51 protein-coding genes and 2 pseudogenes (1 of these 53 only partly in view) are annotated in these 56,037 nt (G+C 61.6%); 35 read left to right on the top strand and 18 right to left on the bottom strand.

Going from position 1 to position 56,037, the window contains the following annotated elements; all coding sequences use genetic code 11:
* The 4 genes from F7P80_RS14150 to F7P80_RS14135 form a co-directional block, all read right to left on the bottom strand.
* A protein-coding gene (locus tag F7P80_RS14150; RefSeq protein ID WP_249041487.1) for a ChaN family lipoprotein crosses the window boundary here: on the bottom strand, positions 1–385 show its 5' end (the start). Its footprint begins 452 nt before the window's first position; the window shows 385 of its 837 coding nt (coding positions 1–385); it begins with the start codon at positions 383–385; the stop codon falls past the left edge of the window.
* 696 nt (positions 386–1,081) lie between these two features.
* Positions 1,082–2,053 carry a Bug family tripartite tricarboxylate transporter substrate binding protein gene (locus F7P80_RS14145; protein ID WP_054065369.1) on the bottom strand — a complete coding sequence of 324 codons (972 nt, stop codon included), beginning with the start codon at positions 2,051–2,053 and terminating at the stop codon, positions 1,082–1,084.
* A 29-nt stretch (positions 2,054–2,082) separates the two neighbouring features.
* Positions 2,083–2,448 (bottom strand): AtuA-related protein, encoded by a 366-nt coding sequence (locus tag F7P80_RS14140; protein ID WP_151045645.1) that lies wholly within the window; start codon positions 2,446–2,448, stop codon positions 2,083–2,085.
* Entirely contained in the window at positions 2,441–3,841 is a 1,401-nt protein-coding gene (locus F7P80_RS14135) for an acyclic terpene utilization AtuA family protein (protein ID WP_054065367.1), read from the bottom strand. Before F7P80_RS14135 ends, F7P80_RS14140 begins: the two co-directional genes overlap by 8 nt.
* Before the next feature lie 80 nt (positions 3,842–3,921).
* Here F7P80_RS14135 and F7P80_RS14130 point away from each other — a divergent pair, with 80 nt between their 5' ends.
* Positions 3,922–4,818, top strand: a complete 897-nt coding sequence (locus F7P80_RS14130; RefSeq protein WP_042417616.1) for a LysR family transcriptional regulator — start codon at positions 3,922–3,924, stop codon at positions 4,816–4,818.
* Between the two features lie 140 nt (positions 4,819–4,958).
* Here F7P80_RS14130 and F7P80_RS14125 read toward each other — a convergent pair whose 3' ends face one another.
* The 5 genes from F7P80_RS14125 to F7P80_RS14105 all read right to left on the bottom strand — a co-directional run bounded on the left by F7P80_RS14125 (position 4,959) and on the right by F7P80_RS14105 (position 10,781).
* Complete coding sequence (locus F7P80_RS14125) at positions 4,959–5,630, bottom strand: DUF799 domain-containing protein (RefSeq protein WP_151045642.1); 672 nt, start codon at positions 5,628–5,630, stop codon at positions 4,959–4,961.
* A gap of 1 nt (position 5,631) precedes the next feature.
* Positions 5,632–5,997: a DUF4810 domain-containing protein gene (locus F7P80_RS14120; protein WP_054065373.1), complete on the bottom strand. Its 366-nt coding sequence runs from the start codon at positions 5,995–5,997 to the stop codon at positions 5,632–5,634.
* An 11-nt stretch (positions 5,998–6,008) separates the two neighbouring features.
* Entirely contained in the window at positions 6,009–6,698 is a 690-nt protein-coding gene (locus tag F7P80_RS14115; protein WP_151045640.1) for a CsgG/HfaB family protein, read from the bottom strand.
* A gap of 114 nt (positions 6,699–6,812) precedes the next feature.
* Positions 6,813–8,402, bottom strand: coding sequence for a methyl-accepting chemotaxis protein (locus tag F7P80_RS14110; protein WP_151045638.1), 1,590 nt, complete (start codon positions 8,400–8,402; stop codon positions 6,813–6,815).
* A 183-nt stretch (positions 8,403–8,585) separates the two neighbouring features.
* The gene (locus tag F7P80_RS14105; RefSeq protein ID WP_151045636.1) at positions 8,586–10,781 is read right to left on the bottom strand and encodes a malate synthase G; all 2,196 of its coding nucleotides are present in this window, start codon (positions 10,779–10,781) and stop codon (positions 8,586–8,588) included.
* 259 nt (positions 10,782–11,040) lie between these two features.
* Between F7P80_RS14105 and F7P80_RS14100 the strand changes: the two genes are divergently transcribed.
* The 16 genes from F7P80_RS14100 to F7P80_RS14025 all read left to right on the top strand — a co-directional run bounded on the left by F7P80_RS14100 (position 11,041) and on the right by F7P80_RS14025 (position 26,958).
* Positions 11,041–11,970 (top strand): LysR family transcriptional regulator, encoded by a 930-nt coding sequence (locus tag F7P80_RS14100; RefSeq protein ID WP_151045634.1) that lies wholly within the window; start codon positions 11,041–11,043, stop codon positions 11,968–11,970.
* Positions 11,967–12,413, top strand: a complete 447-nt coding sequence (locus F7P80_RS14095) for a DUF2214 family protein (RefSeq protein WP_054065348.1) — start codon at positions 11,967–11,969, stop codon at positions 12,411–12,413. The genes F7P80_RS14100 and F7P80_RS14095 overlap by 4 nt, the downstream gene beginning before the upstream one ends.
* Positions 12,414–12,466: 53 nt before the next feature.
* Positions 12,467–14,173 carry an arginine--tRNA ligase gene (argS, locus tag F7P80_RS14090; protein WP_151045632.1) on the top strand — a complete coding sequence of 569 codons (1,707 nt, stop codon included), beginning with the start codon at positions 12,467–12,469 and terminating at the stop codon, positions 14,171–14,173.
* A gap of 42 nt (positions 14,174–14,215) precedes the next feature.
* Complete coding sequence (locus tag F7P80_RS14085; protein ID WP_151045630.1) at positions 14,216–14,836, top strand: SPOR domain-containing protein; 621 nt, start codon at positions 14,216–14,218, stop codon at positions 14,834–14,836.
* Positions 14,837–14,891: 55 nt separating this feature from the next.
* The gene (locus F7P80_RS14080) at positions 14,892–15,536 is read left to right on the top strand and encodes a thiol:disulfide interchange protein DsbA/DsbL (RefSeq protein WP_151045628.1); all 645 of its coding nucleotides are present in this window, start codon (positions 14,892–14,894) and stop codon (positions 15,534–15,536) included.
* A gap of 101 nt (positions 15,537–15,637) precedes the next feature.
* Positions 15,638–16,273: a lipopolysaccharide transport periplasmic protein LptA gene (lptA, locus tag F7P80_RS14075; protein WP_058880045.1), complete on the top strand. Its 636-nt coding sequence runs from the start codon at positions 15,638–15,640 to the stop codon at positions 16,271–16,273.
* Positions 16,273–17,043 (top strand): LPS export ABC transporter ATP-binding protein, encoded by a 771-nt coding sequence (gene lptB / locus F7P80_RS14070; protein ID WP_054065352.1) that lies wholly within the window; start codon positions 16,273–16,275, stop codon positions 17,041–17,043. The genes lptA and lptB overlap by 1 nt, the downstream gene beginning before the upstream one ends.
* A 60-nt stretch (positions 17,044–17,103) precedes the next feature.
* The gene (locus F7P80_RS14065; RefSeq protein WP_151045626.1) at positions 17,104–18,693 is read left to right on the top strand and encodes an RNA polymerase factor sigma-54; all 1,590 of its coding nucleotides are present in this window, start codon (positions 17,104–17,106) and stop codon (positions 18,691–18,693) included.
* 174 nt (positions 18,694–18,867) lie between these two features.
* A complete protein-coding gene (locus F7P80_RS14060; protein WP_151045624.1) occupies positions 18,868–19,812 on the top strand; it encodes a sugar ABC transporter substrate-binding protein in 945 nt (314 codons plus the stop codon).
* Between the two features lie 9 nt (positions 19,813–19,821).
* Positions 19,822–21,393 carry a sugar ABC transporter ATP-binding protein gene (locus tag F7P80_RS14055; RefSeq protein ID WP_151045622.1) on the top strand — a complete coding sequence of 524 codons (1,572 nt, stop codon included), beginning with the start codon at positions 19,822–19,824 and terminating at the stop codon, positions 21,391–21,393.
* 17 nt (positions 21,394–21,410) lie between these two features.
* Complete coding sequence (locus F7P80_RS14050) at positions 21,411–22,394, top strand: ABC transporter permease (protein ID WP_058879933.1); 984 nt, start codon at positions 21,411–21,413, stop codon at positions 22,392–22,394.
* 11 nt (positions 22,395–22,405) lie between these two features.
* Complete coding sequence (gene rbsK, locus F7P80_RS14045) at positions 22,406–23,317, top strand: ribokinase (protein ID WP_151045620.1); 912 nt, start codon at positions 22,406–22,408, stop codon at positions 23,315–23,317.
* A complete protein-coding gene (gene rbsD / locus F7P80_RS14040; protein WP_054065358.1) occupies positions 23,314–23,712 on the top strand; it encodes a D-ribose pyranase in 399 nt (132 codons plus the stop codon). Before rbsK ends, rbsD begins: the two co-directional genes overlap by 4 nt.
* 250 nt (positions 23,713–23,962) lie before the next feature.
* Entirely contained in the window at positions 23,963–25,246 is a 1,284-nt protein-coding gene (locus F7P80_RS14035) for a THUMP domain-containing class I SAM-dependent RNA methyltransferase (RefSeq protein WP_054065359.1), read from the top strand.
* Between the two features lie 3 nt (positions 25,247–25,249).
* Complete coding sequence (locus F7P80_RS14030) at positions 25,250–25,744, top strand: putative toxin-antitoxin system toxin component, PIN family (RefSeq protein WP_151045618.1); 495 nt, start codon at positions 25,250–25,252, stop codon at positions 25,742–25,744.
* A gap of 107 nt (positions 25,745–25,851) precedes the next feature.
* A complete protein-coding gene (locus tag F7P80_RS14025) occupies positions 25,852–26,958 on the top strand; it encodes a 3-deoxy-7-phosphoheptulonate synthase (protein WP_077344454.1) in 1,107 nt (368 codons plus the stop codon).
* Positions 26,959–27,033: 75 nt separating this feature from the next.
* Here F7P80_RS14025 and F7P80_RS14020 read toward each other — a convergent pair whose 3' ends face one another.
* Positions 27,034–27,555, bottom strand: coding sequence for a hemerythrin domain-containing protein (locus F7P80_RS14020; RefSeq protein ID WP_211372046.1), 522 nt, complete (start codon positions 27,553–27,555; stop codon positions 27,034–27,036).
* 402 nt (positions 27,556–27,957) lie between these two features.
* On the opposite strand from F7P80_RS14020, the gene sugE reads away from it, so the two are divergent.
* From sugE to F7P80_RS14005, 3 genes and pseudogenes are all read left to right on the top strand, one after another.
* Positions 27,958–28,281: a quaternary ammonium compound efflux SMR transporter SugE gene (gene sugE / locus F7P80_RS14015; RefSeq protein WP_054065364.1), complete on the top strand. Its 324-nt coding sequence runs from the start codon at positions 27,958–27,960 to the stop codon at positions 28,279–28,281.
* 88 nt (positions 28,282–28,369) lie between these two features.
* Positions 28,370–28,576 (top strand): hypothetical protein, encoded by a 207-nt coding sequence (locus F7P80_RS14010; protein ID WP_151045614.1) that lies wholly within the window; start codon positions 28,370–28,372, stop codon positions 28,574–28,576.
* Positions 28,577–28,607: 31 nt separating this feature from the next.
* A pseudogene (locus F7P80_RS14005) lies at positions 28,608–29,315 on the top strand (transposase).
* 61 nt (positions 29,316–29,376) lie between these two features.
* Here F7P80_RS14005 and F7P80_RS14000 read toward each other — a convergent pair.
* A complete protein-coding gene (locus F7P80_RS14000; RefSeq protein WP_130932693.1) occupies positions 29,377–29,667 on the bottom strand; it encodes a hypothetical protein in 291 nt (96 codons plus the stop codon).
* Positions 29,668–29,687: 20 nt separating this feature from the next.
* Here F7P80_RS14000 and F7P80_RS13995 point away from each other — a divergent pair, with 20 nt between their 5' ends.
* Positions 29,688–30,350 (top strand): response regulator, encoded by a 663-nt coding sequence (locus F7P80_RS13995; protein ID WP_151045612.1) that lies wholly within the window; start codon positions 29,688–29,690, stop codon positions 30,348–30,350.
* 57 nt (positions 30,351–30,407) lie between these two features.
* Here the strand turns inward: F7P80_RS13995 and F7P80_RS13990 are convergent, their stop codons facing one another.
* A complete protein-coding gene (locus F7P80_RS13990) occupies positions 30,408–31,526 on the bottom strand; it encodes an acyltransferase family protein (RefSeq protein WP_151045610.1) in 1,119 nt (372 codons plus the stop codon).
* Between the two features lie 411 nt (positions 31,527–31,937).
* On the bottom strand, positions 31,938–34,583 hold the full coding sequence (locus F7P80_RS13985) for a hybrid sensor histidine kinase/response regulator (RefSeq protein ID WP_151045608.1): 2,646 nt from the start codon (positions 34,581–34,583) through the stop codon (positions 31,938–31,940).
* Between the two features lie 215 nt (positions 34,584–34,798).
* Here F7P80_RS13985 and F7P80_RS13980 point away from each other — a divergent pair, with 215 nt between their 5' ends.
* Together F7P80_RS13980 and F7P80_RS13975 are read left to right on the top strand one after the other, a co-directional pair.
* Positions 34,799–36,133, top strand: a complete 1,335-nt coding sequence (locus tag F7P80_RS13980; RefSeq protein ID WP_151045606.1) for a dicarboxylate/amino acid:cation symporter — start codon at positions 34,799–34,801, stop codon at positions 36,131–36,133.
* A 96-nt stretch (positions 36,134–36,229) separates the two neighbouring features.
* Positions 36,230–37,252 (top strand): serine/threonine protein kinase, encoded by a 1,023-nt coding sequence (locus F7P80_RS13975; protein WP_151045604.1) that lies wholly within the window; start codon positions 36,230–36,232, stop codon positions 37,250–37,252.
* 92 nt (positions 37,253–37,344) lie between these two features.
* Here the strand turns inward: F7P80_RS13975 and F7P80_RS13970 are convergent, their stop codons facing one another.
* Positions 37,345–37,524: a hypothetical protein gene (locus F7P80_RS13970; RefSeq protein ID WP_151045602.1), complete on the bottom strand. Its 180-nt coding sequence runs from the start codon at positions 37,522–37,524 to the stop codon at positions 37,345–37,347.
* 37 nt (positions 37,525–37,561) lie between these two features.
* Between F7P80_RS13970 and F7P80_RS13965 the strand changes: the two are divergent.
* Positions 37,562–37,803 (top strand): annotated as a pseudogene (locus F7P80_RS13965) (IS5/IS1182 family transposase); the annotation flags it as partial.
* Here the strand turns inward: F7P80_RS13965 and F7P80_RS13960 are convergent.
* Positions 37,800–39,098, bottom strand: coding sequence for an ArgE/DapE family deacylase (locus tag F7P80_RS13960; RefSeq protein ID WP_249041486.1), 1,299 nt, complete (start codon positions 39,096–39,098; stop codon positions 37,800–37,802). The pseudogene F7P80_RS13965 and the gene F7P80_RS13960 overlap by 4 nt on opposite strands.
* Positions 39,099–39,390: 292 nt before the next feature.
* Between F7P80_RS13960 and F7P80_RS13955 the strand changes: the two genes are divergently transcribed.
* The 10 genes from F7P80_RS13955 (at position 39,391) to F7P80_RS13910 (ending at position 50,798) form a co-directional block, all read left to right on the top strand.
* Entirely contained in the window at positions 39,391–40,203 is an 813-nt protein-coding gene (locus F7P80_RS13955) for a class II aldolase/adducin family protein (protein ID WP_249041485.1), read from the top strand.
* Positions 40,204–40,315: 112 nt separating this feature from the next.
* Positions 40,316–41,884: an ABC transporter substrate-binding protein gene (locus tag F7P80_RS13950; RefSeq protein WP_151045598.1), complete on the top strand. Its 1,569-nt coding sequence runs from the start codon at positions 40,316–40,318 to the stop codon at positions 41,882–41,884.
* Positions 41,885–41,989: 105 nt separating this feature from the next.
* Positions 41,990–42,964 (top strand): ABC transporter permease, encoded by a 975-nt coding sequence (locus F7P80_RS13945; protein WP_151045596.1) that lies wholly within the window; start codon positions 41,990–41,992, stop codon positions 42,962–42,964.
* A 22-nt stretch (positions 42,965–42,986) separates the two neighbouring features.
* Positions 42,987–43,829 carry an ABC transporter permease gene (locus F7P80_RS13940; protein WP_249041484.1) on the top strand — a complete coding sequence of 281 codons (843 nt, stop codon included), beginning with the start codon at positions 42,987–42,989 and terminating at the stop codon, positions 43,827–43,829.
* An 18-nt stretch (positions 43,830–43,847) separates the two neighbouring features.
* Entirely contained in the window at positions 43,848–45,515 is a 1,668-nt protein-coding gene (locus F7P80_RS13935) for an ABC transporter ATP-binding protein (protein WP_151045593.1), read from the top strand.
* Positions 45,512–46,495: a 2-hydroxyacid dehydrogenase gene (locus tag F7P80_RS13930; RefSeq protein WP_151045591.1), complete on the top strand. Its 984-nt coding sequence runs from the start codon at positions 45,512–45,514 to the stop codon at positions 46,493–46,495. Before F7P80_RS13935 ends, F7P80_RS13930 begins: the two co-directional genes overlap by 4 nt.
* Before the next feature lie 20 nt (positions 46,496–46,515).
* Positions 46,516–47,583 (top strand): histone deacetylase family protein, encoded by a 1,068-nt coding sequence (locus F7P80_RS13925; RefSeq protein WP_151045589.1) that lies wholly within the window; start codon positions 46,516–46,518, stop codon positions 47,581–47,583.
* A 163-nt stretch (positions 47,584–47,746) separates the two neighbouring features.
* The gene (locus tag F7P80_RS13920) at positions 47,747–49,018 is read left to right on the top strand and encodes a Zn-dependent hydrolase (protein ID WP_151045587.1); all 1,272 of its coding nucleotides are present in this window, start codon (positions 47,747–47,749) and stop codon (positions 49,016–49,018) included.
* 36 nt (positions 49,019–49,054) lie between these two features.
* Complete coding sequence (locus F7P80_RS13915; protein WP_249041491.1) at positions 49,055–49,918, top strand: DMT family transporter; 864 nt, start codon at positions 49,055–49,057, stop codon at positions 49,916–49,918.
* Between the two features lie 136 nt (positions 49,919–50,054).
* On the top strand, positions 50,055–50,798 hold the full coding sequence (locus F7P80_RS13910) for a FadR/GntR family transcriptional regulator (protein WP_170265392.1): 744 nt from the start codon (positions 50,055–50,057) through the stop codon (positions 50,796–50,798).
* A 92-nt stretch (positions 50,799–50,890) separates the two neighbouring features.
* Here the strand turns inward: F7P80_RS13910 and F7P80_RS13905 are convergent, their stop codons facing one another.
* Positions 50,891–52,348, bottom strand: coding sequence for an NAD-dependent succinate-semialdehyde dehydrogenase (locus tag F7P80_RS13905; protein WP_151045581.1), 1,458 nt, complete (start codon positions 52,346–52,348; stop codon positions 50,891–50,893).
* Positions 52,349–52,435: 87 nt separating this feature from the next.
* Complete coding sequence (gene gabT / locus F7P80_RS13900) at positions 52,436–53,698, bottom strand: 4-aminobutyrate--2-oxoglutarate transaminase (RefSeq protein WP_151045579.1); 1,263 nt, start codon at positions 53,696–53,698, stop codon at positions 52,436–52,438.
* 125 nt (positions 53,699–53,823) lie between these two features.
* Between gabT and pdxR the strand changes: the two genes are divergently transcribed.
* Positions 53,824–55,347, top strand: a complete 1,524-nt coding sequence (gene pdxR / locus F7P80_RS13895) for a MocR-like pyridoxine biosynthesis transcription factor PdxR (RefSeq protein ID WP_151045577.1) — start codon at positions 53,824–53,826, stop codon at positions 55,345–55,347.
* A gap of 222 nt (positions 55,348–55,569) precedes the next feature.
* On the opposite strand, the gene F7P80_RS17215 is transcribed toward pdxR, so the two are convergent.
* Positions 55,570–55,779 carry an integrase core domain-containing protein gene (locus tag F7P80_RS17215; RefSeq protein ID WP_249041483.1) on the bottom strand — a complete coding sequence of 70 codons (210 nt, stop codon included), beginning with the start codon at positions 55,777–55,779 and terminating at the stop codon, positions 55,570–55,572.
* Between the last annotated feature and the right edge of the window lie 258 nt (positions 55,780–56,037).

The following is a 56,037-nucleotide window of genomic DNA, read 5'->3' as shown; positions in this document are numbered from 1 at the left end:
GTACTGCGGTCATTACCGTGGGGCCGTAGTGCTTCCACGGCCAGCCTTTGTCATTCCATTGCAGCGCCTGCTGCACTTCGGCCTCTGTGGCTGTGGTGGGCAAGGCTTGTGTGCTGTGCCCATCGTCCGCCATTTCCAGCACCACAGCAGCCAGCTGGCCGCGCTGCGCCAAAGTCTGCACCGTGCGCTGCTCCCACTGGTGGTGCGCCGTGGCATCGTGCTGCTCGCCCAGCAGCAGTACGGCAGGCATGGGCTGTTGCGCTATCTGCTGCAGCCATGCTTCGGTGCTGAGCGGGGCAGGCTGCCAGGTGCTGCAGGCGGACAGTGCTCCCGCCATGACCATGGTCATCCATGCTTTTCTAATAAGAATTGTTCTCATCTTCATGGGTGGATGGTAATGGGGGTTGAGGGTTTTGTCTGCTTGAAGTGAACAGGTGCACTGCCTCTCCCGCTTGCGGGAGAGGGCTGGGGTGAGGGTTGCATTTCACTTCTTCCCCCGCTGGGGGAAGGCGGGGATGGGGGGCTACACGTGCTTTGTTAAAGCGATTTGCTTGGATTGAGCGAGGGAGTCGGGTCTCGGCCCGACAGCCGAGTTCCTTTTTGTGCGCGACAAAAAGGAACCTTCACGCTTGCGTGGGGTGAAACTCATATTGCGAAGCAATGTGAGTGGAGACCAAAAAGCGCGTCTGCGACGCTGTCCGACAGAACTCGCTGCACTCCTTCGCCGTTCCGCTCAAACATGCTGTCGGAAATCAGAATTTTTATGTGAAAGCACGCCAGTCCTGCAGCTGGCGTGCGGGGGTGAACCAGTGCATTGTTTTGTAGATGCTAGTTTGGCGTTTTAAGACCAATTGGCCTCTAGGGCGTGTTCACATAAAGCCTTCAACCCCATTTGTGATCTCCATCATCAGGGGCAGCGAACCCAATGTTGATGTGAACACGCTCTAAGGCTTATGCAGAAAGCGCTAGCAGCTATGAATTTAGTATTCGCTTCGCTGCGATCGCAGGGGATTGCGACCAATGTCTGCACGCGTGGGATCCCCCAGGCCCCGCAGGGCCTGGTTGTGGATGGGCAGGGTGCTTATTCGGGCGTGATGCCGGCAGCCTTGATCACCTGCCCCCACTTGGTGGTTTCCGCCGTCTGGAACTGTGCCAACTCCTGGGGGGTGGTGGTCCAGGCCTCGGAGCCGGACATGTCGAAGAACGAGGCCGCTGCCGGGCTGCCGACGGCGGTGCGCAGCAGTTGATTGAGTTTGGCCACCACGGGGGCGGGCGTGTGGGCGGGGGCATAGGCCGCGAACCAGTAGCCCATGTCATAGCCTTTGACGCCCGCTTCGGCGATGGTGGGTACGTCGGGCAGCTGGGGGCTGCGCTTGGAGGTGGAGTAGCCCAGCGCGCGCAGCTTGCCGGCCTTGATCTGCGGCACGCCGGTGGACATGTCGGTGACCATCAGGTTGATCTGCCCGCCCATCAGGTCGGTGATGGCCTGCGGGTTGCTTTTGTAGGGCACGTGCAGGATGTCCACGCCGGCCAGCTGCTTGAGCATTTCGCCGGCCATGCGGCTGGAGGAGCTGCCGCTGCCAAAGCTCAGCTTGCCGGGGTGGGCCTTGGCAAAGGCCAGCAGCTCACCCACGGTCTTGTAGGGGGCGTTCATGGGCACCACCAGCACCTGGCCGCCCTTGCCCAGGCCGGTCAGCGGGGCAAAGTCCTTGACCGGGTCGTAGGCGAGTTTTTTGTACAGGTGCTCGTTGGCCGCGTGCGTGGTGTTGGTGGTGATCAGCACGGTGTAGCCATCGGCCGGGGCCTTGGCCGCCTCCTGGGCGGCAATCATGCCGCTGGCGCCGCCCTTGTTCTCGACGATCACGGGCTGCTGGGTCTGCTCGGTGATCGACAGGCCCAGGGCGCGCGCCAGCTGGTCGGTCGCGCTGCCGGCCGCGAACGGCACCAGCAGGGTGATGGGCTTGCTGGGAAAGCTGCCCTGGGCGAAGGCGGCGGGCGCCAGGGCCAGCGCGAGGCTGGCGGTCAGCAGGTGGCGGCGGGTCGTGCTTGTCATGGTTGTCTCCTGTGTGGTTATGGGAATGGTCAAGCGGGACGGGCAATCCAGGGGGCGAGTGCCCCGGGAACGGAAATCGGCATCTGCAGCACCCGGAAGCACAGCGTCTTGCCGTGGCTGTCGAGGTTCAGGGCATCGTTCACGCCCCCGTCCAGCACCTCGTCCAGCACCAGGTTCATGGCCTGCAGCTGCGGCAGCAGGTAGCGGCGCACCTGGCGCGGCTGGCGATCGGCAAACAGCTGGGCCACGGCGGCCTCGGTGACCTGGGCGCAGATCGGCTCCCACAGCTGCGGGTGGAAGGCGATCACGCTGATGTTGGAGCGGTTGCCTTTGTCGCCCGTGCGGCCGTGGGCCAGCTGGTACAGGGGGACGGTCAGGGTGGTGGGGTCAGCCATGGGCGTGCTCCGGTGCCGGGCCAGGGGCGGTGGCCCAGGTGAACCCGGTGGGGATGTGGGTGTGGGGGATCAGGCAGGAGGTCAGCCCCAGGCGCTGGCGCATGTGTGTGCGCACCCCGCCGCCGCCCGCCGGACCGCAGCAGTACAGGGCGTTGACCTCGCGCGGCAGGCGCTGGGCGGTGGCGTGGTCGGCATGCTGCCAGGCCATGCGCAGGCGCACATCGTGGGGGGCGTGCCGCAGGTCGGCGCCGTCCAGCCAGCTGCTGGCATCGTTGCCCCAGACGCTGGTCACGCCGATCAGGTCGGTGCGCAGCGGCGCGAGATGGCCCAGGCGTTGCTGGATGGTCTGACCCGCCAGACGCGCGCGCTCGGCCGCACGTGGGCCGGCGTAGGAAATTTCGGCCTCCGCAAACCAGCCCGTGGCGTAGCAGACGTTGACCTTCAGCGTGTCGGGCCGGGGGTGGCCGCGCACCCCTTCCAGGCGCACGCGGTCGGGCCCCACGGCGCTGACCTGGGCCTGGGTGATGTCGGCCACCACGTCGGGGGTGAGGTACTGCGCCGGATCGTGGATCTCGTACAGCAGCTGTTCCTTGACTGTGGCCGGGGTGATGCAGCCGCCCGTGCCCTGGGGCTTGAAGAGGGTGCAGTGGCCGTCGGCGTCGATCTCGGCGATGGGATAGCCCAACTGGTCCAGGCCCGGCACGTCCTTGTAGCCGGGATCGGCAAAGTAGCCGCCGGTCACTTGCGTGCCGCATTCCAGCAGGTGGCCGACCATGGTGGCGCGGCCCAGGCGGTCCCAGTCGTCCCAGGCCCAGCCGTAGTGGGCCATGACCGGACCGACGACCAAGGAAGGGTCGGACACCCGGCCGCAGACCACGATGTCGGCCCCGGACTGCAGGGCCGCCGCAATCGGCTGGGCGCCGATGTAGGCGTTAGCACTGACCAGTTCCTGTGCGGGCATGCGCTCGGTCAGGGCTTCGGCCAGCAGCGGGCGGTGCGCGGGGCTGCTCAGGTCATCGCCGTGCACCACGGCAATCCGCGGCGTGCGCGTGCCCAGGGCCTGGGCCAGGCGGTGGATGGTGCGGGCCGCGGCCTGCGGGTTGGCGGCGCCGAAGTTGCTGACGATGCGGATGCCGTGCTGCAGGCAGTCGGCCAGCACCGGGCGCAGAAACTCGGGCATCAGCGGTTCGAACCCGGCCTCGGGGTTGCTGCGCCGGGCCAGTTGGGCCAGGGCCAGGGTGCGTTCCGCCAGGGTCTCGAAGATCAGCACCGCAGGCTGGCGCTGGCGGATCAGCTCCTGCACGACGGGGCCGGCGGCATCGATGCGGTCCCCGGAGAAGCCCGCGGCGCAGCCGATCAGTAGGGGCGGGGTGGTGGCGTGGGGTGAAGTCATGGAATCTCCTGCTGGCCACTATAGGAAGGGCTGGCTAAGCTGTGAAATCGATAATTGAGATGAATTGATTTGGAAGTCAGATGAATATTTCGGCCCGCGACATCCAGGCCTTCCTGGCCCTTGCCGAGGTGAAGAACTTCACCCGTGCGGCCGCGCGCTGCCACCTGTCACAGCCGGCGTTCAGCGCGCTGATCAAGGCGCTGGAGGACCACGTGGGCCTGAAGCTGTTCGACCGCAGCACGCGCCACGTGCTGCTGACGCAGGAGGGCGAGCGCTTCTGGCTGTCGGCCCAGCGGATTGCCGAGGAACTGGAGGACTGCGCCAAGGCCATGCGCGACACCGCCCAGTTGGCGCGCGGGCATGTGGCCGTGGCTCTGCTGCCCTCCTTGGCGGCGGGCTGGCTGCCCGGCGTGCTGGCGCAGTTTCTGGCGCGCCATCCCGGGGTGGAGGTGGCGGTGCAGGACGTGTTGTCCGAGCCCTGCATCACCGCCGTGGCCCAGGGGGAGGCGGACTTTGCCCTGGCGGCGATCCGCGCCGACACGCCCGAGCTGCAGGCGGAGCCGTTTTGCCGCGATGGCTTCCACCTGGTGTGCCGCGACGACCACCCGCTGGCGCAGCAGGCCGAGATCGGCGTGCCGGATCTGCAGCCCTGGCCGTTTGTGCACCTGGCTCGGCACAGCAGCGTGCGCCAGTACCTGGATGCGGCGCTGTTTCCCCAGACCCTGCGCACCCTGGTCGAGGTGGAGCAACTGGCCACGGTGATGGGGCTGGTGCAGGCGGGGCTGGGCATCAGCGTGGTGCCGGCGCTGTCGCTGTTCCATTTCGACAAGCCCGGCCTGTGCACCCGGGCCTTGCAGCTGCCGGCGATGGAGCGCCAGATCTACCTGGTGCGCCGCCGGGGGCGCAGCCTGTCCGTGGCGGCCCAGGCCTTGTACCGGCTGATGCAGGACATGCGGCCGGCGTGCGTGACCGCCTGAGCGGCCGCGCCGCCGGGGTCGCGAACCATCAAGTCAAAACCGCCTTCAGCCCATGCTGCAAGCGCGCTGCATGCTCTGGATGTGGAAGCGTGCAGGCCCCGGCCTGCCAGCCACACCGGGCCTGCGGGCCGGGGAGCGCGTCAGTTCTTGCCGTACAGCGGCGAGCGCGGTCCGTACAGCAAGCCGTTGGGCGTGCCGGCTGCCAGCAGGCGGTTGATCGCCACGCCGGCCATGGGGTGGGCGGCATCGGTGGCCGAGTTGACGACCTGGTTGACCAGGGCCGTCACCAGCATGCCGATCAGGCCGCCGCCCGAGTTGTTATCGCTTTCCTGGTTGGAGGCCGAGGCGCGGCCATCCCAGAGCTGGGTGCCGGTGCGCAGGTCCACCAGGCGTGCTTCCACGCTGACCACGGTGGCGCTCTGGATCACCTGGTAGGTGGTGCCATAGCGGGTGACGCGCAGGTACAGCGCGGCGTCGGCGCCAAAGATCTCCTGGAGCTTGGCGGGGGCCACCTCGTGGATGTCGCTGGCGATTTCCAGGCCGTTCTGGCGGAAGGTTTCGCTCACCAGGGTCACGGGCAGGACGTAGTAGCCCGCCTCGGCCAGGGGCAGGGTCGCCTGGGACAGCACGCTGGCACTGGCCTGCACTTCGGGTGCGTCATTGATGGGCGGCAGCACCAGGATGGAGGCCGGCTTGGCCGCGCGGTAGGCGCTGTAGTCCTTGCCGGGGGCCGTGGCGCAGCCCGCCAGCCAGGCGCAGGTGGCCAGCAGGGGCAACCACTTCAGGATGCGGGGGATCAGGGGAATGCGCATGTCAGATGCCGTTCTTCTTCAGGTTGCCGACCAGGTAGTCGATGTACGGGGCCGATTCGGGGAACTGCTTTTTCTCCTGCTCCCAGGCGGCCAGCGCCTGGTTGGTGCGGCCGGTGTTCAGGTACAGCAGGCCCAGGTGGGCCTGGTAGCCGGGCGGCAGCTGCGCGCCCTGGCTGGCGCTGACCTGCACGCCTTTTTCCAGTGCCAGGATCTGCTCTTCGGTGGCCGGGCCGTCGCTCTTGAGGTACTGGTAGACCTGGTTCTGGTAGCCGTTCCAGCTGTACAGGGGCTTGGGCGCGGCGCAGCCCACCAGCAGGGTGGCCAGCGCCAGGCTGGCGCCCGCGCGAATGGCGGTGTGGAGGTGCATGGTGCGGCCTTTCAACGTGCGGTCGCGGCCAGGGCGGGCAGTGCGCCGGCATCGACGGCTTCGCACAGGCGGTCCACGGCCTCGCGGATGGCCAGGTCCAGCACCTTGCCGTTGAGGGTGGAGTCGTAGCTGGCGGTGCCGCCGAAGCCGATGATCTCGCGGTTGGATAGCTGGTACTCGCCCACGCCCTGCACGGAGCGCACCACTTCCGAGGTGCGGATGTTGACCACGTTCAGCGTGACCTTGGCATAGGCGGTTTGCGTCTTGCCGCGGCCCAGCACGCCGAACAGCTGCTTGTCGCCGACTTCCTTGCGGCCGAACTCGGAGATGTCGCCGGTCACCACGTAGTCCGCGCCCTTGAGCTGCTGTGTGGTGCCCTGGATGGCCGCTTCCTGCTTGATTTCGGCCATGTTGTCACGGTCCAGCACGTTGAAGCGGTTGGTTTGCTGCAGGTGGGACATCAGGATGGTCTTGGCCTGGCTGCCCAGACGGTCGACGCCATCCGAGAACGCACCGCGCAGGTAGCTGGAGCGGTTGTCGAACTTGCCCACGGCGATCGGGCTGCGTGGCCCGTGGTAGCTGCGGCTGGCGCTCTGGGTCTGGGTGGCGTTCAGGGCCTGGGACGTTTCCGTCGCGCAGCCGGTCAGCCAGAGAGGAACGGCCACGACAGCGGCCAGGGGGATCAGTCGGAAAGAGCGCATGGTGCAGTGCAGTGAAGAGAAAAGTGAATTGTCTCCATATCGGACCGCGCGATGCTTGTGCCATGTCAGACGCCGGTGCGTTGCCCGGACCCCGATCGGGGCCGGGGCTGCGGGTCATGCCCGGGTCAGCAGGGCCGGGGTGGCGGTGACGGCGCGTTCCTGGCCGACCTGGAAGTGCTCCATGGCCTGGACCAGTTGCACGGACTGGGCCTCCAGTGCGCGCGTGGCGGCGGCGGCTTCCTCGACCAGGGCGGCGTTCTGCTGGGTCACGGCATCCATCTGCGTGATGGCGTGCTGCACCTGTTCCAGGCCCTGGGTCTGCTCCTGGCTGGCCGCGCTGATCTCGCCGACGATGTCGGTCACGCGGCGCACACCGGCCACCACGTCGCGCATCACCACGCCCGCTTCCTCGACCAGGGTGTGGCCGGCGTCGACACGCTCCACGCTGGCGGTGATCAGGTCCTTGATCTGCTTGGCTGCATCGGCACTGCGCTGCGCCAGGGTGCGCACCTCGCTGGCCACGACGGCGAAGCCGCGGCCCTGCTCGCCGGCACGCGCGGCTTCCACGGCGGCGTTCAGCGCCAGGATGTTGGTCTGGAAGGCAATCGCGTCGATGACGCCGATGATGTCCACGATCTTGCGCGAGGCCTCATGGATGTCGCCCATGGTGCCCACCACCTGGTCGACCACCTGGCCGCCGCGGCTGGCCAGCTCCGAGGCTGAGACCGCGAGCTGGTTGGCGGTGCGGGCGTTGTCGGCGTTCTGGCGCACGGTGGAGGTCATTTGCTCCATCGACGCGGCGGTTTGCTGCAGGGCGCTGGCCTGTTCTTCCGTGCGGCTGGACAGGTCCAGGTTGCCGCTGGCGATCTGGCTGGAGGCCGAGGCCACGCCGTCCGCACCCTGGCGCACCTGGCCGACCACGTTGCGCAGCTGGTCACCCATGCCGTCCAGGGCGCGCAGCAACTGGCCGGTTTCGTCCTGGGCATCACTGTGCACGCGGTGCGTCAGATCGCCGGCGGCCACGGTTTCCACGGCGTGCACGGCGCGCGCCAGCGGGCTGGTGATGCTGCGCGTGATGGCCACGGCCAGGGCCACGGCGATCAGCACGGCCAGGCCCCCCAGGCCGGCTAACTGCATACGGCCGCGCTCAAACTCGGCCTGCACGCCGGCGGCGGCTTCGCTGATGCGCTGGCGCTGGTGGTCCAGCAGGGCCTGCAGGGTCTGCAGGTAGGCGTCGGCCGCCGGCTGGAAGTCGCTGCGTAGCAGGCGCTCGGCCTCGTCGGCCCGGCCTTCGGCCTTGGCCTGGTAGATGGTGTCACGGGCCTGCACGAAGCGGGTGCGCAGCACGCTGACCTGGTCGAACAGCGCCTGCTCTTCGGGCGTGCTGATCAGCTTTTGCAGTTGCGCTTGCTGGCGCGACGAGGCCTTGGAGGCCTCGACGTTGTCGGCCACGAACTGGCGCGCCAGTTCGGCGTCGCTGCTGCGGGCCACCAGGGCGTGGCGGTTCACGTTGCTGTAGACGGTGCGGTACCAGTCGGAGATGACGCGCTCCTTGGAGAGCGGGCGCGCCATCATGTCGGCCGTGGACTGGGCCACGGCCTGCAGGCGCCAGATGCCGACTGCCAGCATGGTGGCGATGAACAGCGTCAGCACGGCAAAGGCCAGGCCCAGGCGCTTGCCGATGGAGATGTGTTGAAGTGGCATGGAGATGGAGTAAGTAAAAACTCTGATTGGCGGGCGATTGTCCAAGCAATCCTCGTCCCCTCCGTCTACGCGCTGATGACAACCTTACATCCCGTAGCAATATCTGCGGGGGTGGTGGCCGCATGCAAAAAGCGCCCCGCAGGGCGCTTGGTCGGGCCTGTCGGGGCCTGGGGCCCCGCGGCTTCAGCGGGCGCCGGCCTTGACCTTCAGGCGCCATGCATGCAGCAGGGGCTCGGTGTAGCCCGAAGGCTGTTCCACGCCCTTGAAGACCAGGTCCAGCGCGGCCTGCATGGCGGCACCGTTGGGGTTGGCGGCCAGGCTCTTGTAGGCGGGGTCGCCTGCGTTTTGCTGGTCCACCACCTTGGCCATGCGGGCAAAAGTTTCGCGTACCTGGGCTTCGGTGACGATGCCGTGCAGCAGCCAGTTGGCAATGTGCTGGCTGGAGATGCGCAGCGTGGCGCGGTCTTCCATCAGGCCCACGTTATGGATGTCTGGCACCTTGGAGCAGCCCACGCCCTGGTCGACCCAGCGCACCACGTAGCCCAGGATGCCTTGCACGTTGTTGTCCAGCTCCTGCTGCTTTTCGGCGTCGCTCCACTTGGGGTCCTTGGCCACAGGGATCTGCAGCAGATCGGCCAGGATGTTTTCGCGCTCGGCGTCGGCACTGGTTTTTTCCAGTTCCTTCTGTACTTCGGCCACATTGATCTGGTGGTAGTGCAGGGCGTGCAGGGTGGCGCCGGTGGGCGAAGGCACCCAGGCAGTGTTGGCACCGGCCTTGGGGTGGCCAATCTTTTGCTCCAGCATGGCCTTCATCAGGTCAGGCATGGCCCACATGCCCTTGCCGATCTGGGCGCGGCCGCGCAGGCCCATGGTCAGACCAACCAGCACGTTGTTGCGCTCATAGGCCTGCAGCCAGGCGGAAGTCTTCATGTCGCCCTTGCGTACCATGGGGCCTGCCTGCATGGCGGTGTGCATTTCGTCGCCTGTGCGGTCCAGGAAGCCGGTGTTGATGAACGCCACGCGCGCAGGAGCCGCGGCAATGGCAGCCTTGAGGTTGACCGAGGTGCGGCGCTCTTCGTCCATGATGCCGAGCTTGACGGTGTTCTCTGGCAGGCCCAGCAGCTTTTCCACGCGGCCGAACAGCTCGTTGGCAAAGGCCACTTCCGCAGGGCCGTGCATCTTGGGCTTGACGATGTAGACGCTGCCGGTGCGGCTGTTGCGAATGCCGTTGGCACCGTGGCCCTTGAGGTCATGGATGGCGATGGCCGTGGTGATGACGGCGTCCATGATGCCTTCGGGAATTTCCTTGCCTTCTGTGCCCCACAGGATGGCGGGGTTGGTCATCAGATGGCCCACATTGCGCAAAAACATCAGTGAGCGGCCGTGCAGCTTGATGGGCTGGCCGTTGGCACCAGTGTATTCGCGGTCCGGGTTCAGGCCACGGGTGACGGTCTTGCCGCCCTTTTCAAACGACTCGGTCAGCGTGCCCTTGAGGATGCCCAGCCAGTTGCTGTAGCCCAGCACTTTGTCTTCGGCATCGACGGCGGCGACGGAGTCTTCCAGGTCCAGGATGGTGGAGATGGCCGCTTCTACCACCACGTCGGCCACGCCTGCAGCGTCAGACTGGCCGATGGGGGTGGACTTGTTGATGATGATGTCGATGTGCAGGCCGTTGTTCTTCAGCAGTACGGAAGATGGCGCGGCTGCGTCACCCTGGTAGCCCACGAACTTGTCGGCATCTTTCAGGCCAGTGGTGGAGCCGTCCTTCAGGCTGACGACCAGCTTGCCGCCTTCGACCTTGTAAGCCGTTGCGTCCTTGTGCGAGCCAGTGGCCAGTGGCACGGACTGGTCGAGGAAGTTGCGGGCAAATTCAATGACCTTGGCACCGCGCACGGGGTTGTAGCCCTTGCCTTTTTCTGCGCCGCCTTCTTCGCTGATGGCGTCTGTGCCGTACAGCGCGTCATACAGCGAGCCCCAGCGGGCGTTGGCAGCGTTCAGGGCGTAGCGGGCGTTCAGAATGGGCACGACCAGCTGGGGGCCAGCGATCTGGGCCAGTTCGGCGTCCACGTTTTCGGTGGTGGCCTTGGCGTCCTTGGGCTGCTCGACCAGGTAGCCGATCTGCTTCAGAAACTGCTGGTAGCCCGCCATATTGGTGATGGGGCCGGGGTGGGCCTTGTGCCAGGTGTCCAGCTCTTTTTGCAGGCGGTCACGCTCGGCCAGCAGGGCGGCGTTCTTGGGGGCCAGGTCGTTGACCAGGGCATCAAAGCCTTGCCAGAAGGCGGCGGCATCGACCCCGGTGCCGGGCAGCACCTGTTCGTTGATGAAGTTGTGCAGTTCGGTGGCCACTTGCAGGCCGTGGACGGTGGTACGTGCTGTCATGGAGCAACCTCCTTGAATGATGGGAATGCAGGGAAACCGGGGCCGCAGGGAGGAAGCGCGCTTCCTTTTGCAGGCATTGCGTACCACTGTATTGCAAATGAATGCGTTAATAAATTGGACAAAACGCGCAGAACTAATGACTTTTATGCAAAAGTGAACGACACTAGCTCATAGTGTCTTATGCACTATTGATAGCTACTAACGCTTGCTGGATAAGCGCTAGAGGCTAATTTGATGCAAATTTTTGGCGCAAGCAGCCATGGACAAACTCAAAGCTTTCGAGTCTTTCGTCTCTGTCGCTACCAAGGGCAGCCTGACGGCAGCTGCCAAGGCAGAAGGGGTGGCCCCTGCCATCATGGGGCGCAGGCTGGATGCGCTGGAGGAACATCTGGGCGTGAAGCTGCTGGTGCGCACCACGCGGCGCATTACGCTCACACACGAAGGCAGCGCCTTTCTGGAAGACTGCCAGCGCCTGCTGGCCGATGTGGCCAATGCCGAGGCCAGCGTGTCCGCAGGCGGAGTGAAGGCCACGGGGCATTTGCGCATCACCGCCCCTGCCGGTTTTGGCCGCCGCCATGTGGCGCCGCTGGTGCCGCGCTTTCATGATCTGCACCCGGATGTGACGATTTCCCTGAACCTGAGCGACCGCGTGGTGGATCTGGCCGGGGAAGGCTATGACTGCGCCGTGCGTGTGGGTGATCTGGCCGATTCCTCTTTGGTGAGCGTGCGGCTGGCAGACAACCGCCGTCTGTGTGTGGCAACGCCCGAGTACCTGCGCAGCTACGGCACGCCACAGCATCCCTCTGAGCTGGCGCAGCACAAGTGCCTGACGCTGTCGAGCGATGCTTCGCAAACGCGCGGCTGGGCCTTTCGCCTGCCGGGCAATGGCGGCGGGGAGGTGGTGCACATCAAGCCTTCGGGGCCGCTCGATTGCTCGGACGGGCAGGTCTTGCACGACTGGTGCCTGGGCGGCTGGGGCATTGCCTGGCGCAGCACCTGGGAAGTGGAAGGCGAGATCGCTGCAGGCCGCCTGGTGGAAGTGCTGGCAGACTTTGCAGCACCACTTAACGGGATTTACCTCGTGTTTCCACAGCGCAAGCACATGACGCTGCGACTGCGCCTGTGGATGGACTATCTGCGGGCACACTATGCACGTCCCGAGTTCTGGAGCAAAGGCATACAAGCATGACCCTGGAAGCGATTTTTGCCAGCCTGCACATGCTGGCCATTCTGACGGCGGTGGTGTTCATGTCCAGCCAGGCGGCCCTGTGCCGCACGGAATGGATGAATGCTGCCGTGGTGCGCCGTCTGGCGCGGCTGGATGTGATTTATGTGGGCGCGCTGCTCGTGCTGCTACTGACCGGCGTGGTGCGTCTGGTCTGGGGCATCAAGGGCTGGGACTGGTATGTCTCGCAGCCGCTGTTTCACTGGAAGATGCTGCTGTTCGTGGTGATGGCGGCGCTGGCCGTGTGGCCCTCCATACAGCTGCGCAAATGGCATCAGGCCTTGGAAGCCACGGGGGCTTTGCCTGCAGAAGATGCGGTGCGCGCCGTGCGCCGCTGGATCATGGTGCAGGCACACATCATGCCGGTGATTGCCGTGATCGCTGTCTTCTGGGTGCGGGGCATGTAGGCATGGCGGGCAGGGCTTCGGCACGCTGCGGCCTTGGCACGTAAAATCGCCGGATGCTTTCTGTCAAACAAGAATTGCTCGCAGCGCTGGCTGCGCAGCTCGAAACACTTTCGCCAGGCGCTGGCGCACGCGCGGCATTTGAAACCCCTAAAGTGGCAGCCCATGGCGATTTCGCTTGTACGGCAGCCATGCAGCTGGCCAAGCCTCTGAAGGCCAATCCACGCGCACTGGGTGAGCAGCTCAAGGCCGCGCTGGAAGCCACGCCTGCTTTCCAGCAGTGGGTGGATGCCATCGAGATCGCTGGCCCCGGTTTTCTGAACATTCGCCTCAAGCCTGCAGCCAAGCAGGAAATCATTCGCGAAGTGCTGGGCCAGGCCGAGAAGTTCGGCTACCAGCCCGACCGCGGTGAAAAGATTCTGGTGGAGTTTGTGTCTGCCAACCCTACGGGCCCGCTGCACGTGGGCCACGGCCGCCAGGCAGCGATTGGCGACGCCATCAGCAACCTGTACGCCACCCAGGGCTGGAATGTGCACCGCGAGTTCTATTACAACGACGCGGGCGTGCAGATCGACACGCTGACCAAGTCTACGCAGCTGCGTGCCAAGGGCTTCAAGCCCGGTGACGAGTGCTGGCCCACCGACAGCGACAACCCCCTGGCCAAGAATTTCTACAACGGTGACTACATTGCCGACATTGCCAAGGCTTTCCTGAACAAGGAAACCGTGCATGCGGACGACCGTGAGTTCACCGCCAATGGCGATGTGGAGGACTACGACAACATCCGCCAGTTTGCCGTGGCCTATCTGCGCAATGAGCAGGACAAGGATCTGCAGGCATTCAACCTGAAGTTTGACCAGTACTACCTGGAGTCCAGCCTCTACACCAATGGCTATGTGGAAGAGACGGTCAACCGCCTGATTGCCAATGGCAAGACCTATGAACAGGACGGCGCACTGTGGCTCAAGTCCACCGAATACGGTGACGACAAGGACCGCGTGATGCGCAAGACCGACGGGCACTACACCTACTTTGTGCCTGATGTGGCCTATCACATCCAGAAGTTCAAGCGTGGCTTTACCAAGGTCGTGAACATTCAGGGCACCGACCACCACGGCACCATCGCCCGTGTGCGCGCTGGCCTGCAGGCGGCCGATGTGGGCATTCCCGCTGGCTACCCTGACTACGTGCTGCACACCATGGTGCGCGTGGTGCGCAATGGCGAAGAGGTCAAGATCAGCAAGCGTGCAGGCTCCTACGTGACGCTGCGTGACCTGATCGAGTGGACCAGCAAGGACGCCGTGCGCTTCTTCCTGCTGAGCCGCAAGCCCGATACCGAGTACACCTTCGACGTGGACCTGGCCGTGGCGCAGAACAACGACAACCCTGTGTACTACGTGCAGTACGCCCATGCACGCATCTGCTCGGTGCTGCGCACCTGGCAGGAGCAGGGCGGCAAGCTGGAGCAGCTCAAGGACGTGGATCTGTCGGCACTGGAAGGCCCACAGGCCCAGGCGCTGATGCTGATGCTGGCCAAGTACCCCGAGATGCTGACGGCGGCTGCCAACGGCAATGCACCGCACGATGTGACCTTCTACCTGCGTGACCTGGCTTCCTGCTATCACAGCTACTACGATGCCGAGCGCATTCTGGTGGATGATGAACAGGTCAAGCTGGCACGTCTGGCACTGGTCGCCGCGACCGCACAGGTGCTGCACAATGGCCTGGCAGTGCTGGGCGTGAGCGCGCCCGAGCGCATGTAAGCCACTCTCAGTGAACTATCAAGCAAGGTGACAGGCAGTCTTATGGGTAATCAGCAACGGGGAGGCACCCTCCTTGGTCTCATCATCGGTGTGATTCTGGGTCTGGGTATCGGACTGGGGGTGGCGGTTTACGTCACCAAGATGCCCGTGCCCTTCAAGGGTGATCCTCGGTCTGCAGATGACCGCCAGGGCGATAGTGAGCGCTATCGCAACTGGAACCCCAATGCACCGCTGACAGGCGCTCAGCCTGAGCGTGGTGCGGCACCTGCTGCGCCTGAGGTGCAGCCGTCTGCCCCTGCGACCTCTGCACAGAACCCTGTGGCGCAGCCGCCTGCCGTGTCTGCCGACCCGCTGGGTGATCTGGCGCATGCACAGCTCAAGGCTGCAGAGGCCAAGGCTGCGGCAGAAGCAGCAGCCACCAATGACGGCTTTCACTACTTTGTGCAGGCTGGCGCCTTCCGCAGCAAGGCCGATGCAGACGCCCAGCGCGCCAAGCTGGCCATGATGGGCTGGGAAGCTCGCATCAGCGAGCGTGAGCAAAATGGCCGTGTGGTCTTCCGCGTGCGCATTGGTCCGTTTGACAAGCGCGGGGATGCTGCGCAGCTCAAGCAAAGGCTGGACGATGCAGGCATCGATTCCAGCATGGTGCGCGTGCAGCAGTGAACTTATGGGGCCTGACAGGCTCTGACATGCCATATTTCGAGAAGGAGTCCTTTTGATGCAACGCCGCCATTTCTCTCTGGCTGCAGCCACGGCTGCCACCTCTCTGGCCTGGGGCCTGAGCCCTGCGATCGCCCAGCCTGCCGTGCCTCAGGAAGGCAAGCAGTACCGCCGCCTGTCCAAGCCTGCGCCTACCGATGTGCCCGCTGGCAAGGTCGAAGTGGTGGAGTTCTTCTGGTACAGCTGCCCGCACTGCCATGCGTTTGAGCCTGTGTTTGCGGCCTGGAAGGCCAAGGCGCCTGAGAACGTCGTGGTGCGCCGCGTACCTGTGGCGTTCAACTCGAGCTTTGTGCCCCAGCAAAAGCTTTTCTACACGCTGCAGGCCATGGACAACTTCGATGCCATGCACGCCAAGGCTTTCCATGCCATCCACGTGGAGCGCAACCGTCTGGCCACTGACGACGCCATCTTTGCATGGGTAGGCAAGCAGGGTGTGGATGTGGCCAAGTTCAAGGAGATCTACAACTCCTTCAACGTAGCCAGCCAGGTGCGCAAGGCCACTGCCTTGCAACAGGCTTACGACGTAGAAGGCGTGCCCTCCATTGGTGTGGCAGGCCGCTACTACACCGATGGCCCCATGGCTGGCAGCATGCCCAATGTGCTGGTGGTGGTGGATTACCTGATTGCCCAGAGCACCAAGTAAGCGCTGCATCTGTAGCTGAATGAAAAGTCCGCGCCATGCGGACTTTTTTATGGACCACAAGCGGCATGACTACAATGTGTCGCAAGAAACGTGCCTTGCCCATGAACTCCAAACTCATCACCTGTCTTTTGCTGACAGCCCTCGCCGGGGCCACAGGCCTTGCACATGCCGAGCGTGCTGACCGCGACAAACCCATGAATATCGAGTCGGACGCGCTGCGCCATGACGACTTGACGCAGACCAGCGTGTTTACGGGCAATGTGGTGATGACCAAGGGCACCATCGTGCTGCGCGGCGAACAGCTGGATGTACGGCAGGATGCCGAAGGCTACCAGCATGGCGTGGTCAAGGCTGCCCCGGGCCAGCGTGCCTATTTCCGTCAGAAGCGCGATACCGCACCGGGAGCACCTGAAGAGGTGATCGAGGGCGAGGGCGAGATCATTGAATACAACGGCAAGACGGATGACGTGAAGTTCATCCGCCGCGGCCAGCTGCGCCGCTACACGGGTGGCCAGCTCAGTGACGACATCATGGGCAGCGTCATCACCTACAACAACCTCACGGACGTGTTCACCGTGGATGGCGCAAAGCGCAGCAATGAGCCTTCGTCAGCCCCTGCTGGCTCCGGCGGCCGTGTCCGAGCCATCCTGGCGCCCAAGAACACTACGCCAGCACCGTCCAGCGCACCTGCACAGACGCTGCAGCCTTCGGATGCACTGAAACTGCAAGGAAACTAATGGCCGAGAAGACCCAAGACACTGCCGCGGTGAGCAAGCTCGAGGCACGGCATCTGGCCAAGTCCTATGGCAGCCGCAAGGTGGTCAAAGACGTGTCCATCACCGTGCAAAAGGGTGAGGTCGTCGGGCTGCTCGGCCCCAACGGCGCGGGCAAGACCACGTCGTTCTACATGATCGTGGGGCTGGTACGCAGCGACGGTGGTGATGTGCTGATTGACGGCCACTCCGTGGGCAATATGCCGATTCACCAGCGCTCGCGCCTGGGTCTGTCCTACCTGCCGCAGGAAGCATCGATCTTTCGCAAACTCAATGTGGAAGACAACGTGCGTGCCGTGCTGGAGCTGCAAAAAGATGCCAGTGGCAAATCGCTGTCGCGCGAAGCCATTGAGCAGCAACTGACCACGCTGCTGCAGGAGCTGCGCGTGGACCACCTGCGCAAGTCGCCTTCGCTGGCGCTGTCCGGTGGTGAGCGCCGCCGCGTGGAGATTGCCCGCGCGCTGGCCACGAATCCGCGCTTCATCCTGCTGGATGAGCCGTTTGCCGGTATTGACCCCATCGCCGTGATCGAGATTCAGCGCATCATCAGCTTCCTCAAGGAGCGCGGCATTGGTGTCTTGATTACTGATCACAATGTGCGCGAAACACTGGGCATCTGTGACCACGCGTTCATCATCAGCGATGGCACAGTGCTGGCACAGGGAACGCCGCAGGAGATTGTCGAGAATCCGGATGTACGCCGGGTATACCTCGGCGAACATTTCCGGATGTAGACCTCCCCTGCAGCGTCATCAATAACAACAAAGGTCGATAGAGCAAAGAGGGGTACAGCGTTGAAGCCAAGTTTGTCACTGCGGGTCTCACAACATCTGGCGTTGACGCCGCAACTTCAACAATCTATTCGACTGCTGCAGCTGTCGACCCTGGAGCTTTCTCAGGAAGTCGAGCAGATGCTCGACGAAAACCCATTTCTTGAATTGTCTGCCGAAGAGGTCGAACGCGAGGCCTTTGGCGTGGAGCATGCAAATTCCGCGCCAGAGGCGGATGTGCATGCCAGCGACGAAACTTATTTTTCTGTAGCTGACAGCGCCGTATCCACGGGCGCTGAAGGGCAAAAAGATTCAGAAATTCACGTGGTAGAAGCTGCCGATCTGCCCCAGGACTGGGAGGGCGATGGCAGTGTAGACATGGGGGCGTTGGATGACGCAGAGTGGGGTGGTGAAGCACCGGCACGCGGCAAGCGCAATGAGGACGAGGATGCCCCTTCTGCACTGGAACTGGCCCGCTGCCACGAATCTCTGACGGACCATCTGCACCAGCAGGCACTGTCGCTGCGCCTGTCGGAAGTGCAGCGCTGCGCCCTGCGCTTTCTGATTGAAAACCTCAACGACGACGGCTATCTGGAAGACTCGCTGCAAGAACTGGCTATTGGCCTGGCAGGCAGTGAGGATGAGGAGCAGCTTGAGGAGCTGATGCACCACTTCACGGTGGCGCTGCGTCTGCTGCAGTCGCTGGAACCCGTGGGTGTGGGGGCGCGTGATCTGGCTGAATGCCTGCGCCTGCAGCTGCGCTATCTGCAGGAGCAAGGTGGTGACGACCCCGCGCTGCTGGAAGCCGCCTTGCAGCTGTGTGCCCAGCCGCTGGACATGCTGGCGCGCCGTGATGTGCGCAAGCTCATGCAGGCCTGTGGTCTGCCTGAAAGCCGCGTGCGCGCAGCGCTGGGCCTGATTGCACGGCTGGAGCCCAAGCCCGGGCGGCGCTTTGTGGATGTGGAGCGGCATGTGATCGTGCCCGATGTGATCGTGCAGAAAACGAACCGCAAAGGGGGCGATGGCCTGATGCAGTTCAGCGTGCAGCTCAACCACGATGTGATGCCGCGTCTGCGTGTGCACGAGGTCTATGCCGGTGCGCTGCGCAGCCACAAGGGCAGCGAGGGCCACGCCATGCTGCAGCAGCGCCTGCAGGAGGCGCGCTGGTTCATCAAGAACGTGCAGCAGCGCTTTGACACCATCTTGCGCGTGTCCAAAGCCATTGTGGAGCGGCAGAAAAACTTCTTCATCCACGGTGAGCTGGCCATGCGTCCGCTGGTGCTGCGCGATATTGCGGACGAGCTGGGGCTGCACGAATCCACCATCAGCCGTGTGACGACGGCCAAGTACATGGCCACGCCCCACGGCACCTATGAGCTGAAGTTCTTCTTCGGTTCCGGCCTGGGTACAGAGACGGGCGGCAATGCGTCGAGTACGGCAGTGCGTGCGCTGATCCGCCAGTTTGTGAGTGCAGAGAACCCCAAAAAACCGCTGTCGGACAGCCAGATTGCCGAGATGCTCAAGGAGCAGGGCATCGAATGTGCCCGCCGCACGGTGGCGAAATACCGGGAGGCGCTGAAAATTGCGCCAGCAAATTTGAGAAAAGCGTTGTAAGCGAACGGAGCAACCCGTTAACGCTGTATTGGTTTGCTCGGGGCGATTGGCTAGGCTGGTGAGCGCTCGCTAGAATCGCGCGGATATTACGGATATTACTTATGCGCTGCCTGCGGGCAGCGTTTTGTTTTTTGCTCGTAACCCAGTTGAGTGCCCTGCGCTCGGAGAACCAATATGCAACAACGTCGTCATACCCTCTTGGCTATCGGTGCAGCCGCACTGGCCGCTTTTGGTACTTTTGCACCCGCCGTGCATGCGCAGGACAAGCCCAAGGTGGCGCTGGTCATGAAGTCGCTGGCCAATGAGTTCTTCCGCACCATGGAAGACGGAGCCAAGGCACACAACAAGGAGCACGGCAACTACGTGCTGCTGAGCAACGGCATCAAGAACGAGACCGACACCGCAGCCCAGATCAAGATGGTCGAACAGATGGTGGCGCAGAAGGCCGATGCCATCGTGATCGCCCCCGCTGACTCCAAGGCGCTGGTGCCCGTGCTCAAGAACGCCGTGGACAAGGGCGTGATCGTGGTGAACATCGACAACCGTCTGGACCCCGAAGCCCTGAAGGAAAAGAACCTGAACGTTCCTTTTGTGGGGCCTGACAACCGCTACGGCGCCAAGCTGGTGGGCGACTATCTGGCCCAGCAACTGCAGGCCGGCGACAAGGTCGGCATCATCGAAGGCGTGTCTACCACCACCAATGCACAGCAGCGCACCGCAGGCTTCAAGGACGCCATGGACGCTGCCAAGATGAACATCGTGGGCGTGCAGTCCGGCAACTGGGAAATTGCCAATGGCAACACCGTGGCTGCCGGCATGATGCGTGAGAACCCCGATCTGAAGGCACTGCTGGCTGGTAACGACTCCATGGCTCTGGGTGCTGTGGCCGCCGTCAAGGCCGCGGGCAAGACAGGCAAGGTGCTGGTGGTGGGCTACGACAACATCCAGGCCATCAAGCCTTTGCTCAAGGACGGCCGCGTGCTGGCCACCGCTGACCAGTTTGCTGCCAAGCAGGCGGCTTTCGGTATTGATGTGGCCCTGAAGGCCATCCAGGACAAGACACCCCAGGCCCAGCTGCCTGCTGAAGTCAAAACCGACGTGGTTTTGGTGACGAAGTAAGAGGCAGACATGGCACACCCCACTCCTGCAGACCACGGTCAGGTGGTCATGCGGCTTGAAGGCATCGGCAAGGACTATGGCGATAGCACGGTGCTCGATGGCGTGAGTCTGGACCTGCGCGCTGGTGAGGTGCTGGCGCTGACCGGCGAGAACGGCGCAGGCAAGAGCACATGTTCCAAGATCATGTGCGGCCTGGTGCAGGCATCGCGCGGCCAGATGACGCTGATGGGCAAGCCTTTTGCACCCGTGTCACGTACGGACGCAGAGCGTCAGGGCGTGCGCATGGTGCTGCAGGAGCTGGGGCTGGTAAACACATTGACGGTGGCCGAGAACCTGCTGCTCGACCGCCTGCCCCACCGCTTTGGCCTGGTGGATCGCAAGCGCCTGCACGAAATGGCGCGCGAACAGCTGGCCAAGATGGGGCTGGACCATATCGACCCACGCACCAAGGTGTCCGAGCTGGGTATTGGCATGCAGCAGATGGTGGAAATTGCGCGCAACCTGCGCGATGGCAACCGCGTGCTGGTGCTCGATGAGCCCACGGCCATGCTCACGGCCAAGGAAATTGAACACCTGTTTGCACAGATTGACTTGATGAAGGCGCAGGGCGTGGCGCTGGTCTACGTCTCACACCGTCTGGAAGAACTGCAGCGCGTGGCCGAGCGTGTGGCTGTGCTGCGCGACGGCCGTCTGGTGGATGTGCTGCCCATGCAGGGCCTGTCAGAAGCCACGCTGGTGGAGCGCATGGTCGGCCGCCACGTGGAAACGCTGGATGAAAAGCCCCGCCGCAAGGCCGGCCCCGTGCTGCTGCGTGCAGAAAACATGTGCCGTGGCGATGTGGTCAAGAACGTCAGCCTGGAGCTGCACGCTGGCGAAGTGCTGGGTGTGGCGGGTCTGGTGGGCGCTGGTCGCACCGAACTGCTGCGCCTGCTGTACGGCGCAGACAAGGCAGACAGCGGCTCTATCGAGCTGACCGGCCAGCACCCTGACCAGCAGGCACAGACCGTGGCACCGAACTGGCGCAGCCCCATGCAGGCCGTGCGCGCCGGTATTGCCCTGATTACGGAAGACCGCAAGGCGCAGGGCTTGCTGCTGCCCCAGTCCATTCGCGTCAATACCTCGCTGAGCCATATGCGCTCCGTGTCCGCAGGTGGCTGGCTCAACCGCAGCCGTGAAGCACAGCTGGCCAAGCAAATGGTGCAGCGCCTGCGTGTGCGCTCCTTTAACGCTGAGCAGTCCGTGGGCACGCTCAGTGGCGGCAACCAGCAGAAAGTGATTTTTGCGCGCTGGCTGCACCGTGACTGCCCCGTGGTGCTGCTGGACGAGCCGACCCGTGGCGTGGACGTGGGTGCGCGCTCTGATCTGTACGCCGAGATCAACACCATGACCCACCAGGGCAAGGCTGTGATGGTGGTGTCCAGCGATCTGCGCGAGCTCATGGAGCTGTGTGACCGCATTGCCGTGATGCACCAGGGCCGCCTGGTGGCGACCTTCGAGCGTGGCCAGTGGTCGCAGCAAGCCTTGCTGGCCGCCGCATTTGGTGACGTTACTGAAGAAACTGCTGCAGCCACTGCGGCCTAAACAACGATTCAATACGCATGTCTTCCCCTGCTTCTCATCCAGAAAAAGTACACAGTCCATGGCGCCAGGAAATGGGCACGTACATCGGCCTGATCGTGGTGCTGATCGCCATGGTGGCGCTGTTCAGCTCGCTGTCGGACTACTTCTTTACCAAGGACACGCTGCTGTCGATCGCCAATGAAATTCCTGCCCTGGCCGTGATGGCCGTGGGCATGACCTTCATTCTGATCATTGCGGGTATTGACCTGTCGGTAGGCTCGGTGCTGGCACTGAGCGCTGCCGCCGCCGCTGCAGCCATGCTGCAGTGGGAGTGGGGCCCCTGGGGCGCAGCCGTGCTGGGTCTGCTCGTGGGCGTGGTCTGCGGCACGATTACCGGCGGTATTTCCGTGGCCTGGCAGCTGCCCAGCTTTATTGTTTCGCTGGGCATGCTCGAAGCCGTGCGTGGCGGGGCCTATCTGGTGACGGATTCGCGCACCCAGTATGTGGGTGATGCCATGGGCGGTCTGGCGACCCCCTGGCTGGGCGGGCTGTCGGCCTCGTTCTTCATTGCCATCGTGGTGGTCATTGTTGGCCAGCTCATCCTCTCGCGCACCGTGTTTGGCCGCTATGTGGTGGGCATTGGCACGAACGAAGAAGCCATGCGTCTGGCCGGTGTGGACCCTCGTCCTATCCGCGTCATCGTGTTTGCGGCCATGGGCTTTCTGGCAGCGCTCGCAGGTCTGATGCAGTCGGCCCGTCTGGAAGCGGCAGACCCCAATGCAGGCGCTGGCATGGAGCTGCAGGTGATCGCAGCCGTGGTGATTGGCGGCACCAGCCTGATGGGTGGCCGTGGCTCGGTGATCAACACCTTCTTTGGTGTGCTCATCATTGCTGTGCTGGAAGCCGGTCTGGCCCAGATTGGTGCCAGCGAGCCCAGCAAGCGCATCATCACCGGCGTGGTGATCGTGGTCGCCGTGGTGGTGGATACCATCCGCCAGCGCCGCGCAGCGCGCAAGCACTAAGCAGGGGTGCCATGTCTTCCAACAAGACCCGTATCGTGGTGCTGGGCAGCCTGAACATGGACGTGGTGCTGCGCTGCGACACCATGCCCGCACGCGGTGAAACCGTGCATGCCCAGAGCCTGAGCTACATCCCCGGCGGCAAGGGCGGTAACCAGGCCGTGGCCTGTGCCCGCCACGGTGCACAGGTGGCACTGGTTGGTGCTGTGGGCCGCGATGCCCATGGTGAGGAGCTGCGCAACGCGCTGGTGCTGGATGGCATCGATGTCTCGCATGTGGCCGTGCATGACGGCGTGGCGACAGGTTCTGCCGTGGTGATGGTGGAGCAGGATGGCAGCAACCGCATTGCCGTGATTCCCGGTGCGAATGCGCTGGCCGATCTGCCCGCCAGCTTTGCAGAAACTTTGAAAGCCAGCGACTTTCTGGTGGTGCAGTTTGAAACGCCGCTGGACGTGCTGGACCGCGCGATGGCTGTGGCGCATGCAGTGGGCTGCAAGGTGGTGCTCAACCCCTCGCCCGTGAAGGCTGTGCCCAGTGCATGGTGGCCCATGATCGACACCCTGGTGGTGAATGAGCATGAAGCGGCAGAACTGTCTGGCATGGCCGTGACCGATGCGCACAGCGCACTGGCTGCGGCGCAGCATTTCCTGAGCCAGGGTGTGCGTCGTGTGGTGGTCACTTTGGGCAGCCAGGGCGCACTGGCACTGGATGCATCAGGCCATAGCGTGCATCCTGCGCCCAAGGTACAGGTGGTGGATACCACCTCGGCGGGCGACACTTTCCTGGGCACCATGACCACCCGTCTGGGTGAAGGCTGCACGCTGGCGCAAGCCGTGGAATGGGCCATCCAGGCCGCTGCCCTGTGCATTGGCCGTGCCGGTGCACAGCCCTCCATTCCCCAGCGTAGCGAGGTCAAAGCCCCATGAAAAAAACCAAACTCCTGAACGCAGCCCTGTCGCACCTGGTGGCGCAGCTGGGCCATAACGACATGATTGTGGTGGGCGACGCAGGTCTGCCCGTGCCCCCCGGTGTGCCCTGCATTGACCTGGCCGTCATGCGTGGTCTGCCCCGTATCGACCTGGTGCTGGAAGCGCTGGAGAGCGAGATGCAGGTCGAGCGCATGGTGCTGGCCACCGAAACACTGGCTGCCACCGATGGCCAGATGCCTGCCTGGCTGCCTGCCGCCTGGCGCGATCTGCCGGTGGAAGCTGTATCGCACGAAGACTTCAAGCAGCGCAACGCACGGGCGCGTGCCGTGATTCGTACCGGCGAATGCACGCCTTATGCGAATGTGATGCTGGTGGCGGGCGTGGCTTTCTAGGCCCTCGCAACAGTTGTAAAAATATAGCTGCTTGCGCTTGTGTAGATTGGTTTTCGATATCTTTTGTTGTCGAAATGCAGTACTGACAAGCGCAAGCAGCTATTTTTTATTTCCAAAGCGGTGCCACATTCTGTAGCCCGCAGCACTTGTGCCGGACAGAGTTTGGCCGTGCAATAGGCGCGTGCAGCCTCGACATTTCTGCGGGGTAGCGCTTGAAACCACCAAGTGCGCGTATGCTTGAACGCATCTTATGAATCAACTGCATCTGTTTTTACCCTGCGCCGCTGGCGTTGAGGGCTATCTGGCCGACGAAGTGCGTGCCATCACCGGCGTGGGCAATGACGATGTGCTCACCGGCCGAGGCGGCGTCATGGTGCGTGGCATGTGGCGCGATGCCATGCTGCTCAACCTCTACAGCCGCCTGGCGCAGCGCGTGCTGGTGGAGCTGTCGTACACCGAATACCGCAGCGAAAACGACCTGTACCGTGCCGCCAGCGAAGTGGCGTGGGAAATCTGGTTTACGCCCAAGGAAACCTTCAAGATTGAAGTAACGGCCCAGCACAGCCCGCTGACCAGCCTGAACTTTGCTGCCCTGCGCGTCAAGGACGCGATTGCTGACCGTTTCCGCGCCAAGCGCCATGGCGTGCGCCCCAGTGTGGAAACCAGCCGCCCCGACGTGCGCGTGCACATGCACCTGACCACGGACACCTGCACGCTGTACATCGACACCTCGGGTGAAGCGCTGTTCAAGCGCGGCTGGCGTGAAGACAAGGGCGATGCACCTTTGAAGGAAACGCTGGCTGCGGCCATGCTTGCCGCTACCGGCTGGGACCCACATGGCCCCAACCCTGAGCCGCTGTACGACCCCTGCTGTGGCTCTGGCACGGTGGTGATCGAAGCCGCGCAGATTGCCCGCAAGATTCCCGCAGGCATCCTGCGCCGCTTTGCGTTTGAAAAGCTGGTGCCTTTCCAGCGCCACGTGTGGGAAGCGATTCTGGACGAAGCCGAATCCAAGATCCTGGACGAAAGCCCGGTGCCGATTTTTGGCTCGGACGTGTCGCACCGCATGGTGGACTTTGCCCAGCGCAATGCCGAGCGTGCCGGTGTGGCCGAGACCGTGCAGCTGCGCGGCGGCGATGCGCTGCAGCGCATGCCCCCTTGCGAGCAGCCCGGCATGATGCTGCTCAACCCCCCGTATGGCGAACGTATTGCCGCAGCCGGTAGTGCTGGCCGCAATGCACGTGAGCGCATGAACGTGGTGGAGCGTGCAGGCCGCGAGACTGCACAGACCGAAGACGGCGTGGAGTTCTTCAGCCAGCTGGCCAGCCACTGGAAGAAAAACTACAGCGGCTGGAGTGCCTGGATGCTCACGCCAGACCTGAAGCTGCCCGGCAAGATGCGCCTGAAGGAATCGCGCCGCACACCGATGTGGAACGGCCCCATCGAGTGCCGACTGTTTCGCTTTGACATGATCAAGGGTGCCGTCAAGCCCCGTAAAGATGAGAGCGCACAGCGCCCAGCTGACGAGGCCTGAGCCATGAAAATTGTCTTGAAGTGGCCTGCCTGCAATGCAGGCTACACCGGCCCTTTGCCACGCCCCATGGTGCTGGACACCAACGTGGTGCTGGACATGCTGATCTTTGATGACCCGCACATCCCGCCCATCCGCGAACTGGTCGCCCGGGGCGAAGTGCGCTGGATTGCCGACCAGGCCCAGCGCATTGAGCTGGAGCGTGTGCTGCACTACAGCCAGATTGCGCCGCGTGTGTCGTTCTACGGCAAGACGCCTGAAGGCGTGATGGCGGCTTTTGACGCCGCCGTGGAATACGTGGCCGAAGCGCCCAAGATCCGCTTTACCTGCACCGATCCGGATGACCAGCACTTTCTGGACCTGGCCAGCCAGCACCAGGCCCTGCTGGTGAGCAAGGACAAGGCCGTGCTCAAGCAGCGCAAGCGCGTGGCCCAGAACTATGGTGCGACCGTGGGCAATATCTTGCTGCTGGAAACTGCCGACGAGGCATCAGCGGTGTAAAACCCAACGGGCTGCCAGCGCCCATGGTGCAAGCGCTGGCAGCTACGAAAAATGCTGTCGTGCCCGGCTGACGCCGGGTTGGCCGCAGAGGGGGGACAATATCGTCCATGATTTCGCCTACCTACACCAAACCGGCGCAGCTTTCTACGCTGGACATGACCCGCATTGACGACACCCGCATCAAGGCGGTGCGTCCCCTGATTACCCCCGCCATCCTGCAGGAGTGGCTGCCAGCGACCGAGCAGGCACATGCACTGGTGGAAAGCAGCCGCGATGCGGTATCGCGCGTGCTGCATGGGCAGGACGACCGGCTGGTGGTGGTGGTTGGCCCTTGCTCCATCCACGACCACGAGCAGGCCATGGACTACGCGCGCCAGTTGAAAGTGCATGCCGATGCGCTGTCGCAGGACCTGCTGATCATCATGCGGGTGTACTTCGAAAAGCCGCGCACCACCGTGGGCTGGAAGGGCTATATCAATGACCCGCGCCGCGACGGCAGCTTTGCCATCAACGAAGGGCTGGAGCTGGCGCGCAAGCTGCTGCTGGATGTGGTGGGGCTGGGCCTGCCCGTGGGCACGGAATTTCTGGACCTGCTCTCGCCCCAGTACATCAGCGATCTGGTCACCTGGGGCGCGATTGGCGCTCGCACCACGGAAAGCCAGAGCCACCGCCAGCTGACCAGCGGTTTGTCCTGCCCTGTGGGCTTCAAGAACGGCACGGACGGCGGCGTCAAGGTGGCTTGCGACGCGATTCTGGCCGCACAGGCACCCCATGCCTTCATGGGCATGACCAAGATGGGCCAGGCCGCGATTTTTGAAACCCGTGGCAACCAGGACTGCCACGTGATTCTGCGCGGTGGCAAGCAGCCCAACTACAGCGCGGCGGATGTGCAGTCTGCCTGCGACATGCTGGAGAAAAACGGTCTGCGCCCCCAGGTGATGATTGACCTGTCACACGCCAACAGCAGCAAGCAGCACCGCCGCCAGGTGGACGTGGCAGCTGATGTGGCGCAGCAGATTGCCGCAGGCGAAACACGCATCAGCGGTGTGATGATTGAAAGCCATCTGCACGAAGGCCGCCAGGACATCGTGGAGGGCCAGGCGCTGCAATACGGCGTGTCGCTGACCGATGCCTGCATCAGCATGGAGCAGACCATTCCTGTGCTGGAGCAGCTGGCGGCAGCAGTGCGTGCTCGCAGAAGCAAAAATGCATAGCGGCTTGCGCTGATAAAAAGCCACTTTCACGATGTTTTATGTCTGAAAGTGGCTTTTATCAAGCGCTAAACGCTATCAATCTTTGAGTTTGATTTGCTTCTTCACCTGGGTGCTGGCTTTTTCTTCTTTTTTGCGGCGGTTGAAGACCTGCTGCATGTAGCGCAGGTCACCGGCTGAAAGATGCTTTTCAGCCGCCACAAACTGCTCCTGCTCTTCTTCTGCAATATGGTGCAGATACTCCTCGCGCAGGGCCGCAAAGCGCCGCAGCCAGCCAGGTGATGCCATGTCACGTGCGGCCAGATCGGCCAGCATGTCGTCAATCGCCTTGTGCTCGGCCACAGCGTGGCGTGCGTCGTCGGTGGTGGCGGGGTTGCGCATCACGCTGGACCACAGTGCCTGCTCTTCGGCAGCGGCGTGGCTTTTGAGCTCCAGTGTCAATTCTCTGAAAAGTTTTTTGCGGTCTGGCGACTTACCCGAGGTCTCGCCAATCATGGCCAGCAACGCGCGGTGGCGGTCATGGTCTTCGACCAGACGGCCAAACAGATCGGGGTTGCCGCGAAACTTGGTTTTGGGCGTGCTGCCAATGCGCGCAGCCACATGAGGGGCGGTGGCCTTGGCTTTGGCAATCGCTGCGCGCTTGGCGTCTGCTGGTTAGGCTGCCTTGGATGCAGCGGACTTGGCAGGGGGACGTGATGCAGTCGTTGGCATGGGGCTCACTTTGCAGAACATGGCGGATTGCCATGTCATGGGTTGTAGCAAAGCAGGGACATGCAGCAGGTCAGCCATCAGGGGATGGAGGCTGTAGGAACTGCAGTCAGCACTGTGGCGTGACAACCACCCAGAGGCTTGCGGGGCATGTGGCAGGGCTGAGGGTGCAAAGTGGTGGCTGCCTACAATGGCTACTCCATCTGCAGTGCAACACTGCCCGGCACAGGACGACCTGCGCTGGTGATCTCCATCACGGGACGGCCCGCATCTTCGCAATGCAAGGAGTCTCGTATGGCATGGCTTTATCTGGTGGTCGCAGGGGTGCTGGAAGTGGTGTGGGCCTACACCATGAAGCAGTCGCATGGCTTCAGCCGCTTGGTTCCCAGTGTGATTACCTTCGTGACCATGGTCGCCAGCTTCGGCCTGCTGTCTCTGGCCATGCGCAGTCTGCCGCTGGGAACGGCCTATACGATCTGGACAGGCATTGGCGCGGTTGGCGCCTTCATCGTGGGCATTGCCGTGCTCGGCGAGCAGGTGAGTGCCATGCGTGTGCTGGCCGCGGTGCTGATCGTCAGCGGACTGGTGCTGATGAAGCTGTCTTCCCCGCAGGCCTGACTGCCGCAGCGGCATCTGTGGGACTGCCCCGCAAAACATTGCACATGCCAGCCAAGCGCCGGGGCAAAGACGGCACACATGCGCCCATGTGCCTGAAACCTCGCAGGAGGACATCGTGCTGACGCTTGAATCTGCGCTGTATGTGCGTATACAGGAAATGCCCAATGGGCCCATGCCCTTGCCACTGAAAAGCGGCTTCAGCATGGACACGGCCTACCGTGCGCTGGGCATGTTCAACCCATCGGAAACTTCGGACGTGTATTTCATTCTGGCCAATGACGGCGTTGTTGCATAAATCGTTGCTCTTCCAGCGGTAGGCTTGCTGCATGAGTCAGCCCCGCAACCCCCGCTATAGAGCCAGCAACTGGAGGCAGTACAACGCATCCCTCAAAGTTCGAGGCTCTTTGGCGGTGTGGCTGGACAAGGGTATGTGCTGGTTTGCCACGGCAAGTGGCAAACGCGGACGCAGTCCGAAGTTCTCGGATGCAGCCATCCAATTTTGTTGGACGCTCAAGAACCTGTTGGGCTTGGCACTGCGGCAGAGCACGGCTCTTGCCGAGTTGGTGCTGCATTTGCTGGTTGCTACAACGGGAATCAAGTTCTTGGGTGAAAGCGAGGGGAAATGCAAAAAACATGGCCCTGAGCGTCATCGGCAATGGCGCAAGTTGCACATTGGCATTGATCCCCAGACGCTACAGATCAGGGCTATCTGTGTGACATCCAGCAACGCCAGTGATGCCGGATGTGCTGCAGCCATTGCCCGACGATGAGGTGCTGGAGAGCCTAACGGGCGATGGCGCTTACGACACCGCAAGCAGTCCATGAAGAAGTCCTCAAGCGAGGAGGTATCCCCATTATTCCTCCTCGCAAGAATGCTCGAATTGGAACCCAAGATGAACTGCATCAAACGATTGGGTGAGCGGCTGATGTCTCGTACCTTTGAGCGACAAGTGGGCGAACTGCACATTCGAGCAGCCATCTTGCATCGATTTACAGAGCTGGGGTCTGGGGGAGCTTGGCCTGAAATCGATTGATGCAACAACGCCGCCCTGCACATAAAAATGGCATGTGGTTTATACTTACGTCTACGGGTTATCACTTAGAGGTTATCCCGTAGCTGTGAGGTCGTTGAGATGCATCCTCACCAGCCAATGTGCAGGCATCTCGCAAATGAAAGACTGTCATGCTGAATGCTGTAAATGCCTTGATCAAGTTCATCCAAGAAGTACGTGCTGCTGACTTTGCCGTCGCCAAGCAGTAATTCGCCGATGCATGCAGCCGCTGTGGGCTGCCAAAACATTCACTGAGAAAAGTGCCCTTCAGCAACTGGCTGCAGGGCATTTTTGTTGCAAGCTTTTTGTTGCAAGCAAAGCGCAGCGCAGGCATGCGTGGCAGACTTCGCTCCCATGTCCTCGCCCTCATTGCTCGTCGCTGACGATCACCCCTTGTTCCGTGCTGCGGTGCTTCACGTTTTGCATGCGCGTTTTGCGCAGTACCAGACGTTGGAAGCTGCCAGTGCTGCCACCGTGAGCAGCATGCTGCAGGCGCACCCGGAGGTGGAGCTGGTGCTGCTGGACCTGACCATGCCCGGTGCCCGGGGCTTTTCCACGCTGCTGCATGTGCGTGGCGAGTATTCGGAAATTCCGGTGGTCATCATTTCGTCCAATGACCATCCGCGCGTGATTCGTCGTGCCCAGCAGTTTGGCGCGGCAGGCTTTATTCCGAAGTCGGCTTCTGCCGAAGAAATCGCCCAGGCCATTGAGGCCGTGCTGGCCGGGGACAGCTGGTTTCCGCCCATGGCGGCAGAGCGCTCGGAAGCGGACGCCGAGCTGGCCGCACGGCTGGCGCAGCTCACGCCGCAGCAGTTCCGCGTGCTGCTGTGCCTGGCCGACGGCCTGCTCAACAAGCAGATTGCGCATGAGCTGGGGCTGGCAGAGAACACGGTGAAAGTGCATGTCACCGCGATTTTGAAAAAGCTCGAATGCTATTCACGCACGCAGGCGGCCGTACTGGTCAAGAGCCTGGAAAACGACAGTGACGCGGCCAGTATCAGCGCAGATGCCTTGTAAAAATTTTAGCCAGACTGGCCTCTAGGCCTTATTCAGCAAGCCAAAGCAGCTAGGAATTTATGAGCTTGCATAGGTGTTGGCTGCCAGCGCTGCCATGCCTGCGGAGAGCGCGGTCAGCTGCCACAGGTGCAGGCGCTTCCAGCTGGCCCGAGGGTGTTCCGTCCAGGCGTAGAGCACGGCCCCTGCTGCGATGGACAGGCCAATGGCCAGCAGCACACCGAGCGTGTTCATGGCCACGCTGTCCGGCCATAGCAGGTGCACGCAGGCGTTGACCAGCAGGCTGACGGGAAAGTGAATCAGAAAAATGGAGTACGAGCGCTGTCCGATCCAGGCCAGCGGCGCAAGCTGCATATCGCGCAGTGCAGAGGGCCAGCGCACTTGCCCGCCCATGGCCAGTACCAGTGCGGAGACTGTAGCCAGGGCAATACGATCGCGCCACGCCATCTGCAAGGCCACAGCGCCCAGCGCTGCAATGGCCAGCACCCACAGCCAGCGCTGGTTGCGCTGCGGGCTGTGTGCGGCCCACCAGGCCATCATGCCCAGGGCGTAGGCCCCCACAAAGTACAGGGCCCAGTTGTCCCAGCTGCTGTCCAGATTCCAGTGCCACAGGGACAGGGCGGCCAGCACCAGCACGCCGGCCTTGCCCAGCCAGGGCCATGCTGTGGCGCGGCTGCTGAGCCAGAACCACAGGACGCACAGGGCATAGAGCTGAAAGTCGATGGCCACGTACCAGACGCCTGCCGACAGTGCTTCCCAGCCCCCAATGCTTTGCACCAGTAGCAGGTGTGCCAGCACGCTGCTCCAGCTTGGGTTGGCAGACACCGATGCATGGTCAAAACCGGCATAGCGCACGCTTTCATTGACGAGGAGAGCCACGATCAGCGCTGCGCAGTACGGCAGACATAGACGCACAAAGCGCTTGCTCCAGAGCGTGTGCGGTGGTGTATCGCTGCCTTGGCCCTGCGGAGCGAGCGCAGCCGCGGCCAGATAGCCGCCCAGCACCAGAAACACCTGCACGGCCATGCGGCCATACACATCCAGCCATTGCAGCAGGACGGGCAGCACGGGGCGCAGCACATCGGTCATCGGGCCGTAAAACGCCAGGTGGTGGCAGACAATGGTCAGGCAGGCGATGGCCTTGATGTGGTCCAGCGTGTGGTTACGGGCAGCAGGCATGAAAGCTCAGACAGGGAAGACGCCAGACACTGTAGAAGTGCAGCACCGGGTGGGCAAGCGCAAAGTGTTCTGGTTGTAAGTCTTTGTGTAACAGCGTCTGTAGCGATGTTGCATAAAAAATATAGCTGCCAGCGCTTGTAAAACAAAGGTTTCAAATAGAAAACTATCTGAAATCCTTTGCAATCAAGCGGTGGCTGCTACTTTTTCTATAAGAATCAGGCCGTTAGGGCGTGTTCACATAAAGCTTGAGATTCGCGTTGAAGGCTTGGGGATGGGATGCTAGGCGCGGTGGCGCAGCAATGCCGAGCGCCTTGCAAGCCGCCGCAACAACGCAGACCGCCCCAAGCCTTCAACCCCATTTGTGAGCTCCATAATCAGGGGCAGCGAACCCAATGTTGATGTGAACACGCCCTAACCTTCACGAATGCGCAGCAGAGTCTGGCTCATCAGCGCACGCAGGGCAGGCGGGCGCACGGGCTTGGCCAGAAAGCCCCAGCCGCGTTCACCTGCCTGGCGGCGCAGCGAGGCATCGCGCTCGGCCGTGACCAGAATCACGGGCGGGGTCTGGCCCCATTTCTCGCACAGCTGCGGGTACAGGTCCGGGCCGTACAAGTCATTGCCCAGGTGCACGTCCAGCAGCAGCAGCTGTGGCACGTTGTCCGGATTGGCGCGTGCCAGCGCATCGTGCGGGCCGCCGGCATAGGGCACGGCGCAGCCCCAGCGCTCCAGCAGGGCGCGCGTGGCGGCGCAGGTCTGTGGGTCGTCATCCACATACCAGGCCACGCCGCCTTGCAAGGGTGCATCGTCCTGGCGGGTCGGGGCGCTGGGCTGCACCGTAGGCTGCAAGGCCTGCACATTGCCCAGCGGCACTTTTACCCAGAACACGCTGCCCTTGCCGAGCGTGGAGTGCAGGCCGATTTCGTGGCCCAGCAGCTTGCCCAGACGTTCCACAATCGCCAGGCCCAGCCCGGTGCCGCGGTCATCGGCATGGCCTTCGTCCAGGCGGCGGAATTCCTCGAAGATTTCCTTTTGCAGGGCCTGCGGAATGCCTGGCCCCTGGTCGTGGACTTCGATGCGTACATAGCGCCCCTGGCGGCGGCAGCCCACCACAATGCGCCCCTTGCGGGCGTAGCGGATGGCGTTGGAGACAAAGTTCTGGATGATGCGGCGCAGCAGCGCCTCGTCACTGCGCACCACATAGCTGCCAGCGCGGGTGCGCAGCTGCAGGCCTTCGCTTTCGGCCAGCATGGCAAAGTTGTTGTGCACCACGTGCAGCAGCGAGTCGAGCGCGAAGTCGCGCACATGGGTTTCCAGCTGGCCGGACTCCATGCGCGCAATGTCGAGCATGCTGGTGAGGATGGCGTCCTGCGAGGTCAGCGCAGCATCAATGTTTTCCACCACGCGGCGGCCGGCCTCGTCATGCACATGGGTGGGCAGCAGGCTGGTGAACATGCGCGCGGCGTTCAGCGGCTGCAGCAGGTCATGCACGGCTGCGTTCACAAAGCGGGTCTTGTAGCGGTTGGCTTCTTCGGCCTCACGCTTGGCCGTGGCCAGGTCGCGCGTGCGCTCTTCGATGCGCTGCTCCAGCGCATCGGCCAGTGAGCGCAGTTCGCGCGCAGCGTTCTTGTAGCTGGTGATGTCGGCATAGCTGGTCACAAAGCCGCCATCGGGCAAGGGGTTGCCGCGAATTTCCAGCACCATGCCATCGCCTTTTTCGCTTTCGTGCAGGTGGGATTTGCCGCTGCGCAAATGGCTCAGGCGTCGCTGAATTGCTTCTTCCATCGGAGCCGGGCCGAGCAGGCCGCGCCGGGCGTTAAAGCGCAGCAGCGCCTCAATGGGGGTGCCCACCTGCATCAACTCTGACGGATAGCGAAACAGCTCGACATAGCGCGAGTTCCAGGCCACCAGATTCAGATTGGCATCAATGATGACTACGCCCTGCGGCAGGTGCTCCAGACTGCGGGACAGGCCCATGTCGGCCTTCTGCGCGGCCTGCACGATGCCGTCCTGCGCGGTGCGTAGCTCCTGGGCATGCTGCTTGAGCACGGTTTCCAGCTCCTGGCGGCTGCGCAGACGTATGCGTGCAATGCGCTGGCGCTGGCGGACATAGAGCAGCAGCAGGCTGCCTGTGAGCCACAGCCCGCCGGCAGCGATGGCCGCCCACAGACTGGTGGTGACGCTGGAGCCCGTGTTGTGCAGCAGATGCATCTGCCAGTTGCTGTTGGGCAGTCTCACGCTTTGCAGCAGCATCTGATTGGGCATCTGCGGGTCCTGGATGTGCACCAGGCGGCTGCCATTGGGCAGGTGCTTGTAGACCTTGTAATCCAGCGGCGTGAGTATTTCGTCCTGGTACTGGCGGGTGCTTTGCAGCTCGGCAATGTCGGCTTCGGTCAGGCGGTGCAGCAGGCGGTAGCGCCAGTCTTCGCGGCTGGTCAGAAAAGTCACGCCGTGGTCATCCGAGACCACCACGATGTCGGAGGTGCGCGGCCACTGGCGCTCCAGCTCCTGCAGGGCAATCTTGATGGCGATCAGCCCCAGCACCTGGCCTTCAGCGTCATAGATGGCGCGGGACAGAAAGTAGCCGGGCTTGCCCGTGGTGGTGCCAATGCCGTAGAAGCGCCCGCTGCCGGTGCGCAGGGCGTCTTGCACGTAGGGGCGGTAGCTGTAGTTCTCGCCCACATTGCTTTGCGGCTCGTTCCAGTTGCTGGCAGCCAGCGCCTGGCCGTTACGGTCAATCAGCGTCAGCGTGGAAGACTGGCTGGCCCCGTTGGCGCGTTCGAGCTTGCGGTTGAGCCGGTCTACATCGGCTGCGTTCAGGGGGCGGGAGAGAGCATCACGCAGCTCGGGGTCTAGCGACAGCACTTCGGGCAGGGTGCGAAAGCGGTCCACACGCTGGGTGAGGGCCTGGGCACGGACTTCCAGCTGGCGCTGGAACGATTCGCTCTCGTGGCGCAGCGACTGCCGCCAGGTGAGCCAGCCCACGATCAGCATGCTCAGCAGCGTGCCTGTGATCAGGATGCTGATGGTCCAGCGGGTGCGGCGGAGTTGGGAAAACATGGGTGCAGTGTGCCCGGATTGGCGGCGTGACGCCCCATGGCATTGCAATACCACCGCCTGATTCTGTTCGTATTTCTACGTATTTTGGGCCAATTTGGAGCCTAAAACCGGTCATCTAATACCAATGGGTTATCGGCAGCGTGGCGCTCCAGCAGTACAACCTCGACAGTTGCGCCGCACGGTGCATTTTTATTTGGACTTCTGGAAGACATAGCATGCACGCTATCCCCGCTGAAGCAGCTGCAGCCCCCAAGCTGCCGTTCTATCGCCAACTGTATTTCCAGGTGGTGTTCGCCATTGTGGTCGGTGTCTTGCTGGGCTACTTTGAGCCCGCATATGGCGCCGCCATGAAGCCGTTTGGTGATGCCTTCATCAAGCTGATCAAGATGATCATCGCGCCGGTGATTTTCCTGACCATCGTCACCGGCATCGCTGGCATGACGCACCTGAGCACCGTGGGCCGTGTGTTCGGCAAGGCCATGGCGTACTTCCTGACCTTCTCGACCCTGGCGCTGGTGGTAGGCCTGATCGTGGCCAATGTGTTCCAGCCTGGTGCAGGCATGAACATCAATGTGGCCGATCTGGACCAGAAGGCCGTGCAGGGCTATGTGGCCAAGTCGCACGACATGAGCATGACCGGCTTTGTGATGGACATCATCCCCAAGACGCTGGTCAGCCCTTTCATTGGTGACAACATCCTGCAGGTGCTGCTGGTGGCCGTGCTGTTTGGCGTGTCCCTGGCCATGACAGGTGACGCTGGCAAGCCCATCCTGGACTTCCTGGAAGCGCTGCAAAAGCCCATTTTCAAGCTGGTGAACATTGTGATGAAGGCAGCTCCCATCGGTGCTTTCGGTGCCATGGCTTTCACCATCGGCAAGTTCGGTCTGGGCTCGCTGCTGAACCTGGTCGAGCTGGTGATGACCTTCTACATCACCTCTGCCATCTTCGTGCTGCTGGTGCTGGGTGCTGTGGCGCGTGTCTGCGGCTTCTCCGTGATCAAGCTGATCCGCTACCTGAAGGAAGAGCTGCTGCTGGTGCTGGGCACTTCCTCGTCTGAATCGGCACTGCCCAGCCTGATGCACAAGATGGAGCATGCAGGCTGCAAGAAGTCGGTCGTGGGCCTGGTGGTTCCTACCGGTTACTCCTTCAACCTGGACGGCACCAACATCTACATGACACTGGCTGCGCTGTTCATTGCGCAGGCGACCAATACCGAGCTGACGCTGGGTCACCAGATTGCGCTGCTGCTGGTTGCCATGCTGTCCTCCAAGGGCGCAGCGGGCGTGACCGGTGCAGGCTTTATCACCCTGGCAGCGACGCTGGCTGTGGTGCCTGAAGTGCCTGTGGCTGGCATGGCGCTGATCCTGGGCGTGGACCGCTTCATGTCCGAGTGCCGCTCGATCACCAACTTCATCGGCAATGCCGTGGCGACCGTGGTGGTTTCGCGCTGGGAAAAGGGCGTGGACATGCAGCGCCTGAATGCAGTGCTGGATGGCCAGAACGTGCCTCCACTGGAAGAGGCCCCTGCAGTGGCTGCCAAGGCGGCTTAAGCAGAGACGCTTTACCAGCGCAATCAAGGGTGCTACGGCACCCTTTTTTATGGGAGGGTGGGCAGCGCAGTGCCGCCACGCGCACAATGCCTGCTTATGGATACTGCCTCTTCTTCTGCCCCTCACCCCTATGACGCACTGACCCCGGATTGCGTCCTGGATGCGCTCAGCAGCGTAGATCTGTGGCCCGATGGGCGTCTTCAGCCGCTGGGCTCGTATGAAAACCGTGTGTATCAGGCCTGTCTGGATGCGCCGGAGCAAGGCAGTGACAAGGTGGTGGCCAAGTTCTACCGGCCCGGTCGCTGGAGCGAAGCGCAGGTGCTGGAAGAGCATGCATTTGCGCAGGAGCTGCTGCAAGCTGAAGTGCCGGTGGTGGCCCCCTGGGTACTGCAGGGGCGCACGCTGCATCAGCATGCAGGTTTTGCCTTCAGCGTCAGCCCCTGGCGCGGTGGGCGCATGCCGGAGCTGGACGACTGGGACACGCTGGAATGGCTGGGCCGGTTTCTGGCACGTCTGCATGTAGTGGGGGCGCAGGGCCGTTTTGTGTACCGCAGTGTGCTCAATGCCCAGAGCATGGGCTACGAGCCTATGCAGTGGCTGCTGACGCATGCAGACATGCCGGCCCATGTGCGTGCACGCTGGCAGCCCGTGTGCGAACAGGCGCTGACGCAGGCGGCGCAGGGGCTGGAGGCCACGCCGTACCACGCCATCCGCCTGCATGGGGACTGCCATCCCGGCAACATCCTCTGGACACCGGTGGACGAAGAAGGGCGCGGCGGCCCGCATTTTGTGGACCTGGATGACGCCCGCATGGGGCCAGCCATACAAGACCTGTGGATGTGCATCTCTGGCGACCGCATGCAGCGCAGCCAGCAGCTGTCTACGCTGGTGGAGGGCTATGAGCAGATCCGGGACTTTGACCGCCGTGAGCTGGCCTTGATCGAGCCGCTGCGCACGCTGCGTCTCATCCACTACAGCGCCTGGCTGGCGCAGCGCCAGAGCGACCCTGCCTTTCAGCGCGCCTTCCCATGGTTTGGCACAGAGGCCTACTGGCTGGAGCAGACGGCGGTGCTGCAAGCGCAACTCGAGGCTATGCAGGAAGCGCCGCTGCAGATCTGAGGGGCTGGCCGCGCAAACAAAAAGGCCCTGCGCATTGCACAGGGCCTTTTGTATTGGTTGCGAGGGCCGGATTTGAACCAACGACCTTTGGGTTATGAGGCGAAAAAAAATTGCTGTGGTTTGCCAGCAATAGGTTGTCGAAAGCTGGGCTCAAGTGGTGTGAAATGCAGCGTTCCCCCTTGTAATTGATTTTCCTTGTGTGACATTTTTTGTTCATCCAAGTCAATTAATGCCAGTAGTGTCACAACACGAAAATCATTAGGGCGTGTCATGCAAGCCATCACGGACAAGCTGCTGGGTACCCGACCAGACTACGCCCGCCGCAGGGCTCGCTTGAGAAGGTGTGGAATCATCAGGCGCATCGCAAGACGTGGTGTTGAAAGCAGCGAGAAACTGGGTAGGCATCGCTGGGTCGTGGAGCGCACTCATGGCTAGTTTGCTGCGTTTGGGAAGCTGCGCATACGCTTAGAGAGACGCTGGACATACATGTGGCCTTGCTCAAGTTAACCGCGGCAATCATCAGCGTACGCTTCGTTGGTAGGTTATGTTAGCAACTCTCAGTGGCATTGCTCGTGGTTGCAGGGGTTACGCCGCATTGCGTCACGATGTAGTGCACCAAGGTTTGGGTCACTCGTAGCATGCTGTTAATGCTCACGCATTCGTCGATGCCGTGGATGTTGCGGGCGGTCGGACCGTAGTTAGTGACGGCCCAATCCGTAGCCAGACGGAAGTGGCGGCCGTCGGTAGTGGCGGTACAGGCAAGGTGGAGGGGCGGTTCGCCGTGCAGCGCTGCATGAGACTGGGACAGTGCTTGCATAGCTGGGTGTTCTAAATCATACACGCAGCCTGGTGCAGCAAAGCCGTTGTGCGCGATCTGTACTTCTAATTCGGGATTGAGGCGGCTTGCTATGTCTTTAATGAAGCGGGAGAACCATGCAATCGCTTCTTGTGCATCGCGGTCGGGGTAGAAACTGGCACGAATGCCCATGGTGCAAGTGCATGGCACTGACGACTTCCATTCCCCGCCTTCGATCATCCCCAAATTGATGTTGATGGGTTGCGCGACATTCTTGAAAGCAGGGTGACGGTTCTCAGGCAAGTTCCACTCATTTTGCACTTGCTTGAGGGCCTGCATGATCTGAATACCCGCCTCGATCGGGTTCAGGCCTTGGTTCATATATGCCACATGGGTGGGCCGTCCGGTCAACTCCACTGTCAGCCAGCACACGCCAATTTGGGCGCTCATCAAGGTTTCACCAAATGGCTCAGGAATGATCACCGCGTCGTAACCGCTGTAGCGTGCTTTGCTGCGTGCGCGTTGCAGCACACCCATCGACATCAACGTGCCGTTACCCGTGTCTTCTTCGTCCACCACGGTGTTAATGCCAATGCGTGAAGCTGGTTGCAGTCCCATGGCCTGCAGCGTACGGATGGCCGCCAATACGCAGGCAATACCGCCTTTCATGTCCCCCGCGCCGCGGCCATAAAACCAGCCATCTTGCTCATAGGGTTGGTAGGGGGCTTTGGCCCACAGTGCGGTCGGGCCTGTGGGCACAACATCCAAGTGCCCGTTAAACAGCAGATTTAAGCCCGTGGGGGTGGCGCCATGGGGTGGCGTGATTTCGGCCAACAAATTAAAACGGTTGCCGTCCGGGTTGCAAGGGCAGGAGAACAAAGGGTGTCCAGCCAGCGCATCGGTGTCCATCGGAATGCGTTCGGTGGTCAGCCCCAACTCTTGCAACAACTTTTCCATCGCGGTGCAAGCCGGGGTTTCGTTGCCACTGGGGCTGGGGGCGGCCACTAATTGCGACAAGCTCGACAGCAAGTAGTCACGTTGCTGCTGCACTGCGTCAGCGATGGCGGATGGGGTGGGGGGGGGTGACGAGGGTGGGGGTGTTTGAGTTCAGCATGCTAACGAACGGGCAAGATGCATGCCATCAATGGTGCGCAGAAGGTGGTGCAATCGCACCGAAAAGAAACAAAAAATTGCACTAAATTGGAATATTGGTCAGGCCAGCGTGGTGCTGATCTCGCCTTTCGTCTGCCGCGGTAATACCGAGATTCGGTGTCGATGAACGTGGCACGCCATTTGCGTACAAGTTGCGTATTGGCTTACGAAGTGCAAAGGAAAAATGAGCATGACAAGCAACCAAATCGACAAAAAAAGCGCTGAGGCAGCGGGGAGCGCACATGGCTGGAGCGACGAAGAATGGGAGGTCCGCAAGGACTTGGCGGCCGCCTATCGCCTGATGGCTTTACTGGGCTTGGACGACAGCATCTACACACATATTTCGGCCCGCGTGCCTGGCCGGCATGACCAATTTCTGATCAACCCGTACGGCATGCTGTTTCGGGATGTGACCGCCTCGTCGCTGGTCAAAGTGGGGATCGACGGCAAGCTGGTGGAGCCTTCAGACTACGACGTCAACCCAGCCGGTTTCACCATCCACAGCGCCATCCACATGGCGCGTGAAGATGCGCAATGCATCGTGCACACCCACACCATCGGTGGCGTGGCGGTGGCGTCGATGGCATGCGGCTTGCAGCCTTGCAACCAGTGGGCGCTGCAGTTCTACCAACGTGTCGCCTACCACGACTTTGAGGGGATTGCCCTCAACCACGCAGAGCGTGAGCGCCTGGTGCGCGATCTGGGCACTGAACACAAGGCCTTGATCTTGCGCAACCACGGTTTGCTGACTGTGGGCAACACCATCGCCGAAGCGTTCATCTTGATGGTCAACCTAGAGCGTGCGTGCCGCGTGCAGGTGGCCATCCAGTCCAGCGGCCAAATTGCCTATCCCGTGCCCACCGAAGTGTGCGAGTTGACGGCGCGCCAGTACGAGTCCGGCGCCAGCAACCGCCTGCCCGGCAAGGCCGACCCCAATGCGCGCGAATGGAATGCCATGAAGCAGCGCCTGCACGCCAGCACCGCTGGCCGCTATGACAGTTAAGTAGCACCCCTTGGTGCAGTCAGCTGCGCCTTCCCTCCCTCTCTCTTGTTGGTATGCCGTCGTGTGCTGGCAGGGGATGTGTTTGCCCTTTTTTACCCAAGGAGTGAGACCCATGAAACGTCGTCAAATGATGCAGCTCGCCGCCGCCAGCATGGGGCTGAGCATCGCAGGGGTGCCCCTGCATGTGCTGGCCCAAGCCAAGCCCAATGGCGTGATCAATGCCATCGTGCAGCCTGAGCCGCCAGGACTGATGTCTGCGATTTATTCCAACGGCCCCACACAGCTGGTGGCGGGCAACATCTTTGAAGGTCTGGTGCGCCTGACCGAAAAGCTCGAGCCCGTGCCTGCCTTGGCCGAATCGTGGCAAATGAGCGACGATGGTTTGACCTACACCTTCAAGCTCAAGAAGGGCGTGAAGTGGCATGACGGCAAGCCTTTCACCTCGGCCGACGTGGTGTTCTCTGTGGACGTGTTTGTGCGCAAGACCATGGCACGTGCCCGTGGCAACTTGGCAGCGGTTGAGTCCATCTCCGCCCCCGATGCCCACACCGTCGTCTTCAAGCTCAAGCACCCAGTGGGCGCGTTCCTGAGCTTCTTTGAAACTGGCTCCATGCCCATGGTGGCCAAGCACATCTACGAAGGTGCTGCGGACTTCCTGAGCCATCCGGCCAACAACAAGCCCATTGGTACTGGTCCGTTCAAGTTCAAGGAATGGGTCAAGGGTTCCTACATCCAGTTGACAGCCAACGAGGACTACCACGTCCAAGGCGTGCCCGGTGTCAAGGATGTGTACTACCACGTCATCCCCGACGCGGCCTCGCGCGCAGCAGCGTTTGAATCGGGCAAGGTCGACATCCTGCCCGGTGGTTCGGTGGAGTTCTTTGACGTCAAGCGCCTGGCTTCGCTGTCCGGTGCTGCGGTCACCACTAAGGGCTGGGAATTCTTTGCGCCCCACTCGTGGCTGTGGCTCAACAACCGCCGCAAGCCATTTGACGATGTGAAGTTCCGCCAGGCCATCATGTACGCGATCGACCGCGAAGCCATTGCCAAGGTGGCCTTCTTCGGTTTTGCCAAGGTGGCATCCGGTCCGGTGAATAGCTCGGTCAAGTTCTACACCGACAAGGTCACGCACTACAAGCGCGATCTGAACAAGGCCAAGGCCCTGATCAAGGAAACCGCCTACAAGGGCGAACCCCTGCGTCTGCTGCCCATGCCTTATGGCGAAACCTGGATGCGCGTGGCCGAAATGATCCGCCAGAACCTGCAGCAAGCCGGCATCAAGGTGGAAATGGTGTCCACCGACGTGGCGGGCTGGAACTCGCGTTTGAACGAGTGGGACTTCGATATGTCCACCACCTACGTCTTCCAGTACGGCGACCCTGCACTGGGCGTGGCGCGCAACTACATCTCCAGCCAAATCGCCAAGGGCTCACCATGGAACAACGTGGAAGGCTACAGCAACCCCAAGGTGGACGATCTGTTCGACCGCGGCATGAAGGAAACCGATGCCACCAAGCGCGCAGCCATCTACGCGGAAGTGCAAAAGTTGTTGGTCGATGAAGTGCCGATCGCTTGGCTGCACGAGCTGCAAATGCCCACCATCTATCGCACCAAGATCGACAACCTGATCTCTTCGGGCATCGGTTTGAACGATGGCATGGGCTACGCCAAGTTGAAGTAACGCAAAAGGGCTGGCTGGCGCACACAGCGCCTGCCAGCACCGCGCGGGGCCGGACTTGCCCCGCAGGCGCTGGCTGCGGCCAGCGCGCTCAAGAGGGAGAACCGTATGAACCGATTGCAATTAATGCTCAAACGCCTGTTCCAAGGCTGCGTGGCCATCTTGGCCATTGCCGTGGTGAACTTTTTGCTCATCCGTGCAGCCCCTGGTGACCCCGTGGCGGTGTTGGCAGGCGAAGCCGGTGCATCGGACGAACAATTCGTGGCCCAGCTGCGTGCGCAGTTTGGGTTGGACCAGCCGCTGGCCACCCAGTTGTGGCACTACCTGAGCAATGTGGTGCAGCTGGATCTGGGCTTTTCTTACCGCCAGCAGCAGCCCGTGCTGGATTTGATTGTGGACCGCCTGCCCGCCACCTTGTTGCTGACTGGCAGCGCATTCGTTATTTCGCTGATTTTGGGCGTGGCGTTGGGCGCATGGTCCAGTCGCAAAGTTGGCACCTGGGTGGACAGTGCCATCACCACCGTGGCACTGGTGTTCTACGCCACGCCGTTGTACTGGCTGGCCATGATGGCTGTGCTGCTGTTTACCGTGCATTTGGGCTGGTTGCCTGGCTTTGGCTACTTCACCGTGGGTGCTGACCTGAGCGGCTTGGCGCTGGCATGGGACATCTTCTTGCACCTGCTGATGCCATCGTTGACGCTGGCGTTGTTTTACATGGCCGTCTATGCCCGCATGACGCGCTCTTCCATGCTGGAAGTTGCGCAGATGGACTTTGTGAAGACTGCCCGTGCCAAGGGCGTGCATCCCCGCCGCATTCACCGCAACCACATTCTGCGCAACGCCTTGTTGCCGGTGGTGACGCTGGCAGGTATCCAAGCGGGCGGAATGATTGGTGGGGCCGTGCTGACCGAGACCGTGTTCAGCTGGCCCGGCATTGGCCGCCTGATGTTCGACGCGCTGATGCAGCGTGACTACAACCTGCTGATGGGTTGCTTCTTGGTGACCTCCGCGATGGCAGTGCTGTTCAACCTGATCACCGACTTCATTTACACGCTGGTCGATCCTCGCATCGAGATGAACTAAGTCCCAGAACCGCAGAAAGTACATGATGAAAAACGCATTTTGGCGGCGCTTTTGTCGCAACAAAGGTGCCGTCCTTGGTTTGGCGGTGTTGGTATGGGTGGCAGTGATTGCGCTGTTTGGCCCCATGTTCTTGGAATACGGTCCTTGGGACATGGTCGATGCACCGTTCTTGGAGCCTTTGAGTCCCGATGGCCGTTGGCTGGGTACCGACACCATGGGGCGTGACATTTGGGTCGGCTTGGTGTACGGAGCCCGTGTGTCACTGCTGATTGGCTTTGTGTCCACAGTGGTGTCCCTGCTGATTGGCGTCAGCTTGGGTGCGATTGCTGGCTACTTTGGTGGCTGGGTCGATGCTGTGCTGATGCGCTTTACCGAGCTGTTTCAGTCTGTGCCCAGTTTTGCACTGGCCATTGTGCTGGTCGCGATTTTTGAGCCCTCGGTTGGCTCCATGGTGACGGCCATTGCGGTCGTTTCTTGGCCCCCCGTGGCGCGCTTGGTGAGGGGTGAATTTCTGTCGCTGCGCCAGCGTGACTTTGTGTCGGCCGCGCTGTTGGCAGGCCAGTCCACCCCCCGCGTGATCCTCACGCAAATCTTGCCCAACGCCGTCTCGCCCATCGTGGTGATGGCCTCGCTGATGGTCGCCAGCGCCATCCTGTTGGAGTCCAGCCTGAGCTTCTTGGGGCTGGGTGATCCCAACCAAATGAGCTGGGGCTACATGGTCGGCTCGGCACGTACCGTGATGCGGCAAGCCTGGTGGATGGCTGTGTTCCCAGGTCTGTCGATCGTGCTGACCGTGCTGGCCCTGAACTTGGTCGGTGAAGGTCTGAACGACGGCCTGAACGCCCGCGCCGATGGCAAACGCTAAGCATTGGAGGACTTGAACATGACAACCCTTTCCACGTCCCCCGCTGCCGGCATCACCCCGGTGCTGCAAGTCCAAGGCCTGAGCGTGCGCCTGCCCGCAGGAGGTGACCGCCAACTGGCCGTCTCGAACGTGTCGTTTGACCTGATACCCGGCCAGACCGTGTGCGTGGTCGGTGAGTCGGGCTCGGGAAAATCCATGATAGCCAACGCGGTTATGGGCCTGCTGCCACGTCCTCATGTGGAGCCTGTGGCTGGCCAAATTCAGTTTGGCGGTCAAGACCTATTGAAATTGACCGAAGAGCAAATGCGCAGCCTGCGCGGTCAGCGCATTGGCATGATCTTCCAAGAGCCCATGACAGCGCTGAACCCGGTCATGCGCATTGGTGACCAGTTGGCCGAAGTGTTTGATGCCCACTTGTCGCTCAGTAGCGCTGAAAAGCGCAAGCGCATCATTGCCGCGTTGACCGATGTGGGCCTGCCGGAGCCGGAGCTGATCATCAACAGCTACCCCTTCCGCCTGTCGGGAGGGCAGCGCCAGCGTGTGATGATTGCTTGCGCGCTGCTACTGGAGCCGCAACTGCTGATCGCTGACGAACCCACCACGGCGCTGGACGTGACCACGCAGGCGCAGATCCTGCAGCTGATTCGAGAGCTGCAGCAGCGCAAGGGCACGGCCGTGTTGTTCATCACGCACGACTTTGGCGTGGTGTCCGAAATTGCGGACCACGTGGTCGTGATGCAAATGGGCCAGTGCGTGGAAGAAGGGTCGGCCAACCAAGTGTTGGTGCGCCCCCAGCATGCCTATACCAAGAAGCTGCTTTCTGCCGTTCCCAAGGGCGTGGTGCGTGATGTGCAGGGCGAGCGTGACGGTCACTTTGTGCTGCAAGTGCAAGACCTCAATAAGGTCTACAACACTGGCGGAGGCCTGTTCACCAAGGGGCGCCGCGTGCATGCGGCCAACCAGATCAACTTCAACCTGCGCCGCGGTGAAACGCTGGGCATCGTGGGCGAGTCGGGCTCCGGCAAGTCCACCGTCGGCAAGTGCTTGGTCGGCCTGCAAAGCTTTGATGGCGGTCGCATCTTGTTCAACGGCAAGAGCTTGTACCCCGGCTCCAATTTCCAGTCGGTAGCCAAGAGCCGTATCCAGATGGTCTTCCAAGACCCCTATGCCTCGCTCAACCCCCGCCACCGTATTGGCGCGGCCATTGCATCCGGACCGATTGCCCAAGGTGTGGCCCCTGAAAAGGCCAAGGCCCGCGCGCTGGAGCTGCTCAAGCTGGTGGGCTTGAAAGAAGAGGCCTACGACCGCTTCCCGCACGAGTTCTCGGGCGGTCAGCGCCAGCGCATTGGTATCGCCCGTGCCTTGGCCTTGGACCCCGAGTTGCTGGTGGCCGACGAGCCCGTCTCGGCGCTCGACGTGTCGGTGCAAGAGCAGGTGCTCAAGCTGTTTGCGCAGGTGCGCGAAGAGTTTGGCCTGTCGATGGTCTTCATCACCCACGACCTGCGTGTGGCCGGTGAGCTGTGCGACCACATTGCGGTGATGCAGCGCGGCCAGATTGTGGAGTACGGCACCAGCCGCGAAGTGCTGCACAACCCCAAGCACGCCTACACCCGCAAGCTGATCGACGCCATCCCCAAATTGGCGGCGCAGCCTGTGTTGGACGATGTGGCGGAGGTGTCTGCATGAACGCCGCCGGACAGACCGTGGTGGCGCTCATCAGCCGCACGCTGAACATGCAGTACCTGGTGGAGGCCATGCACAGCGCCTTTGCAGCGCAGGGCCTGCCGGTGGAGTTGCGGTTGGTGGATGTGGACGGTGGCCCGGCCGCACTGGGCGACGGCGCACAGGTGGATCTGGCCGTATGCTGGGAGCCCTACCAAGGCATGTGGCCGCAGATGCCCAACGTGCGGCTGATCCAGTCGCTGGCGGCGGGGGTGGACCATATTTTGGAAGACACCACGCTGCCCCAGCACGTGCCGATGGCGCGCATTCGCGACCCCCACATGGCCAGCGCCATGGCCGCCTACGTCACGTGGGCGGTGACCAGCGAGCACCGCCAGATGGATGGCTATTTGCAAGAGCAAGCCAAGGCGGTGTGGAGCAAGCCCGTGGTGGTGCCCGCCACGCAGTACCGCGTGGGCATTGCCGGCATGGGCACGCTGGGCGCGCACTGCGCCCGCGTGCTGGCCACCATTGGCTACGACGTGCGCGGCTGGAGCCGCAGCCCGGCCACCACCCCCATCGACGGAGTGCAGCACTTTGCTGGCGACGGTGAGCGCGCCGCGTTCTTGGATGGCCTGCACGCCTTGGTGTGCCTGCTGCCACTGACCGACAGCACACGCGGTGTGATGAACCGTGACCTGTTTGCGCAGCTGGCACCGGGGGCGCACATCGTCAACGTGGGCCGGGGTGCGCACTTGGTCGAGACCGACCTGTTCGCCGCACTGGATGCCGGCCATCTGGGCCGTGCCACGCTGGATGCGTTTGTCACCGAGCCACTGCCACCGACTGACCCGCTGTGGCACCACCCCAAGGTGCGTGTCACGCCACACATTGCCACCCGCACCGCCGCCACCGTGATTGCCGCGCAAAGCGCGCACCACTGGACGCAAGTGCTGGCCGGCGCCACGCCGGACAACGCCGTCGACCTCAGCTGCGGTTATTGAGATTTTTGGAAAGCATGGCTATGCAAGCATTTTTTGACAGCACGCAGTTTGCGCACAACCCGCAGCAGTTCATGCGCTTGGGCCGCTTGGCCAAACCCACCGATGTGCCCGCGCGTGCGCAGGCGCTGATTGGCTGCTTGGAGCGCAACGGCGCCCAAGTGAGCGTACCCAAAGACTGGGGCGTGGAGCACTTGCACTTGGTGCACAGCCCCGCCTACATCCAGTATCTGGCCACTGCCTACGAGCGCTGGGAAGCGCTGCGCACCGCCGGCAAGAACCCCGGTGTCGAAGTGCTGCCCAACCTGTCGCCGTTCTATAGCGGCACGCCCGGCGTGCAGCGGCCCGAGTGCCCGTCGCCCTCGCTGGTGGCACAAACCGGTTACTACCTGGGCGACCTGTCGTGCCCCTTGGGTGCGGGCAGCTGGCAGTCCATCTTGCGCTCGGCCCACACCGCTGCCTCAGCCGCGCAGGCCGTGATCGACGGTGCGCCACTGGCCTATGCGCTGTCCCGCCCCTCGGGCCACCACGCGCACTACAACCGTGCCAGCGGCTTTTGCTACATCAACAATGCGGCGCTGGCCGCGCAGATGCTGTCGCAGCAGTGGAGCAAGGTGGCGGTGCTGGACGTGGATGCGCACCACGGCGATGGCACGCAAAACATTTTCTACAGCCGCGGGGATGTGCTGACCGTGTCCACCCACGCGGAGACGACCGACTACTTCCCGTTCTACACCGGCTATGCGCACGAAACCGGCGCGGGCGAGGGTGAGGGTTGCAACCTGAACCTGCCGCTGGCGCACGGATGTACCACGCAGCAGTTCTTGCCGGCGCTCGATCGCGCGGTGGAGGCGATTGCGCAGTTCGGCGCGCAGGCGCTGGTGCTGTCGATTGGCTTTGACACCTACCGCGATGACCCGATCAGCGTGCTGCAGTTTGATTTTGACGCCTACCGCCACGTGGGCGAGCGCCTGCGCCAGCTGGGCCTGCCCGTGGTGCTGGTGCAAGAAGGTGGCTACATGGTCGAGGCGCTGGTCCCCGGCCTGCAAGCGCTGCTGGAAGGTCTGAATGCTGTGACTGCTGCGGTTTAAGTAGCTATCTGTCTAGGAAATGTTTGGCTTTGAAAGCCAAACCTATTGCAAACGTAAATAAAACATAGACCTGTTGCTCTGCTTTTGGGGATTCGCCATGCGCACTGAGTGCAATGGCGCACCACCCGCACAAGGGTCAGGTCACTTTCAAGGAATTGTGCAAATGTCGACTACCGCTACCGCCCCTGTGGCCACAGCCCCCATCAACGGTGATCGCCTATGGGGCGCGCTGATGGATTTGGCCCAGATTGGCGCCACCCCCAAAGGCGGCAACTGCCGCTTGGCCCTGACGGCCGAAGACGGCGCGGGCCGTGATCTGGTCTGCGGTTGGATGCGCGATGCCGGCCTGACCGTGCAGGTCGACGAAGTGGGTAACATCTTTGGCATTCGCCCCGGCCAAGACAACAGTCTGCCCCCTGTGATGACCGGCAGCCACATCGACACCCAGCCCACCGGCGGCAAGTTTGACGGTTGCTACGGTGTGATGGCCGGGCTGGAGGTGATGCGCGCGCTGCAGCAGCACAACGTGCAAACCAAGGCCCCGCTGGCACTGGCGATTTGGACCAACGAAGAAGGCTCGCGCTTTGTGCCCGTGATGATGGGTTCGGGCGTGCACTGCGGCGTGTTTGGCAAAGACGTGGCGCTGCAAGCGCGTGACCACGCCGGCATCAGCGTGGCCGAATCGCTGCAGGCCATTGGCTACGCCGGCACGCTGCCCGCGGGCCAGCTGCACCCTGCCAGCTACATCGAAGCGCACATCGAGCAAGGCCCCATTTTGGAAGCCAAGGACACCGTGATTGGCGTGGTCACTGGCTCGCTGGGCCTGCGCTGGTACGACGTGACCGTGACCGGCATGGAAGCACATGCCGGCCCCACCCCGATGGAAATGCGCCAAGACGCGCTGTACGCCGCCGCGGGCCTGATGCGCACCGTGGTGGACATTGCCAATGCCGACGCCTTTGCCCCCGATGGCCGTGGCACGGTGGGTGAGGTGCACGTGCACCCCAACTCACGCAACGTGATCCCCGGCAAAGTGCGCTTTACCGTGGATCTGCGCCACCCCAACATGGACCAGCTCAATGCTATGGAAGCACAGTTCCGCGCTGCCGCTGCTGTGCTGCAGGCCGAAGGCCGCGTGAAGGTAGAGGTGGTGGATGTGCAGGAATTCCCCGCCACACCGTTTGCTTCCCAGCTGATCACTGCCGTAGCCGCATCGGCTGCATCGCACGGCTATAGCCACATGCCCATCTTGACTGGCGCTGGCCACGACGCAGTCTACATGGCCCGCAAGTACCCCACGGCCATGATCTTTGTGCCTTGTAAAGACGGTATAAGCCACAACGAGGTGGAAGACGCTCAACCCATCCACTTAGCAGCAGGCTGCCAGGTGCTATGCGATGTAATGCTGGCACAAGCCGGTGTTGTGACCGCTTAAACCGCCAGCATCATGTCATCCACTGCCTTGCTGTCGGTGCGTTCCCAGGGCGTGGCCCTGTTTGTGGGGACCTTGTCGGTATTTGCGTTCTACGACTCGTTTGCCAAAGCTATGGTTGCCATCCACAGTCCCGTGGTGGTCAACCTGTCACGCTACTTGCTGATGGGTTGCTTGGCTGGGGTGTGGCTATTGCGTCTATTTCGCTCTCAACCTGACATGGGGACCCAACTGCGTGCTGCCGTGCGTCAACCCAAGCTTTGGTTGCGCAGTGGCTCCATTGCGACGGTCGGAACCTGTTTCATGGGCGCACTGGCCACCATGCCCCTAGCAGAAGCCACGGCCATTTACTTCACTGCACCGCTATTGATGGTCGCTTTATCCAGTCGCTGGTTGAGAGAGACCGTGAGCCGTGCGCAGTGGGGGGCAGTGTGGGTGGGGTTTGTCGGCATGTTGCTGATCGTGCGACCAGGCAGCGATTTACCGCTGTTCGGTTCGGCGTTGATGGCGGTGTCGGCCCTGTGCTATGCGGTATTTCAGCTGCTCACGCGGCAGTTGGCTGGCAAGATTGCCGCGCCGGTCCAGTATGGGCACATGGCTTTTGTGTGCTTGGCGGTGACTGCTGTAGCCACTGTGGTGGTCTTGCCGCAGCGTTGGCCCAGCGCCAGTGAGTGGGGCATATTGTTGCTGGGAGCTTTAGCCAGTTGCGGAGGGCAGTTGCTGATGCTGGCTGCGTACAAGCGGGTGGCGGCTAGCACGCTAGGACCGCTGAACTACTTGCAGCTGTTGCTGGTGGTTGCCATTAGCGCCTTTTGGTTTGGGCTGGTGCCAGATGTGCTGGCGCTGATTGGCACCGCACTGATTGCGACCGCCGGCGTGTACTTGATGTGGCCACGCCGCTAACAAGCGGACACACCGCGGACGGCGAGGTGGGGTTCCGGTAAGGTGGTCTAGACCGCCTTTGAGTGCGGCTACTTCGGTTGCGATGCGGAGCCGAATGTGGCACTGGATGTGAATCTTGATGTCTTGTGAAATGGTGATGAGTGTGATCGAACACAAAACTGTGCCTAGTCCTCGACGTTTATACCGCGAGGTGGTCGAGCAAATTCGCACCCAGATCGAAAATGGCAGTTTTGGACCCGGCACGCGCCTGCCGTCAGAGCGTGAGTTGTCAGAAATGTTTGAGATCAGCCGCTCTTCGGTGCGTGAAGCGCTGATTGTTTTAGAGATCCATGGCTATGTGGACATTCGCGGAGGTAGCGGTATCTATGTGTGCTCGCAAATGCCCAAAGCTGCCAGCACCCCGGCTGCTCCGCTACTTAAAGTCGTGGATATGGGCGCTTTTGAGATTATGGAAACGCGCATACTGCTGGAGCCAGAGTGCGCCGCGTTGGCCGCGTTACACGCGACCACCCAGCAGCGAAATATGCTGCGCACCCTGCATGCGGCGATGGAGTTGGTACATACCCCACAATTCAACCGTGATGGTAGCTGTGCTAAGTACGATCGGCTCCTGCATCTAACCATTGCCCAGTCGTGCGGTAATGCAGCGCTGGAATCGGCGGTGATGCATCTGTGGGATTTAAGTAAAAATTCCAGCGTGTTCCAGCGACTGGATCAGCAGTTCATCAGCGCCCAGCACTGGGGCATGTCGTGGCGCGAACACAGTCGGTTTGTGGAAGCTATCGTCAGTGGTGATGCGCTGCGCGCTAGGCATGGCATGCTGCATCATTTGTTATCGATAGTGGAGCGCATCCGCAACAACCCAGCTTGGTTGGCTTAAAGCGTCAAGGCATGTGATTGGCTGCTGGACAAAGGCATGGAGAAAAGGAGCCTTCATTGGCTCCTTTGGGGGTGGGTGGGAGCGTGAGCTGCTTAGTCAAGCTGCAAGCAAACGTACTTCATTTCCAAATAGTCGTCCATGCCGTGGCGTGAGCCTTCGCGACCCAATCCCGATTGTTTGACGCCACCGAATGGAGAGGCTTCGTTAGAGATCAGACCGGTGTTCACGCCTACCATGCCGTATTCCAGCGCTTGCGACACGCGCCAAGTGCGGCGCTGGTCTTCGGTAAAGATGTAGGCAGCCAGACCGTAGATGGTGGCGTTGGCGCGCTGAACCACTTCGGTTTCATCGGTGAAGCGAAACAGCGGGGCGATCGGACCAAAGGTTTCTTCGCTGCACACCAGCATGTTGTCTGTGACGTTGGCGAGTACAGTGGGTTCGAAGAAGTTGCCCCCCAACGCATGGGGCTTGCCGCCGGTCAGCAGTGTGGCGCCTCGGGCTAGTGCATCGGCAATGTGGCGCTGTACCTTTTCCACTGCTGCGGCGTTGATCATAGGGCCGTGGGTAACACCCGCATCCAAACCGTTGCCCACCTTGAACTGCGATACGGCATCGGCCACGCGGCGTGCGACTTCGTCGTAAATGCTGTCATGGATGTAGATGCGGTTAGCACACACGCAGGTCTGGCCCACGTTGCGGAACTTGGACGCCAAGATGCCAGCTACCGCGCGGTCAATGTCCGCATCTTCAAACACGATCAGCGGCGCATTGCCCCCCAACTCTAGCGACAGTTTTTTGACGGTATCGCTGCTTTGGCGCATCAGCAGACGGCCAGTTTGCGTGGAGCCGGTAAAGCTCAGTTTGCGCACGGTGGGGCTCTCGGTCAGGGCTTTGCCGATGGCGGGGGCGTCGCCGGTGATGATTTGCAGCACACCAGCAGGAATGCCTGCCTCCAGTGCCAGTACCCCCAGTGCCATCGCGCTATATGGGGTGTTTTCTGCAGGCTTGAGCACCATGGTGCAGCCGGCCGCCAGCGCGGGACCAGCTTTGCGCGTAATCATGGCGGCTGGGAAGTTCCACGGCGTAATGGCAGCGCACACACCAATGGGCTGGCGCGTGACCAGCAGCTGTTGCCCCGCTTTGGGAGCCTGCAAAATTTCACCGTCGATGCGCTTGCCTTCTTCGGCAAACCACTCTATGAAGGAAGCCGCGTAGCTGATTTCACCGCGTGCTTCGGCTAAGGGCTTGCCTTGCTCGATGGTCATCAAGCGGGCCAGGTCGTCGGCATGCTCTAGCATCAGACCGTGCCAGCGGCGCAGGATGCGTGCCCGCTCTGCGGCTGGTAATGCAGCCCATGCTGGCTGGGCTTTTTCGGCTGCAGCAATGGCGGCCACGGTGGCATCGTAGCCAAGCTTGGGGATGTGACCAATCAGTTCGCCTGTGGCTGGGTTATGCACGGGTAAGGTGTCTGTGCCTTCGGGAGCATGCCAGCCAGTGGCCAACAGGCAAGCCTGGCGAAACAGGTCAGGGCGTTGCAGATTCAAGCTCATAAAACACTCGAAAAAACCATGCCGGGGTCGCCGTGTGACGAACCCGGCATGGCACAGGTGAAAGAAAGTGAGAAAACGAGAGGCGTATTAGCCAGCGATGACTTCTTCGATCAGGTCTAAGGCCTTGTCGAACAGGGCGTCTTCAATGGTCAAGGGGTACAGAAAACGAATCACGTTGCCGTACAAGCCGCAGGTCAGCAGCAGCAGTCCTTTGGACAGGGCAGCTTGTACGATGGCATTGACGCGGACAGCGTCGGGGGCGCCAGTGGCTGCATCATGAAATTCCACTGCAACCATCGAACCCAAGCCGCGTACGTCGGACACTCCCGCATCCTTTTGCTGAATGTTTTTCAGGCGGGTTTGCAATCGTTCACCCAGTTGCTGAGCCCGGGCGCACAGCTTTTCGTCTTCAATAACATCCAGCACTGCGTGGGCGGCAGCCACAGCCAAGGGATTAGCAGCATACGTACCGCCCAGTCCGCCGGGGTTGGGCGCATCCATCACGGCTGCACGTCCCACTACGCCAGAGATAGGCATACCGCCACCTAGGCTTTTTGCCATGGTGATCAGGTCCGCTTTTACAGTGTGGTGCTCCATGGCGAACAGCTTGCCGGTGCGGGCAAAACCGGTTTGTACTTCGTCGGCGATCAGCAAAATGCCATGTTCATCGCAGATCTTGCGCAGACCTGCAAACAGAGCGGCAGGCACTGGGTTGAAGCCACCTTCACCTTGGACGGGTTCCAAAATAATGGCAGCCACGCGCTTGGGATCCACATCTGTCTTGAACAGCATGTTGATGGCGGCAAGGCTGTCTTCTACGGTCACCTCCTTAGCGGGGAAGGGAACGTGGTAGACGTCGTTGACCATGTTGCCGAATCCGGCCTTGTAAGGCATGACTTTGCCAGTCAGGGTGAGCCCCATCAGTGTGCGGCCATGGAATGCACCTTGGAAGGCAATCACGCCCGAGCGGCCAGTGGCAAATCGAGCAATTTTGACGGCGTTTTCCACGGCTTCGACGCCAGTGGTGAAGAAGGCAGTCTTGGCGGGGCTGTCAATCGGGGCCAGCGCGTTGATGCGTTCGGCCAGAGCAATCGCGCTTTCGTAGGGCACTATTTGGTAGGCAGTGTGCGTGAAGTGCGTCAGTTGCTCTTGCACGGCGGCCACAATGCGAGGATGGCGATGGCCAGTATTCAGTACTGCAATGCCAGCGGCAAAGTCGATGTACTGATTGCCTTCGACATCGGTAATCAAGGCATTGTCGGCTTGTGCAGCATGGAAGTCACACATCACACCGACCCCACGGGGGGCTGCAGCAATCCGGCGTTCCTTGAGTTGGATATTGGTGCTCATAAGATCCTCGAGTGGCAAAAAAATTCAGTGGAGATGCTTTATTTCATTTCAAATTAGCTCCTTAAAAGGTGCCACTTTTATGAAAAAATAAGGCGCCAATTGGTGCGGTGCAATAAAGGTGTTTGATGCGTTCAGTGTGCGTGGATTGGTTGCTGCAGAATGGGTGGAGAGATCCTGAAAATGAGAATGGGTCCCGCCGCATGCTGGGTGCACATTTGTGTCAATTACTAAGGCAAGCCATCTCCACAGGGGCATTCCATCCGGGCGAGCGTTTGCCTGCCACTCGCGACCTAATGCAAGGCCTTGGAATCTCGCGCAACACGGTTATGCATGCATATGAGCAACTGCGTATGGAGGGGTATCTCACCAGCCAAGTGGGCAGTGGCACTTTTGTTGCACGGCTTAATCCGGATGCTTTGCTGAAAGCGCCCAAGCCCCAGCGTGGCAGCCGGGTGCCTGTGGCACAGAGGGGAAATATTGGGTGGGGCAGCGCCGTATTGTCGGATCGGGCTCAAAGTATCTTGAGTCAGGCCAGTGCGGCAGAGTTGCAGTGGGGTGCTTTTATGCCAGGGGTGCCGGATGTGGGAGAGTTTCCTCGAGCGGTCTATGCGCGAATCTTGAACCGAATATGGCGGCACGCCCAGCCGGAGATGCTGACCTATGGGACCAACGGTGGCGCCCAAGCTCTAAAGGTAGAGCTAGCTGATTACCTGCGGGTAGCCCGTGGGGTCCAGTGTCAACCAGAACAATTGCTTATTACGGAAGGCGTACATCAGGCCATCGATCTGACTGTACGCTCCTTGGTGAACTCCGGCGATGCGGTTTGGATGGAGGATCCTGGTTATTGGGGTATTGCCAACGTGATCCAGATGAATTCCGAAATTGACTTGGTGGGCCGCCCGCTAGATGCCGAAGGACTAACGTTGGACCTGCAGGGCCGTGTGCCAAAGTTAATTTGCGTGACGCCATCGCACCAATATCCGATGGGCACGGTGATGAGTTTGGCTCGGCGAAAAGCTTTGCTGGCTTACGCGCGCGTGCAAGGTGCGTGGATTGTTGAGGACGACTATGACAGCGAGTTTCGTTTCTCTAGCCGTCCCATTCCTGCTATGCAGGGCCTAGAGGACAATTCGCCAGTCATCTATATCGGAACCTTCAGCAAAACGCTGTTTCCGGGACTGCGTGTCGGTTACATGGTACTGCCGCAAGCGTTGGTAGCTCCAATGCAACGCATGCATGCTGAGCTCTATCGTCAAGGGCATGTAGTGACCCAATTGGCCCTAGCAGAGTTGATCAGGGATGGGCATTATGCTAAGCACATCCGACGCATGCGGGTGCTTTATGGGCGTCGCCGGGAATGGCTTCAGTCATTGATCAAACGTTATCTAAGTCCAGGCTTCCTGCGCGAGCCGGATAGTCAGGCTGGATTGCATCTGGTGTTGCGGCTGCCTAGCTACGTTGATGATGTTGAACTGGTGCAACGGCTGCAGACGCAGGGCGTTCTAGCTCGTCCCTTGTCCAAATACTATCGTTCCTGTTCTAGGGAGCGAGGTTTGCTCTTGGGGTATGCTGCAATTGAGGAGTCCACCATGCAAAGCGCTTTCTTCGTATTGCTTCGGGTACTCAAAACTATAGGCATTAGGACTTAGCCCCGGGCTTTGTAGCATTGCAGTGATGTTTCCTCTGGCGAGGATGTCCTATTTTTGTGTAAATGGTGTCGAGCCAGTGTGGGGAGAACTTGTCCTTGGGAGTCCAATCGGGCGACTATTCACGCAGGATGACACCCCTGACAAAGTGTATTGACCCTGCTGTTTCAGCACAGGTCAGGCCGCTAATGCAAATGTTTCAGCGGGCGTTTTCATCTTCAGCGCCTAGTGGGGACGCTGATGGTTATAGAAGCTGATCCAGTCGCCGATAACGCGGCTGACATGCTGCAAGCTCTCGAAGCTGTGGCGGTGCACACAGAGGAGTGAAAATTTTTCAGAACATGGCAAGCACCTGTTGCATGCGATGGACGGTAAGCAGCGAATTCGTGCGCGAGTCACCTTGATCTGGAAGGCTGCGTTGTGTTTGCGGGGCATAGACCTCTCCAAGTTTGGCCTATATCAGGCCTTTTTATGGGGAGGGTGTACAGAATTTTGTGTAAATGGCCCATAACCCGCAGACTTGGATCTGCAAACCCGTAAACACAATGACATCTGTAAACACGACATCCTGAAGCGTTGCTCAGCGCTCTGCTGGCCGATTACAAAAAGCCCGAAGACCTCATTGGCGAGAACGGTCTGCTCAAGCAACTGACCAAAGCCGTGGTCGAGAAAGCCTTGCAGGCGGAATTGACT

The organism is Comamonas kerstersii, assembly GCF_008801935.1.
Taxonomy (GTDB): Bacteria; Pseudomonadota; Gammaproteobacteria; order Burkholderiales; family Burkholderiaceae_C; genus Comamonas; species Comamonas kerstersii.
This window is presented reverse-complemented; position numbering and strand designations above follow the sequence as displayed.

Excerpts from the sequence above, each read along its gene's own strand:
- F7P80_RS14145 (WP_054065369.1), bottom strand. The coding sequence starts at position 2,053 with ATGACAAGCACGACCCGCCGCCACCTGCTGACCGCCAGCCTCGCGCTG.
- F7P80_RS14140 (WP_151045645.1), bottom strand. The coding sequence starts at position 2,448 with ATGGCTGACCCCACCACCCTGACCGTCCCCCTGTACCAGCTGGCCCAC.
- F7P80_RS14135 (WP_054065367.1), bottom strand. The coding sequence starts at position 3,841 with ATGACTTCACCCCACGCCACCACCCCGCCCCTACTGATCGGCTGCGCC.
- F7P80_RS14130 (WP_042417616.1), top strand. The coding sequence starts at position 3,922 with ATGAATATTTCGGCCCGCGACATCCAGGCCTTCCTGGCCCTTGCCGAG.
- F7P80_RS14125 (WP_151045642.1), bottom strand. The coding sequence starts at position 5,630 with ATGCGCATTCCCCTGATCCCCCGCATCCTGAAGTGGTTGCCCCTGCTG.
- F7P80_RS14120 (WP_054065373.1), bottom strand. The coding sequence starts at position 5,997 with ATGCACCTCCACACCGCCATTCGCGCGGGCGCCAGCCTGGCGCTGGCC.
- F7P80_RS14115 (WP_151045640.1), bottom strand. The coding sequence starts at position 6,698 with ATGCGCTCTTTCCGACTGATCCCCCTGGCCGCTGTCGTGGCCGTTCCT.
- F7P80_RS14110 (WP_151045638.1), bottom strand. The coding sequence starts at position 8,402 with ATGCCACTTCAACACATCTCCATCGGCAAGCGCCTGGGCCTGGCCTTT.
- F7P80_RS14105 (WP_151045636.1), bottom strand. The coding sequence starts at position 10,781 with ATGACAGCACGTACCACCGTCCACGGCCTGCAAGTGGCCACCGAACTG.
- F7P80_RS14100 (WP_151045634.1), top strand. The coding sequence starts at position 11,041 with ATGGACAAACTCAAAGCTTTCGAGTCTTTCGTCTCTGTCGCTACCAAG.
- F7P80_RS14095 (WP_054065348.1), top strand. The coding sequence starts at position 11,967 with ATGACCCTGGAAGCGATTTTTGCCAGCCTGCACATGCTGGCCATTCTG.
- argS (WP_151045632.1), top strand. The coding sequence starts at position 12,467 with ATGCTTTCTGTCAAACAAGAATTGCTCGCAGCGCTGGCTGCGCAGCTC.
- F7P80_RS14085 (WP_151045630.1), top strand. The coding sequence starts at position 14,216 with ATGGGTAATCAGCAACGGGGAGGCACCCTCCTTGGTCTCATCATCGGT.
- F7P80_RS14080 (WP_151045628.1), top strand. The coding sequence starts at position 14,892 with ATGCAACGCCGCCATTTCTCTCTGGCTGCAGCCACGGCTGCCACCTCT.
- lptA (WP_058880045.1), top strand. The coding sequence starts at position 15,638 with ATGAACTCCAAACTCATCACCTGTCTTTTGCTGACAGCCCTCGCCGGG.
- lptB (WP_054065352.1), top strand. The coding sequence starts at position 16,273 with ATGGCCGAGAAGACCCAAGACACTGCCGCGGTGAGCAAGCTCGAGGCA.
- F7P80_RS14060 (WP_151045624.1), top strand. The coding sequence starts at position 18,868 with ATGCAACAACGTCGTCATACCCTCTTGGCTATCGGTGCAGCCGCACTG.
- F7P80_RS14055 (WP_151045622.1), top strand. The coding sequence starts at position 19,822 with ATGGCACACCCCACTCCTGCAGACCACGGTCAGGTGGTCATGCGGCTT.
- F7P80_RS14050 (WP_058879933.1), top strand. The coding sequence starts at position 21,411 with ATGTCTTCCCCTGCTTCTCATCCAGAAAAAGTACACAGTCCATGGCGC.
- rbsK (WP_151045620.1), top strand. The coding sequence starts at position 22,406 with ATGTCTTCCAACAAGACCCGTATCGTGGTGCTGGGCAGCCTGAACATG.
- rbsD (WP_054065358.1), top strand. The coding sequence starts at position 23,314 with ATGAAAAAAACCAAACTCCTGAACGCAGCCCTGTCGCACCTGGTGGCG.
- F7P80_RS14035 (WP_054065359.1), top strand. The coding sequence starts at position 23,963 with ATGAATCAACTGCATCTGTTTTTACCCTGCGCCGCTGGCGTTGAGGGC.
- F7P80_RS14030 (WP_151045618.1), top strand. The coding sequence starts at position 25,250 with ATGAAAATTGTCTTGAAGTGGCCTGCCTGCAATGCAGGCTACACCGGC.
- F7P80_RS14025 (WP_077344454.1), top strand. The coding sequence starts at position 25,852 with ATGATTTCGCCTACCTACACCAAACCGGCGCAGCTTTCTACGCTGGAC.
- sugE (WP_054065364.1), top strand. The coding sequence starts at position 27,958 with ATGGCATGGCTTTATCTGGTGGTCGCAGGGGTGCTGGAAGTGGTGTGG.
- F7P80_RS14000 (WP_130932693.1), bottom strand. The coding sequence starts at position 29,667 with ATGCCTGCGCTGCGCTTTGCTTGCAACAAAAAGCTTGCAACAAAAATG.
- F7P80_RS13995 (WP_151045612.1), top strand. The coding sequence starts at position 29,688 with ATGTCCTCGCCCTCATTGCTCGTCGCTGACGATCACCCCTTGTTCCGT.
- F7P80_RS13990 (WP_151045610.1), bottom strand. The coding sequence starts at position 31,526 with ATGCCTGCTGCCCGTAACCACACGCTGGACCACATCAAGGCCATCGCC.
- F7P80_RS13985 (WP_151045608.1), bottom strand. The coding sequence starts at position 34,583 with ATGTTTTCCCAACTCCGCCGCACCCGCTGGACCATCAGCATCCTGATC.
- F7P80_RS13980 (WP_151045606.1), top strand. The coding sequence starts at position 34,799 with ATGCACGCTATCCCCGCTGAAGCAGCTGCAGCCCCCAAGCTGCCGTTC.
- F7P80_RS13975 (WP_151045604.1), top strand. The coding sequence starts at position 36,230 with ATGGATACTGCCTCTTCTTCTGCCCCTCACCCCTATGACGCACTGACC.
- F7P80_RS13970 (WP_151045602.1), bottom strand. The coding sequence starts at position 37,524 with ATGACACGCCCTAATGATTTTCGTGTTGTGACACTACTGGCATTAATT.
- F7P80_RS13955 (WP_249041485.1), top strand. The coding sequence starts at position 39,391 with ATGACAAGCAACCAAATCGACAAAAAAAGCGCTGAGGCAGCGGGGAGC.
- F7P80_RS13950 (WP_151045598.1), top strand. The coding sequence starts at position 40,316 with ATGAAACGTCGTCAAATGATGCAGCTCGCCGCCGCCAGCATGGGGCTG.
- F7P80_RS13945 (WP_151045596.1), top strand. The coding sequence starts at position 41,990 with ATGAACCGATTGCAATTAATGCTCAAACGCCTGTTCCAAGGCTGCGTG.
- F7P80_RS13940 (WP_249041484.1), top strand. The coding sequence starts at position 42,987 with ATGATGAAAAACGCATTTTGGCGGCGCTTTTGTCGCAACAAAGGTGCC.
- F7P80_RS13935 (WP_151045593.1), top strand. The coding sequence starts at position 43,848 with ATGACAACCCTTTCCACGTCCCCCGCTGCCGGCATCACCCCGGTGCTG.
- F7P80_RS13930 (WP_151045591.1), top strand. The coding sequence starts at position 45,512 with ATGAACGCCGCCGGACAGACCGTGGTGGCGCTCATCAGCCGCACGCTG.
- F7P80_RS13925 (WP_151045589.1), top strand. The coding sequence starts at position 46,516 with ATGCAAGCATTTTTTGACAGCACGCAGTTTGCGCACAACCCGCAGCAG.
- F7P80_RS13920 (WP_151045587.1), top strand. The coding sequence starts at position 47,747 with ATGTCGACTACCGCTACCGCCCCTGTGGCCACAGCCCCCATCAACGGT.
- F7P80_RS13910 (WP_170265392.1), top strand. The coding sequence starts at position 50,055 with ATGAGTGTGATCGAACACAAAACTGTGCCTAGTCCTCGACGTTTATAC.
- F7P80_RS13905 (WP_151045581.1), bottom strand. The coding sequence starts at position 52,348 with ATGAGCTTGAATCTGCAACGCCCTGACCTGTTTCGCCAGGCTTGCCTG.
- gabT (WP_151045579.1), bottom strand. The coding sequence starts at position 53,698 with ATGAGCACCAATATCCAACTCAAGGAACGCCGGATTGCTGCAGCCCCC.
- pdxR (WP_151045577.1), top strand. The coding sequence starts at position 53,824 with ATGCGTTCAGTGTGCGTGGATTGGTTGCTGCAGAATGGGTGGAGAGAT.
- F7P80_RS17215 (WP_249041483.1), bottom strand. The coding sequence starts at position 55,779 with ATGCCCCGCAAACACAACGCAGCCTTCCAGATCAAGGTGACTCGCGCA.